Origin of the sequence: Peptoanaerobacter stomatis, assembly GCF_000238095.2 — a bacterium.
In the GTDB taxonomy this organism is placed as follows: Bacteria; Bacillota; Clostridia; order Peptostreptococcales; family Filifactoraceae; genus Peptoanaerobacter; species Peptoanaerobacter stomatis_A.
Genome location: NZ_JH815225.1, coordinates 974,811 through 1,032,481, shown reverse-complemented (window position 1 = coordinate 1,032,481; position 57,671 = coordinate 974,811). Strand labels below are relative to the sequence as shown.

The window sequence follows — 57,671 nt, the reverse complement described above, 5'->3', positions numbered from 1 at the left end:
GAAGTTGTAAATTTTTTTAATACTATATTTTTTGAAACATCAAAACCGTCATATTTTATTAAGATATCGCTTTGATTTTTAGTTTTAGCATAAAGCGGTATAGGATTTGATATTGTGGGCTCACTACCTGTGGTTGTTTTATTTCTCACAAAATTTGTAACCATAGTTGATATAGAATTATCGGTGTTATTTACAAGTACAGTGTACTTACCGTTTTTTATAGGACCGACCAATACTGTACTTGTGGTAGTATTTGGCTCATACTCTATTTTTCTGTTTTGTGCACCGAAATTGCTCAACTTTTTGAAAGTTGCACCTACACCGGCGTTTTCATCTTTAAGAAATATATTGTTGTTGTCTATTATGGCATTATTTGCGATATCTTTATCAATTTTTCTGTCAAATGTTATTTTTAATTTGTTGTTTTCAGATTTTATAGATGTTATTTTAGGTGTTCGCTCAGAACTTATTTTAAATACAAAATTTTGGTTGCCAAGTGGAGTAGAACCTGTAAATGTGCTAAGCTTTGAAGTATATATTTTAAGTGTATAATTAGCATCTGGATCTAATGATGCACCTGATACAAGTGATAAATTTATTGTATTAAAAATTGAAGCACTAAAGGGCGTGTGGTTGAATTTCGAAGGAATAAGGTTTGTGCCATCTCCTCCATCTTTTGTTAATTTTACAAAATCTTGCAAAGATAATGAAGGTGTGGAATTTGTTTGTTTTAAACTAATGAGGTCATTAGAACTGTTCCTGAATTCAATTTTTATAGGCGTGGATATATGTGCGTCCTTGATTTGTGCATTACCGCCTAATTGTATAGTTTTATTTACTGATTTTAATTCGTCTTTTGCATCAAAATGATTAAGTGTAATTTTTACCTGTACATCAGGTGCTGCATACACGATTTTGTTCGGATTGTAAAAACAGGATAATACCAGCACGAATGCCAATATAAAAGAAATTTTACGTTTTATAGTAATCATACTATATAAACTCCTTTCAAAAATTAAAATTCTCCAACTATTTTTATCTCTTCTTCAAGAGATACATGGAATTTATTACCGACAACTTGTTTTATAAATGTTAGCATTTCCAATACTTCACTGCAAGTGGCATTGCCTAAGTTGATTACAAAACCGCTGTGCATAGATGACACGGCGACATTTTTCATAACAAGTCCTTTAAGTCCGCTGTCTTCTATCAATTTACCTGCAAAATATCCCTCCGGTCTTTTGAAAGTCGAGCCGGCAGAGTAATATGACAGAGGTTGTTTTGAAGTGCGCTTAAATGTATAATCGTCAATTTTTTCTTTTATTTCAGTAAAATCTCCTTTTTTGAGTTTTATTCTGATGCTCAAAACAACTAAATTTTCCTTTGATATTATTGAATTTCTATAAGAAAATTGCATTTGTTCATTGGACAATTTTTTTATATTCATATCTTTATCCAAGACTATTACTTCTTGTACAACATTGCTCATCATGGAGTCATATGCACCGGCATTCATTGTAACAGCACCACCTACTGTGCCTGGAATACCGCAACCAAATTCAAAGCCTGTAAGCGAATTATCTAAAAAATATTTTGAAAGTGAAGTCATAGACATACCTGACTCTACTTCTACAGTTTCATCATCTATTTTAGTGAGTTGTGAAAAATTATCTGATAATTGAACGACAATAGCTCTTATACCTTTGTCGGATACCAATAAATTACTTCCGTTACCCATAACAAAAACAGGATATTCATAGCTTTTTGCAATCTCCAATATATCCATTAGATGGACGAGAGATTTAGGTCTGACAAAAAAATCTGCTTCTCCGCCTATGTGAAAAGATGTACAGTTTTTCATAGGATAATCTGTTATTAGGTCATAAGGTGCGAGTTTTTCTGCAATAAAAGATTTTACGTCTATATTTTCTCTTTTGCTTATCATATCTATAATTCAGAGTTAAAAAACAAGTACGAGATTGTATTTTTTACCCATATCCTTTCTAAAAAAATAGTTATGTAAATAATTATATATTAATATCATATTTTTTTCAATTATTTTAAAATTTATAAACAGCATTTTTACGTATATATGATGGAATTTTTAGAATGTTCATAAAACTATGCAATCATATTATAGCTTTTGTAAACTGTATAGTGACCAATTTTTATTGGTGTTATAATATGTTTAATTAAAAAAATAATATTTCTGCATTATATATTTAAAATTTTTTGTATAATTTGTAGAATATAAATTAAAGAATAAATTTATAAAACTATTGTACTAAAATATAGCATAAATAAATCCCATAGAACGAATATGTAAGCTGATTCGCCCTATGGGATTTAGAAATGAAGTATTTAAAATATTAAGTGGTGCATTATACAGTTTGTATGATATTATAATATCAAAATACAATATAACTATACAAAATAGTATTGTATAAATTTAATGAAATCTAACAAATTTTTGTACTTTTTATATAAATTATCTATTACTCTATCAGAGTTTGGTATAAAAAGATATGGTTAAATACTAAATTATCATTTTTTTTGTAATATTTTACTGTCATACATAATGTTATCAGCTATATGTATTAGATGCTCTATATCAGGATTTTGTGTATTATTTTCAGCATACCCTATGCTTATATCCAGAGTTTGAAAGCAAGTATCTTTCGAATAAGCTTCTTTAATTTTACTTTTTACAGTAGATACTATTTCTTGTAAATCATGTTTTCCTTCCATAAATACGATAAATTCATCTCCGCCCAATCTTCCTACCAAAAAATCAGGTAAGATTTGTTGTAAAGTTTCGGCTGTGAGCACTATAGCCTCATCTCCTTTATTATGGCCATAAGTGTCATTAATATATTTAAAATTGTCTAAATCCATAAACAATACAGCGAATTCATTGTATATATTTGCTTCCATTAAATCGTACATATATCGTCTATTAAATATTCCTGTGAGATAATCAGTATTAGCATTTTTTTCCAACATTTCTTTATACAAAAGTTCTTGAGTAATATCTTTTGCCACACCTACTGTACCGATTATATTGCCGGCTCTATCGTGAACAGGTGATTTTTTTGTAATCAGCTTTCTTATATCTCCATTGCCTACAATTAATTTTTCGTCAAAAGTTAATGTTCTATTTGCCTCTATGACATCTAATTCTGATTCCATACATATAAATTCTCCACCGGAATAATCTTCTGGGCTTAATTCCCATAAAAATAGATGTCCTCTATCAACGCATTCATCATAAGTCTTTTTGTGCCCATCTTTTGCAGGAGGCAATGCATCTAAGAAATTGTTGTTAAACATCTTATGGCGTCCTTTTATATCTTTTACCCATATCAAGTCTACGGATGTGTTTATTACTGTTTCTATAATTTTTCTATATTCATAAACTTCATTATCTTCTGCTATTTTATCTAATAATTTTTTAAAATTATAAATCAATTCTTTTTTGTCAGAATCTTTGTGCCAGATATATCCTATATCATATACTTGTTCACAGTCAAATATAGTTTTCATATCTTCTTTGCTAAGACATAGTACCAAATTATTTAATGATTTATTTAGGTCGTTCATCATTGATATTAAATTTTTAATATCTGACATTTCCATCTGTGCGACTATATAATCGGCATCTGTAAGTTTGCTTATTTCTATAGTTGAAGAATGTATGATTTCTATATTTTTTGGTGATAATTTCTGTATTACCTCATTATTTTCGTTAAAAATACCTATGCAATAAATATTATTCTTGTATTCAAACATATAAAACTCCTTTATAAAAAACTAAGCTTTATAATATGTTAATCAGAAAATTATATTTAAACAGATTGTAATTTTATTTTTAATTAATATAATCTGTAATAATCTCTACTCATATTGAACTATACTATTGAATTCTTATTATGTCAAGGGATTTTGTTTTTAATATATATAAAAGATAAGAAGTCAAATAATAAAATATAATCTGACACTTTAAGTATGCAATAAGTAAATTTTACACAATCAGATTACAACTTTAAAATTAATTATTCAAAAATATCAATAAATTTGATATAATCATATTCATTGAAGGTTATTAAAATAATACTTTGTAAAAATATTATATCACAGTTTTTGTGTAGCAATGTTTTAGATTATGATATAGTCTTTTAAACAGGTTTTTGGATTAAATTAATAATTATTATTTATACAAAGTTGATTAGTGGTGATAAAATTGATATATTTAGATAATTCTGCAACTACTTTCATCTATGACGAGGTTTTACAAAAGATGAAAGAAATATATACAAATTGTAATTTTAATCCGTCTTCTGCTTATGATGTGGCATTCAAGGCGGAAAATGAACTGAACAACGCAAGAAAGATAATAGCTGAATCAATAAAGGCGAATACTGATGAAATAATATTTACTTCAGGCGGAAGTGAGAGTAATAATACAGCTATACTTGGAGTAGCAAGGGCGAATAAAAATAAAGGAAAGCATATAATAACAACAAATATTGAACACAGCAGTGTGTATAATACATTTATGTATTTAAAAGATTATGAAGACTTTGATGTTACATTTTTGAAAGCTGATAAAAATGGAGTTATAGATTTAGAAGATTTGAAAAATGAAATTAGAAAAGATACTGTTTTAGTTTCTATAATGCATGTAAACAATGAAATTGGTTCAGTAAATGATATAGACAAAATCGGAAATTTGATAAAATCTGTTAATCCGCTTACATATTTTCATACAGATTGTGTGCAATCATATATGAAATTGCCAATTGATGTGTCGAAATTAAACGTGGATTTAATCTCTGTAAGTGCACATAAAATTCATGCTCCTAAAGGTATAGGATTTTTATATGTGAGAAAAAATGTCAAGATTTTGCCACTTATATTCGGAGGAGGGCAAGAACATAAATTAAGAGCCGGTACAGAAAATGTGGGTGGTATATGTGGGCTTGCAAAAGCAGTTGAGATGCAAATGAATTTTGAAAAAACAGATAATATAAGAAAAAATAGAGATTATCTGATTGAACTGCTAAGTTTGCAAATTGAAGATATAAGTATAAATACACCTCCTATAAATGCACCCCATATATTGAGCGTATCATTTGCAGGTATAAAATCTGAAGTTTTGCTTCATTATTTGGAAATGGATGAGATATATGTATCTGTAGGCAGTGCATGTTCATCTAAGAAAAAAGGTTCAAGAGTTATGCAAAGTATAGGATTGAATGATAAATACAAAGACGGTACGGTCAGAATATCACTTGATGAAACTACAACTATGCAAGATGTACAAACAGTAGTTGAAAAATTGAAAAAATATGTGGAAGATATAAGAAAAGTCACTAAATACAAAAAGAGGTAGAGATGTACGATATAATAATAGTGAGAAATGGAGAAATTTCTGTAAAAAAGAAAAATAAAGCGGAATTTGAGAATGCGCTTGTAAAAAATATAAAATACAGGTTGTATAAAAACAAAGAAGTAAAAATTCAAAAAGAAAATGGAAGAGTGGAAATATCTTTAGCAAATGTAGATGCATTTGAAATTATCAAAAAAATAGATGATATATTTGGCGTGGTGTCAATGTCTCCAGCTATGGTATCTGATAGCGGATATGATAATTTATTTGAGCTTATAAAAAGACTTATAGATTTTGAGATGGACAAAGATAAAAAAACGAGTTTCAAGTTGAGCATAAGACGAATAGACAAAAGTTTTGATATGCAGTCAAATCAAATGAATATAGATATGGGAGAGAAAGTTTTAAAAGAATATCCAAACTTGTATGTAGACGTAAAAAATCCGGAATTTGAAATACACTGTGAATTCAGAAAAGATGTGAATATAGTTTATAGTAAAAAGATATTAGGCGAAGGTGGAATGCCAAGAGGCATAAACGGAAGAGCATGTACTTTGATATCAGGCGGTATAGATTCACCGGTTGCTACATATCTTATGGCAAGGCGTGGACTTTTTATAGAGGCGGTTCATTTTCACAGTTATCCGTTTACAAATGAACGTTCAAAACAAAAAGTTATAGATTTGGTTTCACATTTGACAGCGTATTGTGGAAAAATAAGACTGCATTTGGTAAATTTATTGGATATTCAAAAAGAGATAAATGAAAAATGTCCTGAAGAATATATGACAATACTTTCAAGACGTTTTATGATGAGAATAGCACAAGATATAGCAAATGAATATGAGTGTACGGCGCTGATAACAGGAGAAAGTTTAGGTCAAGTGGCATCGCAGACATCTCTTGGACTTCTTGCAACGGACAATGTAGTAAATACCATGCCTGTATTTAGACCGTTGATAGCTATGGAAAAGGACAGTATAATAGAAGTTGCAAAAAAAATAGGCACTTATGATATATCAATAATAAAAGAAGAAGATTGTTGCACAGTGTTTTTACCTAAAAAACCGGCGACAAAACCTAAGATGGAAAAAGTTCTCAGCAGTGAAGAAAAATTGGATATAGATAAACTCGTAAAATCAGCTATAGAACAAAGAGAGATTTTGGAGCTTAAAATAAAATAATTTCATACTTTAAATTTAACACAAAAAAGGAGGAAGATAAAATGGATGTTTTTTCTTGGAAAAAATTTCTATTACCTTACGAATATGCAGTTGAGGAGTTAAAGATAAAGTTTAAGGATATCAGAAAAGAGTTAAAAGATACGGAAAGTTATTCTCCAATAGAGTTCGTTACCGGAAGAGTAAAAAAAATATCTTCAATAATAGATAAGGCAAAGAGATTAGATGTGAAGTTTGAACAGTCTGAACTTAGAGAAAACATAGAAGATATAGCGGGCATAAGGATAATGTGTCAATTTGTAGAAGATATTTATACAGTCGTCAAATATATAAGAAGCCGTGAAGATATGAAGGTAGAGTATGAAAAAGACTATATAAAAAACTACAAAGAAAGCGGTTATAGAAGTTATCACGTCATAATAAGATATCCTGTCCACACTGTTAGAGGCAGAATGGATATACTTGCAGAAATACAGATAAGAACATTGTCTATGAATTTTTGGGCAACAATAGAACATTCACTCAAATACAAATATAATCACAAATTACCTGATTATCTCATAGAAAAACTTAAAAATTCAGCAGATTCAGCTTTTAAGTTGGATGAAGAGATGAGCGACATAAGAGATGAAATCGTAAGGGCTCAGGTACAATTTGAAGTAAAATCTATTACAGTAAAAGAGATAACAGCAAGCATAAATCAGCTTAATATATTAGGATATCCGGATGAAGCATTAAAATATCTCAAAAAATTTGAAAAATTGGAAGATATTCAAGATGTTGAGCAGATGATAGAATTACAAAATGATATAAAAAGCAGACTTCAAGAACTAAAACCTATTGAAATAATTAAAGAAAATTGATAAATATATTTTAGGGTATGTATATAAATTAAAATTTAAAATAAATTGGAGATAATATGAAAACAGTATTTATTGTAGATGATGAAAAAAGAATAAGAGATTTGATAGAAATGTATCTAAAAAAAGAAGGATATGTAACAAAATCATTTTCTAATGCCAAGGACACTCTTGAAGAGTTCAAGATAAATGTTCCGGATATAATGATACTTGATATAATGATGAGAGATATGGACGGTTTAGATCTTTGTAGGGAAATAAGAAAAACAAGCAATGTACCGATAATATTCGTTTCTGCAAGAAGTGAAGAGTTGGACAGAATATTAGGATTGGAGTTAGGTGCCGATGATTATCTGCCTAAACCTTTCAGTCCGAGAGAGCTTATGGCAAGAGTAAAGACCGTATTAAAAAGAACAGCGACTATACAACAAGTAAGCAAAGAAAAAGGAAATGTAATAGGCTTCGGAGATTTTGAGATGTATACGGACATAAGGGTGGCGAAGTCAAGAGGCAAAGAGATACCTCTTACAATCAAAGAATTTAATTTACTCGAATATCTTGTGAAAAATCTCAATACACCTATGTCAAGAGAGCAGATAATAGGATCAGTGTGGGGATATGATCATGATGGATATGACAGAAGTGTAGACGATACAATAAAAAGAATAAGAAAAAAATTGAACGAATACGGAGCTATGATAAAAATAAAAACAGTATGGGGATACGGTTACAGGGTAGATTCAGATGAGTAAACTCGGTATAAAGATAGTAATCAGTTATATAATAATAGCTGTTGTATCAACTTTAATGTTTATATTCATCGTCAGATGTGCGATGATGAATATAATAATTGATGAAAAAAAAGACAATCTTCAAGATATTGCCGAGTTTATAGTAAACAGTATAAATGACACTATAGAAAAATCGGGAGTTGATAAAAGCAAAGTAAAATCTGAAAATGATATAATATTTTATGGAAAAACATATAAAAATTGCAACTTAAAAATAGCGGGAAAAGTAGTAAAACTACCTCTGTCAATATTTACCGTGCAAAGTTCAAAAATAGATGTATATTTATTGGATGCTCAAGAAAAAGTGATTTTTTACAACATGGATAACGACGATGATATTAATAAAATTACTTCAAAAAATGAAGCGATATTTGATAAAAAAAATTTTTACGCTCAAAAAGATATTTATATAGGTAAAGCTTATATAGGCAGTATATTGGTTACAGTCGGAGAAAAGAATCTGATAGATATAAATATGCAGATATACACTATAGTATACGGCAGTTTTTTGATAACAGGTATGATTACATTTGCTATGGTATTGATATTAAAAATAAATGTATTGAAGCCTATTGACAAACTTAGAGAAAATATATCACAAATATCTCTTGATAAAGACTTGAACTGGAAAAATATAAATACCAGAGATGAACTTGAAGATATGAATAGAGAACTTTACGATATAACAACTAAAATGCAATTTCTCACAGAAGCAAGAAATGAATTTTTTCAAAATACATCTCATGAACTGAAAACTCCGCTTATGTCCATAAGAGGATATGCAGAAGCAATAAAAGACGGTGTATTTGACACGCAAGAACAACAAGAAGCATTGGATATAATAATAGATGAAAGTGATAAATTAGCCTCATCAATAACATCCGTACTGTATATAAGTTCATTGGAAAAACATTTTAGAAATATTAAAAATGCAGAGATGATAAACATATATGACGAAATAGAAGAGCTTAAAACAAGACATGCATTTTCAAAAATAAGAAATGAAATAGAAATAGTAAATAACATACCGAAAAATCTTTATATTGAAGTAGAGCCAGAAAAACTCAATCGTATAATATCCAATCTTTTCAGCAATGCACTTAGATATGCAAAAAGTAAGATAATGTTTGGATTTATTGCAGAATACGATAAAGTGCATTTTTTTGTAGTAGATGACGGTAAAGGCTTTGAAAACAATGAAAAAGAAAAAGTGTTTGACAGATTTTACAAAGGTGATGACGGAAAAAACGGATTGGGGTTGGCAATAGTAAGCTCAATAGTAAAAAGTTTTGACGGCGATATAAAAGCATATAATTCCAAAAGCGGAGGGGCAGTAATAGAAATAATAGTTCCAAGAAAAAGCTATGTTCATTATTAATTAAATAGTGTAAAAATTTATAAAAAAGAGCTGTTAGAAAATGATAAAATATCAATAATAATAGCTCTTTTTTAGTGAAAATTTTGTATAAAACATTTTCACAAACATTTTTAAAAACATTTTATGTACATAATCTTCTTGTAGAATTTCTAATTTTCAGTTCGCAATCAAGTACCATTTTTTTAGGAATATCAATGCCATTAATCATATCAAGTAACATCTTTGCAGACATAGTGCCTATGTCGGAATAAGGAAAAGATATTGTAGTCAATGCCGGATTGAATATCATTGACATATCATAATCTCCAAAACCGCTTACAGAAACATCTTTCGGTATATCAAGGTTTAATTTTTTAAGCCCTTTTATTATACCGAATGCTATATTATCAGTAGCTGCAACATAGTATGTAGACTTATTTTTCTTATATGTATTTATAAGTATATTGTATGCCGAGTATACATCAAATCCTACAGTATGGTAGTTTACTTTTATAGTTTTGTCTTTCTTTAATACACTCATAAGTCCGAGGTATCTGGATTTGATACTCTTGTCATAATCCCCGACACCGAAATAGGATATATTTTTGTGTCCTGAATTTAAAATATACTCTCCTATGAGTTTACCGGCTTTATAGTCATTATGAACTATGCAATGAATTCCGTCCAATTCTTGACCTATAACTATAAACGGTACTTTCACATCGTTTATAGCCTTATAATGTTCATCAGTAACCTGTGATGCAAATAATATTATCCCGTCCACTTTTTGATTTGCTATGCTGTATATAAGCTTTATTTCTTCTTTCATGTTATCGTTGGAGTTTGAGATAAACAGCTTGTAAGATTTAGTTTTTAAGAAAGCGTCTATGGCATTTAGAGATATGTTTTTAGAAAAACCTATAAAATTCGGAATTATAGTAGCAATAGAATTGCTGTTGGCAGCTTTCAAACTCCGTGCAAAGGTGTTCGGGATATAGTTTAACTCATCCACAACTTTTTTGATTTTTTTAGCTGTATTTTTACTGATAGAGCCGTTGTTTAAATATCGTGAAACTGTACTCTTAGAAACACCTGCCAATTTAGATATGTCGTTGATATTAGCCATAAATCACCTCTAAACAATGCAAGCATTTTAATTAAAAAAACTTGTTATGATTAACAAGTTATAAAACTATATCTATATAAATTATAGTACATAATATTATAAATGTCAAAAGGTTATTTTACAAAATTTGAATAATTATTTAATTGTATTACATCATAGAAAACGTATATATTTACTTGTTCAATGACATTAGATTTTTAGAAAAAATTTGTAAATTGATAAAATTTAATAATTATTTTTAATTATACAAACACTAAATTTGTACTAAAAAAATAAATCTATATAGTTAATATACATATTTATGTAGATAAAAATAGATATTGACATAATTATGTTAATTTAATATAATAAGCAAAATGGAACCGATACCTAAAATAATTAATTGTTTTAATATTAAGTTTATAAAAACGATTTATTGGTATAATTTCTATATATACATAAGTTCATAACATAGTCATATATCTTCTATAAACGGACTATGAAATATAGATTATTATAAGAAATATTTTAAGGGAGGTATGTAATGGACTATAAGAAGGTTGCCAAAGAAGTTACGGATGCAATTGGAGGTAAGGAAAACATTTCCTCTATAACGCACTGCGCTACAAGATTGAGAGTAATGGTTAAAAGTCAAGAAAGTATAGACAAAAAAGCAGTAGAAGATATTGAGGGAGTTAAAGGGGCGTTTTTTAATTCCGGTCAATATCAAGTAATATTCGGTACAGGTACAGTTAATAAAGTGTTTGAAGAAGTGGCAAAATTAGGTTATGGAGATGTAAATGCAAATGAAAGCTCAAAAGCTTCAAATGACGAAGTAAAACGTTCAAATGTGCAAGGAAATGTATTTAAAAAAGCTATAAGAACGTTTGGAGACGTGTTTGTGCCTATAATACCTGTACTTGTTGCAACAGGACTTTTTATGGGACTTAGAGGCTTGCTTACTCAAGAGCAGGTTCTTGCAACTTTTGGTATAACTTCTGATGATATAAGTCCAAATTTTTTGTTATGGACACAAGTTTTAACTGATACGGCATTCGCTTTTTTACCGGCTCTTGTTTGTTGGTCAACATTTAGGGTTTTTGGAGGTTCACCTGTAATCGGTATAGTGCTTGGACTTATGCTCGTAAATCCGTCACTTCCTAATGCTTATGCGGTTGCAGCAGGAACTGCGTCACCTATTATAATGTTTGGATTTATACCTGTTGTAGGTTATCAAGGTACAGTTTTGCCGGCTTTTTTTGCAGGAATTTTGGGTGCAAAATTGGAGCAGGCACTTAGAAAGAAAATACCTGATACATTTGATTTATTGTTAACGCCGTTTACGACTTTACTTATTATGAGTGTATTATCTTTATTTATAATAGGACCGATATTCCACTCTTTAGAAACGGTTGTACTTAATGCAACAGAGGTGGTATTAAATTTACCTTTCGGACTTTCAGGAATAATAGTTGGAGGATTACAACAGATTATAGTTGTTACAGGGATACATCATATATTCAATTTCTTGGAAGTACAACTATTGGCAAATTTCGGCAAAAATGCGTTTAATGCACTTATATCAGCTGCAACAGCTGCACAAGCAGGTGCGACTTTGGCTGTAGGATTTAAAACAAAAGATAAAAAATTAAAAGCTCTTGCATTACCTTCATCATTATCAGCATCTTTGGGTATAACAGAACCGGCTATTTTCGGTGTAAACCTTAGATTTGTAAAACCTTTTGTTTGTGCTCTTATAGGAGGAGCGTGCGGAGGTTTTGTGGCATCTATTTTCGGCTTGGCAGGTACAGGTATGTCTGTAACTGTACTTCCGGGAATGTTATTATATCTTAACGGACAGTTGTTGCAATATATAATATCATTATTGGTTTCAGCAGGAGTAGCTTTTGCACTTACTTATACATTTGGATATAATGATAAAATGTTGGAAGAAAAATAATATTAAAAATTATTTGAACATTGTATAAAAAATTATATGTTCATTAGAGAATTGTATAAAAATTAGAAAAAAGGAAATATTTATCAAAAAATTTTACTTGATAATATTTCCTTAAATTTTATAAAGATTGTAATTTTAATAGAAGGGGTATTATGAAGACGATTACAAATAAAGAAAAATATAGAGTTTTGGAAAAATCTGACTTACAAAGTCTTAAAGATATGAATGAAGAAATAAAAAAATCAAAATTCAGACAAAAATTCCATATACAACCTATAACAGGTCTTTTGAATGACCCTAACGGTTTTTGTTTTTTTCATGATGAGTGGCATATTTTTTACCAATGGTTTCCTTTTGGCGCAACGCATGGAGCAAAAAATTGGTATCATATGACATCTGATGACCTTGTAAGTTGGAAAAATAAAGGGCTTGCATTAAAACCTGATACAGTTTTTGATAATAGAGGAGTATATTCAGGAAGTGCGATTGTATATGACGATAAACTCAATCTTATTTATACAGGTAATCACAAAGATGAGAGAGATGTAAGACATCCTTATCAATGTGTAGCTGTGCTTGAAGATAACGGAAAATTTGTTAAAAAAGATGAGCCTATAATAAATATGTCGCAGAACTATACTGAGCACCAAAGAGATCCTAAGATAATGTATGAAGATAATAAATACTATATAATACTTGGTGCGCAGGACAAAGACTTAAAAGGCAGGGCATTGATATATGTATCCGATGATATTTACAATAATTGGAAGTTGTTGGGAGAATTGAAAGTAAAAGGATATGAGGATTTTGGCTATATGTGGGAGTGTCCTGACCTTATAAAAATAGAAGATAAATATGTGCTTATTTTTTCACCTCAAGGTTTGCAAGCAAATGGATATAAGTATAATAATATATATCAAAATGGATATTTAATGGGCGAGATGAATTTTGATACTTTGGAATTTATACCTGAAAGTGAATTTGAGGAGTTGGATGGAGGATTTGATTTTTATGCATCTCAAAGTGCAAATCAAAACGTATATGAAAATACAGCCGTTTTAATGGCATGGATGGGATTGCCGGACTCTTCATATACTACAGATGACGAAAACTGGTCAGGCTGTTTGACTTTGCCAAGAGAGCTCAGTATAAAAAACGGAAAGCTCATTCAAAAACCTGCAAGAAATTTAAAAATTATAAGAGATGATGTAATCACATCACACATATCAAAAAATTATTTACAAAAAATAAAAACTCCTTTGGAAATAAAACTGGAAGATATAAATTCTAAAAATTTGGAAATAAATATTTTTTCTGATAAAAACAATAGTTCAAATTCAGGATTTAAAATAAGTTTTGATAATAAAAAATGTGAATTTACAATAGATAGAGGAAGTTTGCTTAATAAGATTAATACAAATCAAGGATTTACAAGAACTATAAAACTAGATATGCTTGACAAACTCGACATATTTATAGATAATAGCTCTATTGAGATATTTATAAATGATGGAGAGTATACTATGACTTCAAGAGTTTTTCCGACAGACGAAGAATGTATGCTATATATAAAAGCAGAAGATAATATTAAATTGGAGATGTGTAGATTAAAAGAATTGATGAATGAGGAGTTTGTAATATAAAAGTGAAAAATGACTATTGTTTTATTTTTAGCAATAGTCATTTTTTGTACGTTTATTTTGTATCAAACCATGAGTTACCTACATTTATGTCAACTTTCAGCTCTACTCTCATCTTATAAGCATTTTGCATTTCTTCTTGAAGTAATGTTTTTACATAATCTTTTTCATCTAATGCGGTTTCTATTATAAGTTCATCGTGAACTTGAAGTATCAATTTTGATTTGAGCTGTTCTTTTTTTAGTCTTTCGCTCACTTTTATCATGGCTAATTTGATTATATCGGCGGCACTTCCTTGTATAGGTGTGTTCATTGCCAGTCTTTTGCCTAAATTTTTTACTATGAAATTTTTTTGCTTTAATTCAGGGATATATCTTCGTCTGTTTAAAATTGTAGTTACATATCCGTTTTTTTCGGCTGATTCTACTATGTCTTTCATATATTTTTCAACATTTTTATATCTGTCAAGATAGTTTTTGATATATTCGCCTGCTTTTTTCTTGGTGATACCTAAGTTATTTGACAATCCGAAATCGCTTATTCCATACACTATTCCAAAATTTACAGCCTTTGCTGCCGAGCGTTCTTCTTTTGTAACTTGATCAATATCAACTCCAAAAACTTCGGACGCTGTTTGTGTGTGTATGTCCGTATCTTTTGAAAATGCTGTTATAAGGGCATCGTCATTTGATATATGTGCAAGCACTCTAAGTTCTATTTGTGAATAGTCTGAATCTGTCAACACATAATCATCTTTTGCAATAAATGCTTTTCTAAGATTGCGACCTAATTCCAATCGCACAGGTATATTTTGTAAATTCGGTTCTGTTGATGATATTCGCCCTGTTGCAGTTATAGTTTGATTGAATGATGAGTGTATTCTGTGAGTTTCAGGATTGATTATATTTAGTAGACCTTCTACATATGTCGATTGCAATTTGGTATATTGTCTGTAAGATATGATTTTGTTTATTATTTCGTGTTTATCTTTTAGTGATTCTAAAACTTCAGCATTTGTAGAATAACCTGTCTTGCTCTTTTTTAATACTGGTAATTTTAATTTTTCGAATAATATTACACCGAGTTGCTTTGGAGAATTGATATTGAACTCTTCATCTGCCAATGAATATATGTCTTTTTCAAGTATAGAGATTTGTTTTGCAAATTCAGATTTTTGATGTTCAAGCTCTTTTTCATCTATTTCTACACCGTAATACTCCATATCTCCAAGTACGCTTATTAGTTTCATTTCTACATCGCTGAAAAGCTCAAGCATATCTTCTGATTTTATCTGTTCAAATATTTTTTCGAACGAATTGGAAACTGTATGCAAAATTTGCATAAAATAATTTTCTACTTCTGCCTTTGTAAATGCGTTTATTAATTTTTTATTTTTACCTTTTCCGAAAAACTCTTCTAAAGACGGAATGTTTGGTAAACTATAAGCTATTGCAACTTTTGATATATCATATACGGATTCATCAGGATTTAATAAATATTGTGCTATCAACAGGTCGTAGAACAAACCTTGAAGGTTTATATCATAAGGTAACAGTGCTAAATAGTCTTGTTTTAAGTCATAGCCGTATTTTTGTATTTTTTTATCTTCCAATATGTGCTTTATCTTAGGAAGGTCATCAGGATTTATAGTATAGTATTTGCCGTTTGACAATATACATACTGATAAAATAGCTTGCATATTTACAGGCAAATGCTCTTTTACAATTTTTATGAATATTTTTTCGCCCATATTTTTCAAAAAATCCTCTGTGTCTTGCGAAATTTCTATTTTATTTGCTATGGTATTGTCTTGAGTTTCATTTTCGTCTTTTTGATCGCCTATTGCATATGATTGTAATTTTTTTGCAAGCGACAGCATATTATGCTCTATAAAAAACTCATTTAATTTATCTGAATTTATAGGTTTAAGCTTGAGTTCTTCGACATCGAAATCTATCGGTATCATAGTGTTGATAGTGGCAAGTTTTTTGCTCATAAATGCCATTTCTTTATCTTTTTCGAGTTTTGTTTTTACACTGCCTTTTATTTCATCTATGCAAAGATATAAATTTTCTATGCTTTTATATTGTTGTATGAGTTTTAGACCTGTTTTTTCTCCTATACCTGCTACACCGGGTATATTGTCCGAAGAATCGCCCATCAAGGCTTTTAAATCGATAAATTCCAACGGAGATATACCATATCTGTTCATCATTTCTTTATCATCTATTATTTCAAGTTCTGTTATACCTTTTTTTGTAAATAATATTTTTGTTTTATCGCTTGCAAGTTGAAAAGAATCTCTGTCACCTGTTATTATTAAGACGGGTATATTTTCTTTTTCAAAAAATTTCGATACGGTTCCTATTATATCATCTGCCTCATAGCCTTGTAGTTCCAATCTTGTGATACCGAAATATTCAAGCATTTCTTTAAGGGGTGAGAGTTGTTCAAATAATTCGTCAGGCATTCCTTTTCGAGTGCCTTTGTAATCTTTATACATAATATGCCTGAAAGTAGGGCCTTTTAAATCAAATGCAACGCTTAAATGTGTGGGCTGATACTCTTTTAATATTTTAAACAATATATTTGCAAAGCCATATACAGCATTTGTGTGCATACCGTTTTTATCCGTTAGGGGAGGTATGGCATAAAATGCTCTATTTATTAGAGAATTGCCATCTATTATTATTAATTTTTCGCTCATTGTTCCTCCAAATGTTTTATGTTTAGAGCTAATCTTTGTTTTATATCTATAAGCTCTGAAAATTCATAGAAAAATCTGATTTTTTGATATTTTTGTTCCACTTCAAGAGGCTTTTTCTCTAACATAAATCTTGCCATGCTTTCTATTATATCTCTGAATGGATCTTGAGATACATATTCGTTCAAAAATTCTCTGCTGTGTCGTAAGAAAAAATATTTTTTTGCATTTTCATCTGTGCTTATGCTTGATACAAAGCTGTCTTGATATAACATATCATCCCAAAATCTGTTATAAAATTGCATAAGATATGAGTCTTTTTTTGAAAAAATTCTGATTATATCAAAATTATCAGAGTCTGTTATACCGTTTCCTTTAGAATAATCGACTTGGTCATTACCTAATAATATAACTCTTGCCAACTCGCTTATTACTGAATGATAAAATCTGCTTTTTTCAAAATCGTTTGTTATGCCGGAACTGAAATCTGCACTATCTATTCCTAAATAGCCACGTTGCTTATTTTGAAAATCGCTGGCATATGCAAGAAGCCCTTTTTCTTCGTCAGTAAATATGAAAAAACCTTTAAAATATTTTGGATATATTACGTCTAATAATAGAGATTGCATATTTATAAGATTTTTATATTTTTTGTCATCTGATGTGGACAAATTATCTGTTGTTATAGCTTTTAACTCTTTTTGTACGATTGAGCCGTTTTCAATTTCATAGTATGCCAATATTTTAAATTTTCCGCACAATTGTCCAAGTATAAGATATGAGTCTATATCTGTATATTTCAGCAATATAGATAGTATTTTTTGATGGGTTGAAGCTGTTAAATAGCTTTCTTCGGAATTCATAGTATCTATTATCTCAGTAAGCGAAGCGTAATCTTCTTTAGATAAGATGCTTTTTAAGTTTTGCATTTGCAATTTTTGGATGTCAGCTTTTTTTTCGTCCCATTTTATATTTGTTATTATTTCTTGTGTATCCAAATATGCGTCTTCTATAGTTTTTTCTTTATCCATATCAGGAGTTTTTTCTTTAGCTATGTCATGCAAGAGGTATTTTTTTGTATATTTATTGAGTGCATTGTTCATGGATATGGCTTGGTTGCTTGCAATTTTTACATTATATAAATAATCAGTTATATTATCTGTTTGATTTTTTATATCAATTGTATCTTTATCTGATTTATTTACCTCATCATTATTCAATGAATGTACCAACTGCGCAAAAGTAAATTTAAGTGAGTTTTCCTCATACGGTTTGATTGAATATCTCAGTGCACCGATTATGCTTTCAAATTTGATAGAGTTATCTCTGACAGAATCTATATAAATATAGAAAAAAGCTATTTTTAAAAGTGCAAATATGGAAAATATCACTATTAAAATTATAGGAAATTTCTTTTTCAAAATTATTGTCCTCCAAAATTTAGATTTATATATATCTTGTAATATTGAAACTTAAAACCTTTTATGATATTATATAATATATTGGAAAAAAATACAAAAATATTTTATTAAATATTAGGTGATTGATATGTTTTCAACTTTGAGTATGAAAAGTAAGATGATTTTAATTGTTGGATTTATACTCATATGCTCTGCGATAGGTTTGGGAATATTCTTCGGTCTTAGTAAAGCATTTCCGAAAAATGTTCACAGTGAAAACAAGAGCAGCGAAGTATTGCCGAAAGAAGACGTAAAAAAAGAGGATGAAGTTAAGGAAGAACCCAAAAAAACAGAAGAACAATCACAAGAAGAAAATTTGGAATCTAAAAAAGCGATGGCACTAATAGAAGATAATGATATAGATTATTATATATCCAAATCTTATAAAGTGGGAACAGATATAGATGCAGGCATATACAAAGTTGTATCTGACGGCGAAAATTCCGGTCAATATACAATAACTGATAAAAACAGTAAAAGCGAAGTAGATTTTTATGAAGGTAAGATATTTTTTAATTTCAGATATGTGGAATTAAAGGATAATGAGAGTATATATTTGGTGGATGCAGACTTGGTAAAAGTTGACGAAAACAGCAGATATTCAGGCAATAAATATATATCCGGACAATATAAAGTCGGCTTTGATATTCCGGAAGGAAGTTATAAATTAGTCCCTACAGGACAAGCGGGTTATGTAGAAGTATCAACATCACCTATGTCGGATGTAATATTCAGCAGATATGTTGAAAAAGATGCGGAAATAGAAGTAAAGCAAGGACAATATCTTACTATATCAGGTGTTGATGTAATAAGATAAATAAAAAAATAGTAAGAATAAATGTCAATAAAAAAACTCTTAATTAATATATAATTGTTGATTAAGAGTTTTTATTTTTGCATGATTATACTAAAAGCCGTTTAAAAGGGAGTGTAAACAGTTTTGTGTATAGACTTTCCTTCTCAAGTATATTTTAGTTTAAGAAGGAGGCTTTTCATACACAAGATTTTTTATAATTTCACTTATTGATTATAATTTTTTAATATATCTACAAAGGAATTTAATATTTTAGCGGTAAGTCCCCATATTATGCAATCTTTGAATTCGTAAAAATAAGTGAGTTCATAACTTTTAAAAAAATTATATGACCTGCCGTTTTCTATAAGCTCATATGGAAAGTTTTCATCTCTTTTTATTTCTATGTCTGAGCGATATACGGTATATTTGCAGGATAATACTTCTTCTAAAGAAATTGCTATAAGTTTTTCAACTTCTTCGTTCGGTTTAATGTCATGAAAGTTTATACCTGTAATTTGACCTACAAAAACATACATTAACAAACCGTTAAAATTTAATAGGTAATTACTTTCGCCAAAAACTGATATATTTTTTGTATCTAAATTACATTCTTCAACAGTTTCTCTTATGACAGCATCAAGCGGTTTCTCTTTATTTTCTATATGTCCGCCTATAAAAGATACATCTCCCGATTGATTGACTATTTTTGAACGTTTTTGAAAAACTATATGAGCTACGCCGTCTATATCTATTAATGCTATAAATACAGCGACCTTATTAATTTTTTTTATGCTTTCAGGTTTGTGATTTTCAAATATGGATTTTATATTTTTTATAGCATCTTCATAATCATTAAACATCAGCTTTTGCTACCTTTGCTTCCGTCAAGATTTACACAATCGAGTATATTGGTTTCAAAAGAAAATACTATGTCGTCTTGTTCTCTTTTTCTTTTAAATGCAAGCTGTATCATCTTTTCAAGCAGAGTTTCATAGTCCATACCTACAGCTTTCCATAAGTAAAATGATAAAGAACCTGGGATAGTGTTAATTTCGTTTACATAGATTTTGTTATCTTCTTCATCTATTATGAAATCTATTCTTGCAACACCGTTACAACCAAGTGTTTTAAATGTATCCACTGCCATATTTCTTATGGTTTCTCTTGTTGTATCATCTATATCTGCAGGAAGTTTTCTGCTTAAAGACTCCATAGTTCCTTTTGCCATAGTATTTGATGACGGAGTTTTTTTGCTTGCAGATGATGATAAATATTTGTCTTTATAGCTTAATATCTCGTCAGAATTTATAGGCTGTTCACATTCTGATGCACTTGCATTTTCAATATCTCCAAGCACACTGCAATTAACTTCTTTTAATTTAGTTACTGCTTTTTCTACAATTATTTTATAAGAAAAAGTAAAGGCGTGTGCCAATGCTTCTTTCAAACTTTCATCATCTTTTGCAATTTTTATTCCTATACTTGAGCCTAAATTTATAGGTTTTATTATAATAGGGTAGTCAAATTTTTTCTTGATGGTTACAATTACATCATCTTGATCTGATATATAATTGAACTTGTTTACAGTTATGCTGTCAATCACAGGGATATTGTTATCTTTAAGTACACATTTCATTACATATTTGTCCATACCGACAGCAGACGACATTACATCACAGCCTACAAAAGGTATGCCAAGCATATTTAAAAGTCCCTGTAAAGTTCCGTCTTCAACGTTTGTGCCGTGAACAACAGGGAAAGCTACATCTATGGAGTCATATATGTTTTTAGAAAACATCTTGTATGGATATTTTACAAGATCCACTCTGCTTTTATTTTTTGCAAGAAGAACTTGGTTACTTTTGCTTATAAGCTGTGGTATGTTTTTATATTCGTTTACTATACCTGTAAATTCAGAAACATAAAATTTGTTATCTTTGCTTATATATATAGGGATTATCTCGTATTTTGACTTGTCAAAAAATTCCATAGCTTGTAAGGCTGATACTATAGAAACTTCATGTTCTGTAGAATTGCCTCCAAAAAATAATCCTATTTTAATCTTCATATTTAATTAGCCCTTTCTGTGTAATCTTTTAGTAATTATAATATATCTTTTTTCTCCAAATTGCAATATTATTTAAAAATATTTGTTGATTACACAACGGTATTTTTTAAGGGAAGATAAATATTTATAGATATTAGCCAATTAAATTTTTTAAGTCAAAGCGCATTTAAAAGTTAATATATAAATTGAAATATTAATTAAACATAGATATATTTTTATAGAATCCTTAAATATGCTTTATTATGTATTAGTATTAAGAAAGTTTTAGTATAAATCCATTTTAAATAGCTATCATACTAAAATCTTATAGAATAATGGAAAATCATAATAATTAATTTTTCTAATAAAGAGTTTATATTAATATTATATGAGTGTATAGCTTATCCATAATTTTATTAGAAAATAGTACAACATAAAAAAGACTGTAATCAAATGGAGTATTGATTTACAGTCTTTGATACTATAGATTTTCTACATAGTGTTTTATTTTTTCCAAGCCGTCTTTTATTTCTTCCATGCTTGCTGCATAACTCAATCTTACAAAATCATCCTCAAAGAAACCTGCACCTGGAACTAAAGCAAGTTTTTCTTTGTCCAATATGTCGTTGCAAAATTTGAGCGACAATTTATCTGAATTTAACTTATCTTTTAGAGGAGATATATCTATAAAAGCATAAAAAGCTCCTTGTGGATATATAATTTCCAGTTTTCCCCAATTTTTGAAAAAATCTACTATATAATCACGTCTTTGTTTATACGTATTTTTCATTGTAAGTACATCATCTTTACACTCTCTAAGTGCTACTATACCGGCTTGTTGAGATATTGTGCTCGGATGAGCTGTCATATGTGATTGTATGCTTGCAATTGATTTTGCTATTTCTGTGTTACAAGCGCTATATCCTAATCTCCAACCTGTCATAGATGCACATTTACTAAAACCGTTTATTATTATAGTGTTGTCATATATTTCTTTTGAAAGTGATGCAACGCTTACAAAATCAAAATCGAAAGTTATTGATTCATATATTTCGTCGGACATTATGATTATGCCTTTTTTTGTAAAATATTCGCATATAGAAAGTAATTCATCTTTTGTAAATACTGCTCCGGTTGGATTGTTAGGATTTGTCAATATCACCATTTTTGTTTTTTCGGTAATATATTTTTGAGCGTCTTCTACTGTCATTTTGAATGAGTTTTCTTTTTTTGTAGGAACAAGAACAGGAACTCCTCCTGCAAGTTTGATTATTTCAGGATAGCTCACCCAACAAGGAACAGGTATAATAACTTCATCGCCCGGATTTATAACGGCAAATGCAGCATTTGTTATTGCATGTTTTGCTCCATTAGACGCTACTATTTGGTCAGGAGTGTATTTTATGTTGTTTTCTGATTCCAACTTTTCGCATATAGCTTTTCTAAGTTCCAAATTTCCGCTTGATAAGTCATATTTTGTTAGGTTGTTAGTTATTGCTTTTATTCCGGCAAGTTTTGCTTTTGAAGGTGTAAAAAAATCCGGTTCACCTAATGTGAGATTAGTTATTTTTTCACCATTTGCAATCATAGTTTTTACTTTTCCACCTATTTCAAGAGTTATTGACGGAGATATATTTTTTGCTTTTTCAGATATCATATTTTTTCCTCCCAAAAAAATTTAATAGAGTTTTATATTATTTCATTGCTAAAATATTGTAAAAATAATTCAAAATTATATAAACCTAATAATTTCTAATATTATAATATTTATGATGTATTTTGTATATGATTTTTTCATTTTTTTGAATAAAAGATAAAATTTATAATTTAGTATTGACATAAAATATAAAATAGTGATATATTTATAACATAAAGATATAAATATATCACTATATGTTGGATGGGAGGTAATCGCAATGAAGGATGATAAGAAACCGAGAAGATATTCGAAATGGATTGGCTTTTTAGGCTTTTTGGGATTTAGAGGTTTGTGGTATTTTAAAACTCATGATGTTTCCGACCTGTATTACTTTATGTATTTTGCTTGGTTTGGACATTTTTTGCTATCAAAAATAAATGTGAGCATAACGGATGAGATGTATCTTGAAAATGAAAAAAATGCCAGAGCGTTTATCGGAATATTGGCTATGTTCCTTATTTCCATATTAACCGTATTGAGTGTGCTTATAAAGGATTTGAATTTAAAACCTTTTGTGGTTGCTGCATTTGTGATTTTGGTATTATCATATTCTATAAAACTTTATTTATTGGAGAAATGATATGGCTGAATTTATATGTGAGGTAAAAAAATACAGGCAACTTAAAAATTTGACTCAGGAAGAACTTGCACAGAAGGTTGGAGTGAGGAGAGAAACGATAATAAGATTAGAGGCGGGAAAATATAATCCGTCATTGAAATTGGCAATGGATATATCCAAAATACTTGAAACACCAATAGAAACAATGTTTATATTTAAATAAAGTTGTGCTAAAAACTATTACAAAATATAAAAAAATAAATTTCATATATTTGTTATTAAAAAAATATAAATTTTTTGGGTTATATTTCGGGATATATAAACTATAATATAGTTTTAATTATACTTTAGTATTATACTAAAATCTTATAGAATAATGGAAAAATGTAATAATTAATTTTTTCAATAAACCATGTATATTTAATATTATGTAATTATATAAGTTATCCATAATTTTATTAGAAAACTGTATTAAATCATTATAGTTTATAACAAGATAAATTTTTTACAAGCAAAAGAAGATGCTGAAATATTTCGGCATCTTTTTTGTAGAAGTTAATATTAAAGATTGTTAAGCTTGTTTATTATATTAAGTGCGACACTTTCGTCATCTATGTCTAAGCAAGCATTATTAACAAGTTCTTTTAAAAAGAATTGTATATTTTTTATATTGCTTATACATAGATTGTTGGATGATATACATTCTTCTTTGTAGAGTTCTTTGTATTTTGTATATGAATTTAAAACCTGATTTATATAAGATAATACATCTATATATGAATTAAGTTTATCAATTGTTATTTCTTGAAGTTTGCTTTTATATTCAGATATTTGGGTGCTTGAAGATTTAGGCATTTTCATTATTAAAAGATAATTTTTTATATAGTTGCCGGATGCGTTATATTTGTCTATTACATTGGAGATGTTTTTGTCCAATATAAGCAAAAATTGTTCTAATAAATCACTGTTATTACGAGATATACTTGAAATCGTATTTTTTTTAATAAGATTCAGGGATATATTTAATGTTACCATGCTCGCTTCATACTCTGATGTGAGTGGTGAAATGGAAGACAGCTCGTTTAAAAACTCTTGTATGGATGTATCTGTCATAATAGCTCCTTTTTATAAACTGAAAAATTTTTAGTATAAGTAATGTAATAATTTGATAAAAATGAATTGTCATAATATACAAATTTTGATTTTGGTAAAATTTGGATGTGTACAGTAATTATTTAATTTCTAAATATTTGAATTAATTTTATTTTAACATATGAATATTATAAATATAATTTTTTTTATTTTGAAATTGAAATTTTAAATCATAATTTTATAGGAGATGTTAAAAAATCATTGTAATAATATGATTTTTTTTCTATATTATATATTTGTGTGGCTTTTATATCTTTTTCAAAAAATAATTTTGAATATTCATCTTTAGGTGTGTATGATGAGGTTTTATTTATCAATTCAATATCACTTCTTTGTTTTATTTTTTTTAGAATTTCACGACCATTTTCATTAAAACCGAGTATTCTTACATAGGGTGATTTGTAATAATTTTCTTTTATGGTAGCAATATCTTGCTTTGTTATATTGAGCAGAATGTTAAACATTATACGTCTTATTCTTGTGTAGGTATATCTTTTTGATTTTGTCATCATTATCAGCTGATTTAATGTATCGGCTTTTTTTATGTTTGAAATTATAAGATTTTCCAAACCTTCAGATATTTCGAATATATTTTGAAGATTTTTTTCGTTCATAATTATAGCATATTTTATGTATTTAAAAAAATCTTCATCAAATTTTAGATATTTTTCGTCAAAATATTCAATACTGTTTTGCATAAGAAAATTAAAATCTGTATTCAAAATAGATTTTTTTTGGTCAATTTTGGTTTTAAAAAATTGTCTTATTGCAGTAGCGCTTGAATATTTTTCTGAAAGGGAAGTGTCATTATATGCAGAGCCTTCTCTTAATATAGTGTATGGGGTTATGCTTGAATTTGTATTTATCATGGCTTTTATGTATTCTATACCCAGTATATCATTTGATGTGCTTGGAACATTTGATATAGAGGAGTATGATTTTATATAAGATTTACCGGATTTTAATTGTGCTTTTAGTATATTTTTATCTAAAAATGAATTTTTTGCGATTTTTTTTAGAGCATCGATATTGTCGGTTTCACTTCCAAAACATAGATAATCTACGGTGTTTAGAGAGTTTAATATCGATATTGAGCCGTTTGCAAATATAGGTGCAACTTGTGTAGAAAAAAGACAAGGCATTTCAAGAACTAAATCTGCTCCGTTTTTTAAAGCAATTTTGGCTCTTGTATGCTTGTCTAATATTGAAACATCTCCACGTTGTACAAAATTACCGCTCATAAGGCATAATATTTTTGCATCGTTGATTAAAGATTTTATTTTATTTATTTGATATTGATGTCCTGTGTGAAATGGATTGTATTCGCATATTATGGATACTATACTCATCAAAAACTCCTGTATACAGTTTTGCTTTTAAATATACTTAATTATAATAAACATTATTCAGTTATTTTGCAACAACATATTGCCAAAACTATCACATATTTTACGTATTACACCTGTTTGAGGCTCGAGCAGATTATTTAGCTTTTGTGGATAAGTCATAATTTCTCTTACAAAAACTTCTTCGTTTACATAAAAATGGCTCAGTTTATCAGTCATTATGCCTATGCTTGCAAGAAATCGGCTGTTTTCATTTATTACATTTTTTATTTTGTAAAAATTGTTTTGACCTCTTGCTATATCTATTTTTTTTATATTATCCATAGATGAGTTGAATTTTATGAACATTGAATTTAGAAAATCTAAAGTTTCTCTATCTTTTTCAGATACTGTGAATAGACTTTTTTTATTTTGTTTCTCTTCTTTTGAAAAAGCATTTTTGTTTGGTTCTTTTTCCTTTTTTGACAATTTGTCATAGAAATACTCTTTGGCAAGCACACTCGCATCAGAGGACATGGCATTGTTTGAAGTGTCAATCATGCCTACTTCTTTGACGGAATGTAGGGAGTTTACGTTTGAATTAAGTCTGACATTTGAAATCATATTACTCATAGTATTTCTTGTAGCTGGAGTTATTTTCATAAAAATCACCTCACTTCATTATTTTTACTAAAATTATTTGAAAAATATATTTATACAAATTGCTATTAAAATAGTAAATATAAAAATAATATTTTTTGTCTATTGTTATTATACGGACTATTCAATCGTACAACAGAAGTAGTTCAAATATCGCATAATGTAGTTGACTATATTTTTGCAAACTTATAATATTTAGTATACTTAAAGAATATATCGGTTATACATTTATATATTTTAAGATTTCAAATATTACAAGTTCTTTGCACGAGAAATATTTTCAAAGTATTGCTCTAATTTTTCCAATATAATAATTTTTTTGTCTTTGCTGTTTGAAGAAAATATAAGAAAGTATAGCTTTCTAAGATCTTCCAAGTAATAATTATCTATTATTTTTTGTTTTGATTTTTTGTCGCTTTTATCGTGAATCATATTTTTCAGATAGTATTCTTCCACATCTTTTCTGCTATTTAATTCCGGCAAATTGCTTTTCTTTTTATTTTGAGAAGCCGTTTTTGTATCAGAAGGGTTCATATTTTTAAAATATGATAAAACTGAGTCAACTTGATCTTCGTTATATTTGAAAGATTTTTTTAAATCTAATATATCCTTATGTGGTAAAAGTTTTTTGTATATATCTATTAAATCATTAAGTATATGTATATTTTTATCCATTATTATAAGCCTTTCAGCATTTAAATAAAATTAAATTTAGTTAAGTTATATAACTTTGTGTTTTTCGATATATTCAGTTGTATATAAAGCATTTTGGAGTAAATGAGATTAGAAACAGCTCGAGTAATAATTATGAATTTAGAAAATTATTGTTCACAGATTTTTATTATTTGTGTTGTTATTTTGTCATATTCATCATGGTATTCAGCTCTTGAAGTTTTGTATGGTATTCCATAGTCATTCGGGTTACTTCTGTTGTCACGATGATAAACTTTTTCGGACAATATATAATTTCTTTCTGCAATTTTTCTTGTGAACGGTTTTGAATTTTCCAATTCCTCTATATTATTATGGTATAACTCCATATTTAAACCCATCAATACGTCATTTGAAGAAGTTTCTGATTTTGCTTTAGCCATAGTCTCAAAAATACCGATTAATTTAGGAGGTTTTGAAAACATCTTTTCAAGCAATATACCGCCTACAGCAGAATCATATGTATATTTTTGCACGGTTTTTTCAATTACTTTTATGTAGTCCATTACACCTGATATACTTATATCATCAGCTATTGTGGGGATAATATAGTAATTTGATTTTAAAAATACAGCTTGAATTATGGCATTTAATGAAGGCGGACAATCTATCAATATATAATCAGGCTTTATGTCAGGTGTTTTTTCTATATCTTCGATTAATTTTGCAACACCTACTATTCCCATAGAATATCTTGAAACCTGGTCTGCTATATCATTAATTCTTGCATTTGCAATATCCATTCGAGTCGGTATGAATGATAACGAGCCGTTTGAAAATGTTTTGGTTTTAACTGCATTTTTTGTCATATTTGCAAGATTTGTAAAAGTTTCATTATTAAAAATATTGGCAGATGATAAAATATCCAATTTGCCAAGTCTTCTAAATTGCAAAGTATATATTTCTAAAAGGTAGTTTAGAGTAGACTCTATCGGCACACTGTCCAAGGATATATTTTCCCATTTCATACAAATTTTGCTAAGAGATGCTTGAGGATCCAAGTCTAATAACAACACATTTTTGTTGTGCTTTTGAGCCATATTTATTCCAACTTGAAAAACAGATGTAGTCTTACCGACTCCACCCTTGTAATTTCCAAAGAAAATTTTAATCGCCATAAAACACCTCGCATAGTAAAAGAATAATATAGTAGTAAAAATTATCATAAAAAATATAAGATAAATTTAATATTAGATTTTTGGATAGAAAGTTATCATATTACTTGTATAAATATAGTTTGAATATTATCATATTTAAAATAATATGTAAAGTTTTAAAAATATGTAGAATAAACATTTATCTGTATGTTTGACAATTATTTTAATATATATTATACTAATTTCATTAAATTATAGTAAGAATTTGTTAAATCAATTAATTTTAGGTTTAAAATATCTATAATATGCAAATGTAGAATAGAATTATTTATAAAATTGTGATAATATAAAATATTCAAACAACTTTTATAATTTTTTTTATGATATAATACAAAAGGTATATATATGCTTATTGACAATATATATCTTTTTAGAATAATTTTAAATTTTGACGAATAATTAAATATAAAAAAATTATAAAATATAAAAATATAAGGGAAGACTAAAACATGAAAGGAATAATACTTGCAGGTGGATCAGGCACAAGACTGTATCCTGTGACAAAGGCTATATCAAAACAAATATTGCCTATATATGACAAGCCGATGATCTACTATCCTTTGTCAACATTGCTGTTGGCAGATATAAGAGAGATACTAATAATATCTACTCCACAAGACATACATCTATATAAGGATTTACTTGGTGATGGCTCAGACTATGGATTAAAACTTGAATATGCAATACAAGAAAAACCTAACGGTTTGGCTGAGGCATTTATAATAGGTGAAGAATTCATAGGGAATGATAGAGTGTGTCTGGTGCTTGGGGATAATATATTCTACTCAAGAGGTTTTTCAGAAATGCTCAAAAAGGCGGTAGACAACAAAACAGGTGCTACTATATTTGGCTATTATGTAAGTAATCCACAAGATTTTGGAGTAGTAGAGTTTGACAAAGATGGAAATGTGATGTCACTAGAGGAAAAGCCTCAAAATCCCAAGTCTAATTATGCTATCCCAGGACTATACTTTTATGACAATGATGTTGTGGAGATTGCAAAGAACGTAAAACCTTCAAAAAGAGGAGAACTTGAGATAACGTCAGTCAATGAAGAGTACTTAAAAAGAGGGAAACTTAAAGTTGAGCTTTTTGGAAGAGGGATGGCTTGGCTTGACACAGGAACACATGATGGACTTCTTGAAGCGGCAAATTTTGTTCATACACTTCAAAAAAGAACGGGGTTGTATGTATCTTGCATAGAAGAAATAGCATATAGAATGGGGTATATAGATAAAAATCAGTTATTAAAATTGGCAGAATTATTGATAAAATCTGATTATGGAAAGTACTTGCACAATATTGCTGAAAGTATATTTTAAAAAATAGTGAGATATTCAATAGAGTTAAAAATTTTTAAAGTATTTGTATTATACATTAAAAATTTTTGAAAAGAGTATTTAAAATATTTTTTGTTTTGTGAGGATGTATGTATAAATATTTATTGAATTTTTTGAAATATAGACCGTTATTATTTGAATTGGTTAAAAGGGATTTAAAGATAAAGTATAGAAAATCTATTCTTGGATATTTATGGAGTTTGTTGAATCCACTAATGATGATGTGTGTGGTTTCGTTGGTATTTTCATATTTGTTTAGATATGATATAGAAAACTATACATTATATGTGTTAGTAGGACAAATTGTTTTTGGATTTTATTCAGAATCTACAAATTTATCCATGATGTCTGTCATAGATAATGCGAGTTTGTTGAAAAAAGTATATATTCCCAAATATATATTTCCTATATCAAGGGTATTATCGTCTTTTACAAACATGATGTTTTCATTAGGAGCAATTGCTATAATGATTTGTATAAGCAATGTTAAAATAACATGGAATATATTTTTATTACCTATTGTTTTATTATATTTGTTTGTATTTTCAATGGGGGTTGGGTTAATATTGTCATCAATAACAGTATATTATAGAGATATTGTACACCTATACTCTGTTTTTTTAACTGTTTGTATGTATTTGACGCCAATATTTTATCCTGAAAATATATTGCCATTAATTGGAAAAGCAATAATGCTAGTAAATCCATTATATTATTATGTTACTTATTTTAGAAAAATAATAATATTGGGTGAAACACCTTCTATAAATATGAATTTTATTTGCATAATTTTTTCTATGGTTTCTGTATTTTTGGGAATAAAAACATTTTTAAAAAGACAGGATAATTTTTTATTATATTTGTAAATGGTATCATTGATTAGGAGAAAATATGTCTGTAATTATAAAAGTAAATGATATTTCTATGGTGTTTAACTTGTATTCGGAGAAAATAAACAGCATAAAAGAAAAATTTATAAAAATTTTAAAAAATGAAGTGAGAATAAATGAGTTTTACGCTTTAAAAGATGTTTCTTTTGAAATTAATAAGGGTGAATCTGTTGCTTTAATAGGTTCTAATGGTTCAGGAAAATCAACATTATTGAAAGTAATATCAGGTATTTATAAGCCTACAAGAGGGAGTGTAGATATTTATGGGAGAATTGCACCGCTAATAGAGTTAGGTGCAGGATTTGATTTAGAGTTGACAGCAAGAGAGAATATATTTTTAAATGGCGCTGTTTTAGGAAATGACAGAAAATTTATGACAGAAAAATTTCAAGAGATAGTTGATTTTGCAGAACTTTGGGATTTTATAGATATTCCAATTAAAAATTTTTCTTCTGGTATGGTAGCAAGACTTGGCTTTTCTTTGGCAACAATATTTAAACCTGATATATTGATTGTTGATGAAGTTTTGTCGGTAGGAGACTATTCGTTTCAAAAGAAATGTGAACAAAAAATGGAGGAACTTATGTTAGGTGGAACAACCCTTATTTTAGTTTCTCATTCAAATGAAGTAGTGAGGAAATTATGTAGCAAGGCAATATGGATTAAAAATGGGAAAGTAGTAGAAATTGGCGAAAGCAAAGATGTACTAGATAAATATGTTAAAAGTATTGAAGGCACTAAATTATGATGATATTTTTGAAAGAAGTATTGAAAAAAGTTATTCGTGAAAAATATAGAATTGTAATTAAAAATATATATTTTAATATATGTAATTTCTTTATTATATATAATAGGTATTCAATTGGAAAATATCCATATGGAATAAATCTTGTTGGTTATGCAAAAGCTGAGATGGGACTTGGAGAAGGCTGTAGACTCATTGCTGATGCTATTCAGGAAAGTGGAATAGATTTTGTAATTGTAGATTATGAAAAAGAACATAATGCGAGAATAGCTGATTTTAAATTAAGTAAAAAAATTGGAGAACCTAAATATTCAATAAATTTGATTCAATTAAATGCAGATAAAATTATGAGATTTAGAGCATATTCAGGTAAAAAATTCTGGGAATATAGATATAATATTGCACATTTTGCGTGGGAACTGCCTGAGTTTCCTGTGGATTGGAAAAAAAGCTGTGACTATTTTGATGAAATTTGGACACCGAGTAATTTTTGCACAGATTCAATAAAAAAAATAACCAATAAGCCAGTTTATACTATGCCATTTGCAATACATCCGTTTATAGATATACATAGAGATAGAGAGTATTTTGGTTTACCTGAAAATAAATTTCTTTTTCTTACAATGTTTGATATTAATAGTGTAATAGAAAGGAAGAATCCCATTTCTACCATAAAAGCTTTTAAACAGACTTTTTTAGGCAATAATTCTGTTGGGCTTGTAATAAAAGTTAATGATTTCAAAAAGAAGCGAGGCATAGAATCTATAATATCTGAAGTTGAAAATGTAGATAATATCTATATTTTAGATATGGTTTTAAGTAAAAATGATGTTAATTCATTAATTAATTTATGTGATGTATTTGTATCTTTACATCGTTCAGAGGGTTTCGGTTTGGTTATGGCAGAAGCTATGTATTTTGAAAAACCTGTAATAGCAACAAATTGGTCCTCAAATGTAGATTTCATGGATGATAAAAGTGCATGTTTAGTCGGATATGATTTAATAAAGATTGATAAAGATTATGGAGTTTACAAAAAAGGGAATACTTGGGCACAACCCAAAGAAGAAGAAGCCGCTGAATATATGAAAAAATTATACTTTGATAAAGATTTTTATAAAAAAATTTCAAAAGAAGCTAAATATAAAATAGTAAATGAATATAATTTGAAGAAATCATCAGAGTTTATTATAAGGAGATTATCGAATTTTAAGCAATCGATATAATTGTTTATATATAAATTTAGGAGTAGTAGAGGCATGATAAAAAAATTATTGAAGGAAAATATATTGAAATATAAAGATTTTGAAGAAAAAGAAAATTACACTCAGAAACGTTACGATTATGATTTAAATAGAAATGAACTTTTAAAATCTTGTAATTATTTGTTTAATGAAATATCTAAAAAAATAGTAGATTTAAACAATGCAAATAGTATAGATATAAATCTTAATATAAATAAAGGGAATTTTGTTAAGAAATTTTTAAAAAAAATAATAAGGAAGCTTATTTGGTGGATGCTTCAACCCATAGTAATACAACAAAAATGGTATAATGAGTTAAATTTACACACATTAGGGATGTTATTAGATAATCAGAAAAATATATACAACCTTATTGAAACTTTATCTAACCAAAATAAAAATGTAAATGACTTATATATAGATTATAGAAATGAAGTTAAATTATATCAAAATAGTGTCAGAGATAGAATTGAAAACTTAGAAGAAAGTTTAATATTGATGAAGGAAAAGATAAAGAATACTCCTCAAAATAATGTTTTGCATAATATCTCATTAATAGAAAAAAAGATAGATGATTATATAGAGTCGAACTCTTTAGATGATATTGTCGATTACACAAATTTTCAAAATAAATTTAGAGGTTCTTATGAAGAAATTAAACAAAGACTTAACAGATATAAGGAGTATTTTTCTAAGGGAGATTTAGTCTTAGATATTGGATGTGGACGAGGGGAAATGTTAGATGTATTAAGCGATATAGGTGTAAAAACTATCGGTATTGATAAAAATGAAATAACTATAAAACAATGTAGAGATAATGGTTTTAGGGTATATAATGAAGATATGTTTATCTATTTAAAAAAATTTGATAATTATTTGTTAGATGGTATAACTTGTATTCAGGTTATAGAACATATATCAACAAAAAAACTTGTGGATTTGATTAGATTATGCAAAGATAAATTAAATAAAGACGGTATATTGATATTGGAAACACCAAATCCTAGGGTATTATCTACATTTTCAATAAATTTTTATGTGGATCCGACGCATATAAGACCTGTTCATCCGGAATTTTTAAAGTATATTTTGGAAGAAAATGGATTTGAGATAGTAAAAGAAGACTATCCAGAGTATTCTTGGGTAAAAGATGGTACTATTCCTAAAATTGAAGAAGGTATAATTAGAAATAATGAAGAAATGAACCAAAGAATAGATTATTTGAATAATATGCTATATGGTTCAACAGACTACGCTATAATATCAAAAAAAATATGATGAATGGAGATAATGATGAAAAAAAATATTTTGATAATATTTCCTTTAAATCCTTTTTTTAAAACAAACGAGGAAAGTTACCTGCTTTATATAAAAAGCATTTTAGAAAAAAATGGGCATAATGTTCAAATTTGTGCTATACCAATTAATCATGATTCTATAGATTCTTTTTGGAAACAAGCATATCAGTGGAGTTTATTTGATTTTAGCGAAGAACAGTATAAGAATATAGATATGATTATATGTACTAAGTGGCCGTCATATTATATAAAACATCCAAATAAAAAGTTGCTGATTATTGAAGATATAAACACTATCATAGATATGTTAGAATGTGATGAAGATGAAAAAAAAGCATTAATAATGTCTAATAAAAAAGCTATTATGAGTGCAAATGATATATATACATCTTCAAAATATATTTCTAAAAAATTGGAAAGTGATATGGGCATAACTTCAAAGCCACTATATTTTTTTAATATGGATAAAAGTTCAAAATTAAATAAAAATATAAATGAAAATATAAATGAAAATATAAATGAAAATATAAATGAAAATATAATTATTTCTATAGACAATAAGGTAAATTATAATAAGTCCCTTATAGATTCTATCGATGATATAAATGTTTGTTCAATAATAATTACTACTAACAAACAGGATTACAACTCCTTAAACAGATATTGTAATATTCGAGGAATAGAAAATGCGAAGATAAAATTTTTTGATATGGATAATTTGGAAGATATAGAATTGCTTGAAGAAAGTGCTTCAATATATTTTTATGGAGTGGATAAGTTCAGAAATTTTTATCCAATTATTTCTTCGCATAAAAATTCTAAACCTATTATATGTGTAAGAGGTGATAATAGCAATGAGTTTATTGAAAGATTAGAAACAGAGGTAATAGATAATAATTATAAAGATATAAGGAAAGCCATAGAAAACATTATAAAATCTCAAAACTCCGTAGAGAAGAAAGATATAAAAAATGAAAATTATAAGATAGATATTAATTATAAAGAAATTTTTGATTAGGAGAACTCGATGAAAAAAGTCGCTTTTTTTACACCGTTACATCCTTTAAAATCTGGAATTGCAGATTATGCGGAAGAAATGTTGCCATATATAAAAAATAGATTTCAAGTGGATTTATTTATTGATTCTGATTATGAAGCATCAGAAGAAGTAACAAAAAAAAATCATTATATATATATATTTGAAGACTTTGTTAAATTAAGAGAATCTTACGATGTAGTCATTTATCAGATGGGAAATAATAATTATCATGAAAAAATATACGAGTATCTAATAAGATACCCAGGAATTGTAGTTTTACACGATTATGCTATACATCATTTAATTGCTCATATATTTTATAATAATTATAAAAGTGACGTGAAATATTTTGATGAAGTACTATTCAATCATGGAGAAGAAGCTAAAAATATTGCTTATAAAAGGGCTTGTAATGGAGAAATGGGATTATGGGAAACAGATGCTGTCAATTATCCTATGAATAAAAGAATATTATCAAAATCAATATCATTAATTACTTTTTCAGAATTTTCAAAACAAAATTTGGAGAGTTATAATTTAGGAGTGCCTATAAAGCGAATATATTTACATTGTGGTGGAGAACCTAAGTTGGTGACTGAAAATGAAAAAAATATGGTAAGAAAAAAATATGGTATTGAAATAGACTCTGATGAATATTTGTTTTGTGTTTTTGGATTTGTTACTCCGTCAAAAAGACCATATTCTATAATAGAAGCGTTTTCAAGAGTGATAGATTCAGGGAAAAAAGCAAAATTAATATTTGTAGGAGAAGTTCATGATGCTTGTAAAGATTTAAAAACTATGGTGGATAAGAAGAAATTGACTAAAAGAGTTAAATTTACAGGTTTTACAGATATAGACACTTTTAAAGATTATCTTATAGCGTCAGATTTTTGTATTTCTTTGAGATATCCAACAATGGGAGAAACATCCGGGGTATTGATGAGAGCATTAAGTATGGGAAAACCATCCATAGTTACTAATATAGGAACATTTAAAGAATTTAGTGATGAAATGGTTATAAAGATTTCATATAAATCTACGGAAATAGATGAGTTGGAGAATGCTATAACAAAATTAATATCAGATAAAAATTTAGTAGAAAATATGAAGAAACTCTCTTATGAATATGCACAAAAATATTTGAGTATTGAAGATACTGCAAATGATTTTTGTGATTTTGTAGAAGATACAATTAAATATAAAAATGTTTTGGATAATGAATATTATCGATACTTTAAGACTTCAATATTTAACTTTACTGCTAATTATGATGTACCAGGTAATGTGTTAGAGAATATATTTGATTGTAACTACGAAACATTTGAAAAAATATTTGATGAAAGAGAAAATTATGAAGATACATGTTTTGGGAAGTAATGGATATATAGCTAAAAGATTTTTAGAACATTTAGACAGAAAAGAAGTTTTAACATATTCAAGATATAAAAAATATAGTGATGTTGTATTTGATATTGAAAAATATGATGAATTTAATTATGATAATTTTAAAATTGGAGATTATGTTATTTTTTTGGCTGCGATTTCTTCACCTGATGAATGTAATAAAAATTATGAATATGCTTATAATATAAATGTTATAGGGACTAAAAATATAATAAAGAAACTTTTAGATAAAGGATGTAGAGTTTTATTTTTTTCATCTGATGTTGCATATGGTGATTATTCTTGTATATTTGATGAAAATTCTGCTTCTAATCCTTTCGGTAATTATGGTAGAATGAAATATGAGATTGAAGAGATGTTTAAGAAATATATTAATTTTAAAGTTTTTAGATTATCATATGTATTTTCAAAAGATGATAAATTTATGCAATATTTGTTAAAGTGTTCAAAAAATAATATAACAGCAGACGTATATGATTCACTTTACAGGAATGTTGTATATATAGATGATGTTATTTGTGGTATAATTAATCTAATAAAAACTTTTGACAGATGGGATAACTATCTTTTTAATATATGTGGTTCAGATTTGTTGTCAAGAAAAAATTTGGTGGAAATATATACAGAAGTTGTTGATAGAAATTTAAAGTATAATGTTTCAAAACCAAGCGAGAGTTTTTTACTTAACAGACCGAAAACTATAAATGTAAAATCCATATATTTTGAAAAATTGTTGGGTAGAACATCTACAAAAATAAAAAATGCTATGATTAAAGAATTTTTTTAATTTGATTTTGTAAGTCACTATTATTTTTTTGGAGGTAAGTAATATGAAAAAAAGAGCATTAATAACAGGAATTACAGGTATGGTTGGTTCGCATCTATGTGATTTTTTATTAGAAAATACAGATTGGGATATATATGGTTTTAGCAGATGGAGGAGTCCGTTTGACAACATAGAACATTTATTAAAAAGAGTAAATGAAAAAGATAGAGTATTTATAGAATACGCTGATTTGAATGATATGGCTTCTATAATTACAATATTGAAGAAGGTAAATCCGGATTATATATTTCACCTTGCAGCACAAAGTTATCCTAAAACAAGTTTTGATTCACCAATAGATACTATGAATACTAATATTTTAGGAACGGCAAGACTTTTAGAAAGTGTAAAATTGCTTGGATTAAAGCCTGTTGTACATGTGTGTGCATCATCAGAAGTTTTTGGAAGAGTTAGTAGAGAAAAATTGCCAATTAATGAAGAATGTACTTTTCATCCCGCATCTCCGTATGCTATATCTAAAGTAGGCACAGATTTGGTCGGAAGATATTATGCACAAGCATATGGGATAACAACAATGACAACAAGAATGTTCACTCATACAGGACCAAGGAGAGGAGATGTATTTGCAGAGTCTACATTTGCAAAGCAAATCGCAATGATAGAAGCAGGATTGATTCCTCCGATAGTTAAGACAGGAAACCTAGACTCATTAAGAACTTGGGCAGATGTACGTGATGCAGTAAGAGCATACTATATGTTGGTTACTATAAATCCTATTGCAGGTGAATATTATAATATCGGGGGCTCATATACTTGTTCAGTGAGAGATATGTTAGATACACTATTAAAGATGTCTACTTATGAGGGAAAAATTGAAGTTCAAACAGATAAAGAGAGATTAAGACCAATAGATGCTGATCTGCAAGTTCCAGATACAGCTAAATTTAAAAATCATACAGGTTGGGAGCCTGAGATTTCATTTGAAAAAACTATGGAAGATCTTTTGAATTATTGGAGAGAAAAAATAAAAAAAGGTCACAACTTTTTGACTAGATAAGATTATTTAAGGAGAAATAGTATGTTAGTTAGATCAAAAGCACCTTTAAGACTTGGATTTGCGGGTGGTGGAACAGATATTCCGGAATATAGTGATGTATATGGTGGAAGTGTGCTGAACGCGACTATAAATATGTTTGCGTACTGCACATTAGAAGAAAGAGTAGATAATAAAATCACTTTTTTTGGTTTAGAAAGAAATGAAAATCAATATTATAATACAGAAGAAAATTTTGAGTATAATGGAATATTGGACTTGCATAAGGGTGTTTATGAAAGAATAATTAATGATTATAATGGTGGAAGAAGAATAGCGCTTTCAATTTCGACTTATTCAGATGCTCCATCTGGTTCTGGGCTTGGTTCATCTTCTACCATGGTTGTTGCAATAATAAAAGCTTTCGTTGAATACCTTAATCTTCCACTTGGTGAATATGATATTGCAAATCTTGCATATGAAATAGAAAGAATAGATTTAAAATTGTCAGGTGGAAAACAAGACCAATATTCTGCAACCTTTGGAGGATTTAATTTTATAGAGTTTAATAAAAATAACTCTGTTATTGTGAATCCATTACGTATAAAAAACTGGATAATAAACGAATTTGAAAGTTCTTTAGTAATTTATAATACAGGGATAGTTAGAGATTCAGCGGATGTTATAGATGATCAAAAAAATAAAATAATTAATGAAAAAAAATCGGTAGAAGCAATGCATTCACTGAAATCTGATGCAATCAAAATGAAAGAATTTTTATTAAAAGGTGAAATAAGAAATTTTGCAGAGGTATTAGGACATTCTTGGATAGAAAAGAAAAAGGTATCGGATAGGATTTCTAATGAAGTGATTGATGAAGTTTTTGATATGGCCATAAAAAATGGTGCATATGCCGGAAAAGTTTCAGGTGCTGGAGGAGGGGGATTTATGATGTTTATATGTAACCCAATAAAAGTGCCTAATATAATTACACAGCTTAAAAGATTTAATGGACAGGTTTTTAGACCACAATTTGTTCAATATGGTACTAAGGGTTGGAGAATATAGTTATTTAAGGAGATTACTTTTGAAAGCTATTATTTTGGCAGGGGGAAAGGGAACGAGATTACAAGAAGTGGTGTCAGATATTCCAAAGCCTATGGCACCAATCAATAACGTTCCTTTCTTGGAAATTTTAATTCGACAATTGAAAAAGAACGGGATTAATGATATAGTTATTTCCGTAGGTTATAAAAAGGATAAAATTATTAACTTTTTTGGGAACAGATACAATGGTTTAGATATAAATTATTGTATCGAAGATATACCGCTAGGAACAGGTGGAGCAATAAAAAAAGCAATTGAAGAAAATGAAAGTGATATGTATCTTGTTATAAACGGAGATACATTTTTCGATATAAGCCTTAGGAAATTAATAGAAGAACATATTAATAGAAGAAATGATGTCACAATAGCAGCAAAGAAAATGTATAATTCAGATAGATATGGAAGCATATTATTTGAAAATGATAAGATAGTATCTTTTGAAGAAAAAAAATATTATAGAGAAAGTGTAATAAATGCCGGAATATATGTATTAAATAGAGATATATTTGATAATATACAAGACAAGAAGTTTTCTTTAGAAAAAGATTTTTTTGAAAAATATGTGTGCGAAAAAAATATGGGTATTTTTATTTTTGAAGAATATTTCATAGATATTGGAATAAAAGAAGATTATTATAAAGCTCAAAGAGAATTGGTGAATATATTTTGAATAAAGCATTATTTTTAGATAGAGATGGCATCATAAATTATGATGAAAATGGATATACTCATAATATTGAAGAATTTAGATTTAAAGAAGAAATATTTAATATATCACGTTATTTTTATAACAAAGGATATATTATCATAGTTGTAACAAATCAATCAGGAATAGCAAGGGGATTTTACTCAGAGGAAGATTTTATTAATCTGTCTAAATGGATGATGAATGAATTTAAAATTAGAAAAGTGGAAATAAAAGATATTTTTTATTGTCCATATCATAAAGATGGAATAGGCATATATAGAAAAGACTCGTTTGATAGAAAGCCTAACCCTGGAATGCTTATAAAAGCAATGAATAAGTATAATATATCCCCTGAAGAATCTATTATGATAGGAGATAAAGAAAGTGATATTATTGCTGCCAAAAGAAGTAAAATTGCTACAAGAATACTTATAAGTGAAGAAATTTGTATGTGTGACTATACGAAAAAATATTCGAACTTAAAAGAATATGAAAGGGCATTATTATGATTAATGAAAAATCAAAACGATATTATTATATTCTTCCGATTTCTTTTTTTATGATAACTATGTTCGTATTTTCTGTATTTATTATTGGAAATCATAAAAACGGTAGCTTAGCAGGAGTAATTGAGAATCAGAATGAAAAACCTGTTGTTAATTATAGGAATATAATGTCAGGAGAGTTCCAAAGCAGTTATAATAGTTGGTTTAATTTAAACTTTCCTTTTAGGGATAAGTTTGTCAGATTATATAATCAAATTTTTTATAGTATTATGGCAGAATCAGGAAATAAAAACTTAGTGATTGGAAAAAATTCTAGTATATATGAGATTGGACAAATTGAGAGAGTGTTGAACCCGTCAAATGTAGAATATGGGTTCGATTATTATGATAATTATGCTAAAAATCTAAAATATATTCAAGATAGATTTTTTGATATGGGAAAGGTATTTTTTTTCATAATCACACCGAATAAACCTGAGGTAATGTATGAAGATATACCTCTTCATAGAAAACTTATGGAGGATGCCGATCATAGTGAGATTTCAGCTCATAAATTGCTTAAAGAGTCCTTAGAAAAATATGGAGTCTTTTTTTATGATACAACTGAAACCATGACAAAAATAAAAAATGATAAACAAGATATTATTCTATATCCGAATACAGGAACTCATTGGACGTTTTTGGCGGCCGTCTATGCTGTAAAAGATGTATTTGACAGTTTATATAGTAAAACAGGTATAGCTTTGCCACAACCGAATGTAAAAGTTGAAAAGCTTAAAGATGTATTTTATGGAGAAGATATAGATGTTTATTTGTTATTGAATATTTTCAAAGGTAATAAAGATAAATTTTATTATAAACTTGATATAGATTATGATATTGATAATGGGTATGTTAAGGATAATGCGGTAATATTCGGCACGTCATATTCAAATATGATTAGCTATATTTTTCAAAGAGATGTGGCTTTGTTCGGTAAATTGACATATATAACGTATTTAAGCGAGATATTTGATGTATCTACAGATAAAAAGGAGCTGTTAGAGATATTAAATAATAAGATTGAAGAAGAGTATTTAATTTCTTTAATAAATAATAATAAATACTTCTTTTTTGAGGTTCAATCTACGGATTTGGTACCAACACATGAGCAACTTGTTCAGCAACTATGTGATATAATGAGAAGAGACTTTAGTGATAAGAATGTTTTAAATGAAATTAAGAGAAACAATAATATAGCAAAAATTGATAACAGTATAGATGAATTTAGAATAAATTCTGAAAATTCAAATATAAAAATAGATGTAAAAAATAAGCAAATGAAAGTCAAAAATAATTCCGGAAAACTAAGTATTCAAGCTAAATTAACTAATAATACAAAGCGATTGATTAAAACGAATGGTAAAAATATAATCTGCGCGGCATATCATATAAAAAAAGATGGACAATATATTGAAGGAAGATGGTCAAATTTGCCGAATGTTATAGATATAGGGGAAACGGTAGATTTTTATTATGATATTGATATTCCGGAAAAAGCAGGGGAGTATGAAGTTCTATTATCCATAGTTCAAGAAAAAGTATCTTGGTTAGAAGAAGTAAACAAAGATTATCCTATTGTTTTTAAATTAATAGTTGAATAAAGGAGAAGTAATGGTATTTGCATCTACTACATTTATTTTTATATTTTTGCCTATAACATTTTTTTTATATTTTCTGTCTCCAAATAAATTTAAAAATTTTATTTTGTTGTTGGCATCACTTGTATTTTATTCTTGGGGTGGATTAAAGTATACAATAATTTTATTAAGTTCCATAGTTTTTAATTATTTTATTGCAATAATGATTGATAGTAGACCTGCATTAAAATATAAAGGATTGAGAAAATTTTATTTGATTATAGCAATAATGTTTAATATAGGGGTTTTATTTTTTTATAAGTATTTTAACTTCTTTGTGGACAATTTAAATATAATATTTTCTATTGTAAATTTAAAGCAATTAGAGGTAACAAAAATAGTTCTTCCTGTTGGGATATCTTTTTTCACGTTTCAAATATTATCATATATAATTGATGTGTATAGAAATGAAGTTAATGTACAAAAAAATATTATTAAATTAGCGCTCTATATTGCTCTTTTTCCACAACTTATTGCAGGTCCGATAGTTCGATATATTGATATTGAAAATATGATGAATTCAAGAAATATAGATATTCATTCGATAAGATTAGGTATAGAGAGATTTATAATAGGGTTGGGGAAAAAAGTTATTTTGGCGGATACTATGGGAAAAATGGCGGATAATTATTTTAATAACTTAGATAATATCAGTACACCAATGGCATGGTTAATGGGAATAACTTATTCTTTACAAATATATTATGATTTTTCGGCATATTCAGATATGGCAATAGGATTAGGAAAAGTTTTTGGTTTTGAGTTTTTGGAAAACTTTAATTATCCTTACATTTCTAAAAATATAAAGGAGTTTTGGAGAAGGTGGCATATATCCTTATCAACATGGTTTAGAGATTATTTATATATACCACTTGGAGGAAATAGAAAAGGAGCTTTAAAAACATACAGAAATTTATTAATTGTATTTTTTGTTACAGGGTTGTGGCATGGTGCGAGCTGGACATTTGTGTTTTGGGGCTTGTATCATGGAATGTTTTTGCTTATTGAGAAAAAAACTAAAATAGATGATTTTTTTGAAAATAGGAGATTTATAGCAAGAATATATACTCTTGTTGTTGTTATGATTGGTTGGATATTTTTTAGAGCAGATACTATTAATAAAGCTTTTCATATAATAATAAATTTATTTAATTTTAATTTTACAAATTATAGATTTGTATTTTCTGAAGCTAAATTTAGTAATATACTATTTCTGCTATTGGCTATATTCTTTTTAAAACCGAGATATAAGTCCTTTATAAACTTTATAAATTCTATAAAAAGTTATGATGAGAAAGTTTTTTATAGAGTTTTATGCGTTTATGATTTGCTGCTAATATTACTATTTGTTGTAGAAATATGTTTTGTAACATCTACGGACTTTAATCCATTTATTTATTTTAGATTTTAGGAGAGTATTATGAAGTATGTTAATGAGTTAATAAATAGATATCCTGTACTTTTGGTGTGTAAGGAATCCATCGAAAATGCTATTAAACTTATGATAGATATGTATGATAATAATGGTATTTTATATATTGCAGGAAATGGAGGTAGTGCAGCTGATGCAGACCACATTGTTGGAGAATTAATGAAAGGTTTCATAAAAAAAAGAAAAATGACAAATGATTTTAAGGATAAATTGTGTCATGTGGATAATGTTATTGGCGAAGAGTTATATGATGTGTTACAGAGAGGACTTGCAGCTATTAATTTGAATACACATAACGCACTTCATACGGCGTATGCTAATGATGTAGATTATACGTATATATATGCTCAAATGCTATTTGGATATATAAGAAATAATGATATTTTTTTTGGCATAAGTACATCAGGGAATTCAAAAAATATTTTAAAGGCAGTTACAGTTGCAAAGGCAAAAGGTGCTAAAACTATTGCTCTTACAGGAAAGACTGGGGGAAAAATGAAAGACTATTTTGACATAACTATAAAAGTTCCTGAGACAGAAACATATAAAATTCAAGAGCTACATCTTCCTATATATCATGCTATATGTTTGCAACTGGAGGATTATTTTTATGAGCAATAGCCAAGTAACATTAGTGCTTACTGAGAGATGTAATTATAGATGTGATATGTGTGGTCTTGTATTTCTTGACAGTGATAAATCCAGAGAAGAATTAAAACTTAATGAAATTATTAATATATTTGAACAATCTTTAAATTTATTTGAAATAGATGAGGTATTTCTAACAGGTGGAGAAATATTTATAAGAGATGATATATTTGACATTATAGGATATTTTTTGAAGAAAAATAAAAAAGTTAATATTACTACTAATGCTTCTTTCCCTGAAAAAATAGAAATGTTAATACATTATTTAGATAAGATGGAAGATGTTAGTGGCTTTTATAAAAATAAATTAGGATTTACTGTATCAATTGATGGTATAAGAAATGTTCATAATAAGATAAGAAATAATAAAAAAGCCTTTGATAATGCGATTAAAACAATAGAGATAATAAAAGAATCCGGAATAGGCGTGGGCGTAAATACGGTGATACAAAGAAAAAATATATCAACTATTTTGGAAGCACGAGATTTTTTTATAAAAAATAATATAGATTTTTGTATAACACCATTATATAGATGGATAGGGGAAAGATTTCCGTATGATAAACGGGAAGTAAGTGCAATAATACCATATATAGACAGATGGTTCGATAAAAAATATATTTATAGTTATGGAGATTTTGGAATATCAGGCATGAGCTGTAATGCCGGTAAGAATTCTTTTGTTATTGCACCAAATGGTGATTTATATCCTTGTCTTACATCATATGGTTATTATGAAAAGAAAGATTTTTTGTTGGGAAATCTAAAAGAAAATACTTTTGATGAAATAATAAGTTCTAATAAATATAATGATGTATTAAACGAATGTGTGAATAAATGTGAAGGATGTTTTAATGGTTGCGAGGTAGCTCATTCTGATTTTAATGACATATATTTGAATTTAAAAGAAATTTGTACTATAAAGTCTTATCTTAATGAATATTCTTATTTAGATAATATGTCTTGTGATTTAGAAACATTCTATGATTTGGAAAAGTTTTATTATGATGGACAAGAAATTTCTTTTAGATGGATGAATGGAAATCAAGGAAATATATTTATAAATACAAAAATTGATTTTAGAGAGATAAGTATTAAATATATTAATGGACACCCCATAAATAAATCTGTTAATGCAGATGTTTATATAAATGATAATTATATTAATTCATTTTCAGCTATAAATAATATAGGTAATAGCATGGGGAGAGTATCTGTGGAGATTGATAATTATGAGTCTATAACAACTATCTCAGGATGTTATATTGTTAAAATTGTAATAGATGATGTTTTTTATCCTTCAGATTTTGGCTCAAGCGATTTTAGAAAGTTAGGATTAGGTATAATAGAGATAGAGTTTATGTAAAAAAAATTTTTTGATTGCATCAAATTAGCAATAATAAAGGTGATTTGAAGAAAAAATTTTTATTACGATTACTATTTAAAAAATTTTATTTATGTTAATTATTTTTTAATATAAAATTGAAAATATCAGATTTAAAATAATATGTAGTAATATAAAATACATTTAATTTAATGTTTTATAATATGTCTATTTAATTAGAGTAGTAATTAGAAGAGTTAATTTAAAATAAAAACTATATAGATGAGTTATAGGAGTTTTAAATTGAGATATTTAATAACAGGAGCCAATGGTCAATTAGGAAGGGTATTGCAAAAAGAAATAAATAAAAGTGATAATGAAATATATTTGTATGATGTAGATACTATGGATATAACTGATTATGAACAGGTAAAAAATATTATTTTAGACATCATTCCTGATGTTATATTTAATTGTGCAGCTCATACGAACGTAGATAAATGTGAGGAAGATATAGATAATGCATATAAAATAAATGCAATTGGAGCTCAAAATCTTGCTATGATCGCAGAGCATATAGACTCTAAGTTAGTACATTTTTCTACGGATTATGTATTTTCAGGAGAAGATGAGATTCCTAGAATTGAAAGTGATTTTGCTAATCCTAAAACTGTATATGGAAAAAGTAAGTTATATGGAGAAGAGTTGGTCAAACAATTTTGTTCTAAGTATTTCATTATAAGGACCGCTTGGCTTTATGGTGATGGTAATAATTTTGTTAGGACTATGCTCAATCTTTCAAAACAAAATGATAAGCTGACAGTTGTAGGAGATCAGTTTGGTAGTCCTACATATACAAAAGATTTGGCAAAAGTTGCTCTGAACTTAAGCAAAACAAAGTATTATGGACTTTACCATGGAACTTGTCAAGGAAATTGTTCATGGTATGACTTTGCTTGCAAAATATTTGAGCTTATGAATATTGATATAGAAGTTGAAAAAGTTACAAGCGAGCAGTTTGTAAGACCTGCCAAGAGACCCGCGTATTCAATTCTTGATAACTTTATGCTTAGATTGAGAGGCCTTGATACATTTAGACATTGGGAAGAATCTTTGAAGGAATATCTACAAGAGGATAGACAATGGCAAAATTTAAATTTATAGAAACATTTATAAAAGGTATGTATGTTATTGAACCTGAGATATTTGGAGATAACAGGGGATATTTTATGGAGACGTACAATGAAAATGACTTTAAAAATGCAGGAATAGATGTAAAATTTGTTCAAGATAATGAATCTTCTTCTAAAAAAGGGGTATTAAGAGGTCTTCATTTTCAAACCAAAAATATTCAAGGCAAATTGGTAAGGGTGTTAAGTGGAGAGGTATTTGATGTGGGAGTGGATCTTAGAAAAAATTCTCCTACATATGGCAAATGGTATGGAGAAATATTAAGTAGTGAAAATAAAAAACAGTTGTATATTCCTGAAGGATTTGCTCATGGATTTGTAGTTTTATCAGATATGGCTACCTTTGCTTACAAATGCACCAATTTTTATGATCCGAGCAGTGAAGGCGGTATAGCGTGGGATGATCCGGACATAGCTATCAATTGGCATATTAGTGATGATATGGAGATAATATTATCAGATAAAGATAAAAATAGAAAAACATTAAAAGAACAAAAAATAGAATTTTAAAATAAATTTTTCTTAGGAAGTTTTTATATGAAAAATATACTAATTACAGGTGGGGCGGGTTTTATAGGCTCCAACTTTGTAAAATTGATGCTTAATAATTATGATTACAATATAATAAATTTGGATTTGCTGACATATGCAGGCAATCTTGAAAATCTAAGAGAAATTGAGGGTAAGTCAAATTACACATTTATCAAAGGAGATATATGTGACAAAAAACTTGTAGGTGAGATATTTACAAAGTATGACATAGATACAATAGTAAACTTTGCTGCTGAATCTCATGTGGATAGAAGTATAGAAAATCCTGAAATATTTCTTTTGAACAATATACTTGGCGCTCAAAATTTGCTTGATAATGCAAAAAAACATTGGAAAATAAATCCTGAAGATAAATATTCAAGAGAATATAAAGAAGGTGTGAAGTATTTACAAGTATCTACTGATGAAGTATACGGTGCACTTGGAAAAGAAGGAATGTTCACAGAAACTACACCACTTAGTCCAAATTCTCCTTATTCAGCCTCGAAAGCAAGTGCGGATTTGTTTGTAAGAGCGTATTATGAAACATTCGGTATGCCTATAAATATAACAAGATGTTCAAATAACTACGGACCTTATCAATTTCCCGAAAAATTGATACCTCTCATGATAAACAACTGTAAAAATGATAAGAAAATGCCTGTTTATGGAGATGGAATGCAGGTAAGAGATTGGCTACATGTAAAAGACCATTGTACAGCAATATATACCGTACTTGAAAAAGGGAAAATAGGAGAAGTTTATAACATCGGTGGAAACAATGAAAAAGCTAATATAGAAATTGTAAAACTTATAATAAATACCATTGGAAAATCGGAAGATTTAATAGAATATGTAAAAGATAGACCCGGTCATGACAGAAGATATGCAATAGATAATACAAAGATAACAAGTCAGTTAGCTTGGGAACCGTCATATACTTTTGAGCAAGGAATATCAGAAACTATTAAATGGTATCTTGATAATGAGGCATGGCTATCCAAAATAACGTCAGGTGAATATCTGAAATATTATGAAAATATGTATAAATAGATTGTAAAAATAAGTGTAATAATCTATAAAACGGTAATATATTCTAATACTATTTTATCATTTAATTTTTATTTATTTGTACACTTATATTGTAAAACTATTATAAAAATATTTAATGAAATGATAATCTTACAATATACTGATTTTGTCTCAAATACTTTTCATAGAAGAAAAAATATACTTGGATATTTAATGGAAAAAGATTTTTTAGAACTATTATTTCAAAAAGTTAATGAAAAATAGATTTATATGGAAGATAAATTTTATGAATGAAATAACAATAATAATACCTAACTATAATAAATATAAATATTTACAAGATTGTATAGACAGTTTGTATAGGAATATAAGTATAAATTTTTCACTTATAGTTGTTGATAATGCTTCTACAGATAGTGATTATAAATTTATAAATGAATATAATAAAGACATTATATTTAAAAGATTAGATAAAAATTATGGATTTTCCTATGCAGTAAATATAGGGATAAAAATGGCTAAAACTCCATATATTGTGCTATTAAACAATGATACAACAGTTGAAAAAAACTGGTTGGAAAATATGTATCTAAAAATAATAGAAGATGAAAAAGTCTTTTCTGTATGTGGAATGATGATTAGAATGTTTGAAAAAGATAAAATAGATGATGCCGGAGACGAATATAATGCTTTTGGCTGGGCATATAAAAGGTATGATGGAAAAAATATTCAATATGAAAAGGCAAATGTACATAAGGAGATATTTTCTTCTTGCGCAGGAGCGGCAATATATAGAAAAAGTATATTTGAGAAAATAGGGTATTTTGATGAGAATTTTTTTGCTTATATGGAGGATGTAGATTTATCATATAGAGCGAAGATTTACGGATATAAAAATGTATATATCCCAAATTCGAAATTATACCATGTTGGAAGTGGAACTACAGGGGGCAAGTATAACGAATTTAAAGTAAGTCTGTCATCAAGAAATAATATATATGTGATATATAAAAATATGCCCTTTTTACAAATATTGTTGAATTTACCTTTTTTATTTTTTGGATTTTCTATAAAATATATTTTCTTTTTAAAAAAGGGATATGGTAAACAGTATATAAGTGGCATTATAGATGCTTTTTCAAATTTAAAAACAATAAGAAAAACTAAGTTTGAATTTAGGAACATTTTTAACTATGTAAAAATAGAGTGTATTATTATCAAAAATATTTTTTCATACATTTTTGATAAAATTATATGGAAATAAAAGGTATACTATGAAATTATCAATTATAATTATTAATTTTAATACATATGAATATACTAAAAATACAATAAAATCTGTTATAGACAGTGATATAGACTTTGATTACGAAATTATCCTTATAGACAATGCATCATATGATAAAAGTATATCTAAACTGGAAACATATTTTGAAAAATATATAAACGATAATTTGCTAAAAATAGTAAAAAATGAGACTAATATCGGATTTTCAAGGGCTAATAATATTGGCATAAATATGAGCAGTGCTGATTATATATTACTTTTGAACTCTGACACAAAAGTATCAATAAATACAATAAAAAACTGTGTTAGATATTTGAATATGCAAGGAGATAATTCTATACTTTCTTGCAAAGTTTTGTTGGAAGACGGAACTTTAGATCACGCTTGTAAAAGAGGATTCCCAACACCAAGTGCTTCACTATATTATTTTTTGAAATTAGACAAAAAAAATCCTCTCAAATATGGTGCATATGATTATCTCGCTTTGAATGAAAATGAAATAGGATATGTAGATGTAATATCAGGAGCATTTATGTTGATTCCCAGAAATATTATTGAAAGCGTTGGGGTACTTAGTGAAGATTATTTTATGTATGGAGAGGATATAGATTTTTGCTACAAAGTAAAAGAAAATGGATTTAATGTAATGTATTATCCGCTTGAGGAGATAATACATTACAAAAGTAAAAGTAGAAAGAAAAGAAAATTTAAAACTATATTTGATTTTCATAATGCAATGTGGATTTTTTATAAGAAACATTATATAGGGAAATATAATGCTTTTATTACTATAACTGTTTTTATGGGTGTATGGATTAAATTTATATTATCTATAATTAAAAATATATTTACAACTAATTAGCATATTGATAGTTAATTAAAAGAATATAGTAAATGACAAAATTGTTTTTGCATAAATTTGGATAATGTATTTAGCATGTCATTAAAAAAACATCTGGTGTAATTGTATGAAAGAGAATATATTTATTACAGTTACTATAATAATTTTTATTTTTATTATGTCCATTAATCAAAGGAGATTAACAATACTATTATAATTTTGAGCTGCTACCTGCCAAGTATCCTGTGGAAAATGCGATTTGCAAGTTATATCCGCCTGTTAATGCGTCTATATCCAAGCATTCTCCTGCAAAATATAGATTTTGTATATTTTTAAATTGCATAGTTGATGGAGAGATTTGATTTAATGATACTCCGCCTTTTGTTACAATTGCACTTTTTATGTTTGAAAAATTTTTGATTGTTATTTTATAATTTTTGAAGATATTTAAAAGTTTTTCTTTTTCTTCTTTTTTCATATTGTTTATGTCTGTATTTTCATATTTTTCCAATAAAAATTTCAACATTCTTTCGGGCAAATAAGCTGACAGTTTTGTTTTTAATGCTTTTTTTGAACTGTCAAATATTATGTCTTCTAATTGATTTTCATTTATATATGGCATAAAATCTATGAATATCTCTAAATTTTTTCCTTTGTATGTCAAATTTTTATGATTTGATAAAGTATCTGTTTTTAAGTCTTGAAACTTCACTATATAACTGCTCATATCCATTATTGCAGGTCCACTAAGTCCTTTTTGGGTAAACAGCATATCTCCTGAGGTTAAATATCTTTTTCCATCTATGTTTGCGCTTACTGATACGTTTTTTATTGATATACCTGATAAATTTGAGTAATCATAAATGGTTTCGATTGATACGAGTGAGGGATAAAGCTGCGTTATTTGTATACCTTTTTTTGCAAGCAATGAAAAAGTATTGTTTTTGCAATATGATAAACCGCCTGTTGTGATTATGAGCTTGTCTATATGTTCTTTTGTCTTAGTGGTAGTTATTGATGTTACGATATTTGATTTATTATCTATTTCAAAATCTATTAGTTCTTCATTTAATCTTATTTCTACATTTTTTTCTTCTAACAGTTTGATGAAGGTGTTTACTGTTTTTTGTGCACTTTCATTTTTAGGGTATGCTTTTTGACCTTCATATTTTAGTGGTATGCCTATATTTTCAAGATAATCTATAAAATCGTAGTTGGAAAATTTGGCAAAGGCACTGTAAAAGAATTTTGAGTTTTCAGGAATTTTGGCAAAAAAATCTTCTTTGCTGTCCAAATTTGTGATATTGCATCTGCCTGAGCCTGTTATGGACAATTTTTGCCCTATAACTTTATTTTTCTCTATCAAAATTACTCTGTTGTCTTTTGTTTTTGTAGTGAGAGCCGCCATTATTCCTGACGGACCTGCACCTATTATAGCTATTGTATCCATGGTTATCCTTATTTATTAAAAATACTTGTTCGTAAAGACCATAAAAAAACTAATAATAATATTATCTAATTAAACACAGCTATTTTTTAATACAATGCTTAAATATATTTTGCTTTGGAAATTTTTTTATAACTATCTGCAAAAGATATATTAAAAAAGTGATAGTTGTGCTTACAAAATATTTTTAGTATATCTTAAACTGAATAGTGTGTAGTATAAATTATATTAAGAAATACAGGGAATTGAACAAATTTAAATGAATTTTCATAGTTTAAGAGTTTTTAAGCTATAATTTTTTTACTTATATTATACATCTAAAATTAATAGACATTTCTATCTTTTACTTCAAAATATTTTATATCTTTGTTTATGTCTATTTTTTCAGTTGTAGTGATGAAAGTTTGTATGTTATATAGTTTTTCTACAAGCATCATACGTCTTGTGATGTCAAGCTCGCTGAATATATCATCTAATATTACTATTGGATATTCTTTTTTCATATTATGGATTAGCTCTATTTCGGAGAGTTTGAGAGATATTGTAGCAGTTTTTTTCTGCCCTTGTGAGCCGTATTTTCTTATGTCTATATCTCCTATTTTCAGCATTATATCGTCTTTGTGTATACCTTTTGTAGAAACTGTATGTCTTATATCATCGGCTCTTGCATCTTTAAGCTCTGATAGAATATCTGATTTTATTGATGATTTGAGATTGCTTTTATATTCTATAATTAGATTTTCTTTTTTAGATGAGATTATATAGTGTGTTTCTTTTGCGATTTCTGATATTGTTTTTATAAAAGTATCTCTATATGTGATTATTTTTTCCATTATATCTGCAAGTTGTTCATCGTATATGTCGAGCATTATCATATCTATGTTTTGTGATTTGAGCAAAGTATTTTTGTTGTTCAGTGTCTTGTTGTAATCGAGTAATAAATTATAATATACAGGGCGTATCTGGGATATTTCTTTATCCATAAAATTTCGCCTGTATATAGGCGAGTCTGACACTATTTTAGTATCTTCCGGAGAAAATACGACTACATTTATTATACCCATCAAATCGCTTATTTTGGATATAGGAATGTTGTCTACATTTATAGCTTTTTTGCTGTCTTTTGAGATTTTTATGTCTATTTTATTTTCGTCTGCTTCGTTTGTAACGATTGATTTGATATAGGAGGTGTTACATTCAAAATTTATCACTTCTTTATCTTTGTTTGTGCGAAATGATTTTGCGAAGGACAAAAAATGTACAGCCTCCACTATATTTGTCTTGCCTTGACCGTTTTGACCTATAATCATGTTGATATTCGGTGAAAAATCAAGACTTAGATTTTCATAATTTCTGAAATTTATCAGATTTATATTGTTTACTTGCATTGAATTACCTGTATTTGTTTATTCATAGCATCTACTATGTCGCCATCTGTTATTTTTTTTCTTTTCTGTATTTCAACATTACCGTTTACTTTGACTTTTCCGGATGTTATAAGTGCGTGTGCTTCAGCTCCTGATGATACTATGGATGATAGTTTTAAAAGCTGGTCTAACTTGATGTAAGGTGTATCTATATTTATTTTTTCCATTTTAATTCTCCAATATATAAAAAAAGTAAAATTTATGTATTATAGTTTTATGTTGTAAAGCTAAAATATAAAAACTTTTATAAAATAAATTATATCAAAAATATAGACTTTTATCAAAATAGATTTCAGATTATTATTTTCTTGTATTATGGTGTATAATAGAGGTATATTATAAAAATATATTTAATAACAATTAATGCTTATGGTATGTACTTACTTTTTGAATGGAGTGTGTAATAATAAGCTATAAAAATTTTACAATAAATATTAAATGATATTGGGAAAATTAATTTTTAATAAGATTGCTATTTTTATAATAAATTTATGTTATGAGAGAGGTTACGATTATGAATACATTTGTTTTCGGTCATAAAAATCCTGATACGGATTCAGTATGTTCAAGTATTGCATATTCATACTACAAAGATAAAATCGGTGAAAAAGTTGAGCCGAGAGTGCTTGGAGACATTAGAAGAGAGGCAGGTTTTGTGCTCGACTATTTTAATATAACAGCTCCTAAACTGCTTACAGATGTCAAAGTTCAAGCCAGTGATTTACATTACGATAAGATTATTCCGCTAACAGTAAATTCATCCGTTTATGAAACATATATGATTATGGAAAAAGAAAAAATTCACTCATTGCCTATAGTAGATGATGATTTTAAACTTATAGGTATAGTTTCTATGAAGGATATAGCAGGGGCATTGATACATATAAACAGCAACTATGTAGATACAAATCTAAAATCATTTGTGAACGTCTTTTCAAATCATAGTCTAAGAATAATCTGTGCCAATAATTATGATATGAAAATACAGGGATTGCTGAAAGTTTTCAATCCTAACGTACCAAATGATGCTAAATTCAACGAAGGTGAAGTTATAATTTTAAAAGAATATCATAAAAAAGAGTTTTTTTCAAAATTGGAATTTCCTATAAGTTTTTTGATATTGACACAATTTTCAGAGCTTAGCGAAGAGGAAATGGAAAAAATAAAAAAATATGATATACCTGTTATAAGCATAGATTTGAATTCACCGATGATAATTAAAAAGATGCAACAGACTGACAGTATAGCAAGCATAATGAAAAAAGACAAGATAAGTTATTTTATGTTGAAAGATTATTTAAACGACATAAAAGAGTCTATGTTAAAAACCAATTTCAGAAATTATCCTCTTGTTGATGAAAATGGAAAATATATAGGGCTTATTGCGAGAAAACACCTGTTAAAAGTCGGAAGAAAAAAGGTTATATTAGTAGATCATAATGAATTTGCACAAAGTGCTACAGGTATTGAAGAAGCGAATATTTTAGAAATAGTGGATCATCATAAAATCGGAGGAATAAATACATCGGAGCCGATACAGTTTTTAAATATGCCGGTAGGCTCTACTTGTACAATAGTTTATGAGCTTTTCAAAAATTCGGCTATGGATATACCTTACAAAATTGCAGGCTGTCTTATAAGCGGTATATTATCAGATACATTGTATTTCAAATCGCCTACTTGTACTCAAAAAGATATAGAAGCAGTTGAATCGCTCAACAGAATATTGAAATTGGACTTGGATAATTATACCAATATGTTGTTCAAAGCAGGCTCTTCAATAGAAGGCATGAGCTTTAAAGACATACTGTACAATGACTTTAAAGAATTTACACTAAGAAGTAGAAAAATAGCAGTATCACAACTATTTACTATGGATATAGAAGAATTGGAAGACAAAAAAGAAGAATTGCTTAATTATATGAAAGACCTTAAAGAAAAAAATGCGTATAACACATTGATATTTGTAGTGACAGATATATTGAAAGAAGGTTCATATATATATTATGTGAGCGAGGAACCGAGCATAATAAAACAAGCATTTAATACAAGCGGAGATCAAGGTGGATTTTTACCATATATAGTATCAAGAAAAAAACAAATAATTCCAATGATAACAAATGTCCTTGATTAATGCTGTTTTATCTAATTGGACGTAGATATTTATACTGAAATCGGATAGATAGAATAAAAAAATAACCACTCCAAGGAATGGTTATATATAAATAAATTTACAGTATGTCAATCCAATTTTGTTTTGAATGAAGTATTCGATGAATTAAAATAGTTTTATTTTCTTCATCAATTTTATAAAAAATGATGTAGTTTTTAACAAGACATTTTCTAAATTCTTTATGAAGAAGGTAAGTATCATCGACTAATCCATAGCGATAAGGCATAGTAGATAGACTTGAAACGGTGATTTCTATGTCATAGAGCAATTCCAAAGCTGTAAAGAGTGCATCTATATTGTGAGAAATAATAGAATAATTTCTTTAGATTGTCAATTTTATAGAAGATAAGTATACCAAGGAGAGTATCAAACATTTCAATCATTAATACATTAGAGTTAAACTGTTTATGCCTGATGGTGAGCATTGCTGATAGAAATAAGGAATTGATAAATTATTCTATATGCTATATTAATCAAAAACATCTATTTAAAAGTATCTGACTTGTATAAAATATTTTTATATAATACTTATGACAATATAATAATAGATAATTTATATAAGAAATTTATAAATAGTGTTATATTTTATTTAAATTATTGCAACTCTATTGATTTATTGAATTTTAACATAAAAAATTTTAAAAATGGAGCATTATATGTTTAACAAAATTTTTTCAAAACTAAAAAATAATAATGAACAAAATAGCGAAAAGTTTGTAGATGTAGGAGAACATAAATTTTTGAAAAATTTCAAAAAGATAACTATAACTCTGCTTATACTTTTTGTAGCTATATCATATTATGTGTTGTTAGTGCCTATAAATTTACGTTCGGCACAGTTTTATTCGTATATACTATTTATACTGTGTTTACTTACAGTTATATTTTTTATAGATTCGCTATTCAACAAGAAGAGCGTGGTAATTTATAAGACATCTATAAAACTAATAGCGGTTATAATAGTAGCTTTAGTATTGTCAAATCTATATTCATCGCCTATACTTCAAGCAAAAAAATATGCAATGCTTATTAAAAAGCAGGAAGGTGTTTTTGAAACAGATGTGAAATCGGCAGATTTCAATAAGCTCCCTGTTGTGGATAGAGATATGGCGATTAAATTAGGTGCAAGAAAGATGGGAGAAATGGGAACTTTGGTGAGCCAATATGATATAGATGAAACATATTCTCAGATTTGTGTAAAAGGCAAACCATTAAGAGTTACGCCATTAGTTTATGCAGATACTATAAAATGGTTTTTGAATAAATCAAACGGAATACCGTATTATATAAATATAGATATGGTTACTCAAAATTCAACTCTTGTAAAATTATCTTCACCTATAAAATATTCGTTAAGTGATAAATTTTCACGAAACTTGTACAGACATATAAGATTCGGCTATCCTACAGCGATAATATCGCAAATTAATTTTGAAATTGATGAAGATGGCAAACCGTATTTTATAGCATCTGTTGTAGAACCGACCATAGGAATTTTAGGTGGCGAAGATGTCAAAGCGGTTATAGTAATAAATGCATCGACAGGTGAAATGAAAAAATATAATACTGATGAAGTTCCGACTTGGATAGACAGAGTTTATCCCGCTGAGTTAATAATAAAACAACTTACGGATAATGGTCAATATGAAAGAGGATTTATAAACTCCAAAGTAAAACAGGAGGGAGTTACAAAACCGACAGAAGGATATAACTATATAACAATGGGAGAAGATATATATTTATACACAGGGATAACTTCTGTATTGTCAGATGAATCCAATATAGGATTTGTTTTTGTAAATATGAGAACAAAAGAAACTAAGTTTTATCCTGTATCATCAGCGGAAGAATTTTCAGTTATGGAAAGTGCGGCAGGAGCAGTACAGGAAAAAGCGTATAAAGCTACTTTTCCTATACTTATAAATCTATACAACAGACCGACATATTTTATGGCACTGAAAGATGATGCCAAGCTTACAAAAATGTATTCACTGGTAGATGCACAAAGTTATCAAAAAGTTG

The 57,671-nt window shown here is 27.9% G+C and carries 51 protein-coding genes (2 of these 51 cut by a window edge); 33 read left to right on the top strand and 18 right to left on the bottom strand.

All coding sequences use genetic code 11. The features are described from left to right. The 3 genes from HMPREF9630_RS04410 to HMPREF9630_RS04400 form a co-directional block, all read right to left on the bottom strand. Positions 1–992, bottom strand: partial view of a copper amine oxidase N-terminal domain-containing protein gene (locus tag HMPREF9630_RS04410; RefSeq protein ID WP_009527336.1) — the 5' end (the start) only. The gene continues 3,208 nt to the left of window position 1, outside the view; the window shows 992 of its 4,200 coding nt (coding positions 1–992); it begins with the start codon at positions 990–992; its stop codon lies beyond the left edge, outside the window. A 23-nt stretch (positions 993–1,015) separates the two neighbouring features. After that, positions 1,016–1,945 (bottom strand): UDP-N-acetylmuramate dehydrogenase, encoded by a 930-nt coding sequence (gene murB / locus HMPREF9630_RS04405; RefSeq protein WP_009527335.1) that lies wholly within the window; start codon positions 1,943–1,945, stop codon positions 1,016–1,018. Between the two features lie 599 nt (positions 1,946–2,544). Then, entirely contained in the window at positions 2,545–3,789 is a 1,245-nt protein-coding gene (locus HMPREF9630_RS04400) for a sensor domain-containing diguanylate cyclase (RefSeq protein ID WP_009527334.1), read from the bottom strand. Between the two features lie 442 nt (positions 3,790–4,231). On the opposite strand from HMPREF9630_RS04400, the gene HMPREF9630_RS04395 reads away from it, so the two are divergent. Genes HMPREF9630_RS04395 through HMPREF9630_RS04375 form a run of 5 tightly spaced genes read left to right on the top strand, consistent with a single transcriptional unit; the run spans position 4,232 to position 9,599 of the window. After that, entirely contained in the window at positions 4,232–5,392 is a 1,161-nt protein-coding gene (locus tag HMPREF9630_RS04395; protein WP_416389588.1) for a cysteine desulfurase family protein, read from the top strand. A 2-nt stretch (positions 5,393–5,394) separates the two neighbouring features. Further along, complete coding sequence (gene thiI / locus HMPREF9630_RS04390; protein ID WP_009527332.1) at positions 5,395–6,573, top strand: tRNA uracil 4-sulfurtransferase ThiI; 1,179 nt, start codon at positions 5,395–5,397, stop codon at positions 6,571–6,573. Between the two features lie 41 nt (positions 6,574–6,614). Beyond that, positions 6,615–7,433 carry a GTP pyrophosphokinase gene (locus tag HMPREF9630_RS04385; RefSeq protein ID WP_009527331.1) on the top strand — a complete coding sequence of 273 codons (819 nt, stop codon included), beginning with the start codon at positions 6,615–6,617 and terminating at the stop codon, positions 7,431–7,433. A 56-nt stretch (positions 7,434–7,489) separates the two neighbouring features. Then, the gene (locus HMPREF9630_RS04380) at positions 7,490–8,182 is read left to right on the top strand and encodes a response regulator transcription factor (RefSeq protein ID WP_009527330.1); all 693 of its coding nucleotides are present in this window, start codon (positions 7,490–7,492) and stop codon (positions 8,180–8,182) included. Continuing rightward, a complete protein-coding gene (locus HMPREF9630_RS04375) occupies positions 8,175–9,599 on the top strand; it encodes a sensor histidine kinase (RefSeq protein WP_009527329.1) in 1,425 nt (474 codons plus the stop codon). Before HMPREF9630_RS04380 ends, HMPREF9630_RS04375 begins: the two co-directional genes overlap by 8 nt. 121 nt (positions 9,600–9,720) lie before the next feature. Here HMPREF9630_RS04375 and HMPREF9630_RS04370 read toward each other — a convergent pair whose 3' ends face one another. Then, entirely contained in the window at positions 9,721–10,704 is a 984-nt protein-coding gene (locus HMPREF9630_RS04370) for a LacI family DNA-binding transcriptional regulator (protein WP_009527328.1), read from the bottom strand. Between the two features lie 523 nt (positions 10,705–11,227). Here HMPREF9630_RS04370 and HMPREF9630_RS04365 point away from each other — a divergent pair. Together HMPREF9630_RS04365 and HMPREF9630_RS04360 are read left to right on the top strand one after the other, a co-directional pair. Beyond that, positions 11,228–12,643 (top strand): sucrose-specific PTS transporter subunit IIBC, encoded by a 1,416-nt coding sequence (locus HMPREF9630_RS04365; protein ID WP_009527327.1) that lies wholly within the window; start codon positions 11,228–11,230, stop codon positions 12,641–12,643. A gap of 152 nt (positions 12,644–12,795) precedes the next feature. Beyond that, complete coding sequence (locus HMPREF9630_RS04360) at positions 12,796–14,286, top strand: sucrose-6-phosphate hydrolase (protein WP_009527326.1); 1,491 nt, start codon at positions 12,796–12,798, stop codon at positions 14,284–14,286. Between the two features lie 52 nt (positions 14,287–14,338). Here the strand turns inward: HMPREF9630_RS04360 and polA are convergent, their stop codons facing one another. After that, complete coding sequence (polA, locus tag HMPREF9630_RS04355) at positions 14,339–16,990, bottom strand: DNA polymerase I (protein ID WP_009527325.1); 2,652 nt, start codon at positions 16,988–16,990, stop codon at positions 14,339–14,341. Further along, entirely contained in the window at positions 16,987–18,408 is a 1,422-nt protein-coding gene (locus HMPREF9630_RS04350) for a hypothetical protein (protein ID WP_009527324.1), read from the bottom strand. The genes polA and HMPREF9630_RS04350 overlap by 4 nt, the downstream gene beginning before the upstream one ends. Positions 18,409–18,535: 127 nt before the next feature. Between HMPREF9630_RS04350 and HMPREF9630_RS04345 the strand changes: the two genes are divergently transcribed. Next, positions 18,536–19,264 (top strand): hypothetical protein, encoded by a 729-nt coding sequence (locus tag HMPREF9630_RS04345; protein ID WP_009527323.1) that lies wholly within the window; start codon positions 18,536–18,538, stop codon positions 19,262–19,264. Positions 19,265–19,467: 203 nt separating this feature from the next. Here the strand turns inward: HMPREF9630_RS04345 and HMPREF9630_RS04340 are convergent, their stop codons facing one another. The 3 genes from HMPREF9630_RS04340 to HMPREF9630_RS04330 all read right to left on the bottom strand — a co-directional run bounded on the left by HMPREF9630_RS04340 (position 19,468) and on the right by HMPREF9630_RS04330 (position 22,947). Next, the gene (locus HMPREF9630_RS04340; RefSeq protein WP_009527322.1) at positions 19,468–20,103 is read right to left on the bottom strand and encodes an NUDIX hydrolase; all 636 of its coding nucleotides are present in this window, start codon (positions 20,101–20,103) and stop codon (positions 19,468–19,470) included. Continuing rightward, positions 20,103–21,311, bottom strand: coding sequence for a D-alanine--D-alanine ligase family protein (locus tag HMPREF9630_RS04335; protein WP_009527321.1), 1,209 nt, complete (start codon positions 21,309–21,311; stop codon positions 20,103–20,105). The genes HMPREF9630_RS04340 and HMPREF9630_RS04335 overlap by 1 nt, the downstream gene beginning before the upstream one ends. A 460-nt stretch (positions 21,312–21,771) precedes the next feature. After that, positions 21,772–22,947, bottom strand: coding sequence for a pyridoxal phosphate-dependent aminotransferase (locus HMPREF9630_RS04330; RefSeq protein ID WP_009527320.1), 1,176 nt, complete (start codon positions 22,945–22,947; stop codon positions 21,772–21,774). A gap of 259 nt (positions 22,948–23,206) precedes the next feature. Between HMPREF9630_RS04330 and HMPREF9630_RS04325 the strand changes: the two genes are divergently transcribed. Together HMPREF9630_RS04325 and HMPREF9630_RS04320 are read left to right on the top strand one after the other, a co-directional pair. Beyond that, a complete protein-coding gene (locus HMPREF9630_RS04325; protein WP_009527319.1) occupies positions 23,207–23,569 on the top strand; it encodes a DUF3796 domain-containing protein in 363 nt (120 codons plus the stop codon). Position 23,570: 1 nt separating this feature from the next. Next, a complete protein-coding gene (locus tag HMPREF9630_RS04320) occupies positions 23,571–23,771 on the top strand; it encodes a helix-turn-helix transcriptional regulator (RefSeq protein ID WP_009526453.1) in 201 nt (66 codons plus the stop codon). A gap of 338 nt (positions 23,772–24,109) precedes the next feature. Here the strand turns inward: HMPREF9630_RS04320 and HMPREF9630_RS04315 are convergent, their stop codons facing one another. The 5 genes from HMPREF9630_RS04315 to HMPREF9630_RS04295 all read right to left on the bottom strand — a co-directional run bounded on the left by HMPREF9630_RS04315 (position 24,110) and on the right by HMPREF9630_RS04295 (position 28,514). Beyond that, positions 24,110–24,661, bottom strand: a complete 552-nt coding sequence (locus HMPREF9630_RS04315; protein WP_009527318.1) for a hypothetical protein — start codon at positions 24,659–24,661, stop codon at positions 24,110–24,112. 209 nt (positions 24,662–24,870) lie between these two features. Then, entirely contained in the window at positions 24,871–26,049 is a 1,179-nt protein-coding gene (locus HMPREF9630_RS04310) for a nucleotidyltransferase (protein WP_009527317.1), read from the bottom strand. Positions 26,050–26,106: 57 nt separating this feature from the next. Next, positions 26,107–26,688, bottom strand: coding sequence for a hypothetical protein (locus tag HMPREF9630_RS04305; protein WP_009527316.1), 582 nt, complete (start codon positions 26,686–26,688; stop codon positions 26,107–26,109). 249 nt (positions 26,689–26,937) lie between these two features. Then, the gene (locus HMPREF9630_RS04300) at positions 26,938–27,360 is read right to left on the bottom strand and encodes a hypothetical protein (protein WP_009527315.1); all 423 of its coding nucleotides are present in this window, start codon (positions 27,358–27,360) and stop codon (positions 26,938–26,940) included. Positions 27,361–27,506: 146 nt separating this feature from the next. Beyond that, positions 27,507–28,514: a ParA family protein gene (locus tag HMPREF9630_RS04295; RefSeq protein ID WP_009527314.1), complete on the bottom strand. Its 1,008-nt coding sequence runs from the start codon at positions 28,512–28,514 to the stop codon at positions 27,507–27,509. 488 nt (positions 28,515–29,002) lie between these two features. Here HMPREF9630_RS04295 and rfbA point away from each other — a divergent pair, with 488 nt between their 5' ends. The 21 genes from rfbA (at position 29,003) to HMPREF9630_RS04190 (ending at position 50,623) form a co-directional block, all read left to right on the top strand. Continuing rightward, on the top strand, positions 29,003–29,875 hold the full coding sequence (gene rfbA / locus HMPREF9630_RS04290; protein ID WP_009527313.1) for a glucose-1-phosphate thymidylyltransferase RfbA: 873 nt from the start codon (positions 29,003–29,005) through the stop codon (positions 29,873–29,875). 107 nt (positions 29,876–29,982) lie between these two features. Next, positions 29,983–30,759: an ABC transporter permease gene (locus tag HMPREF9630_RS04285; RefSeq protein WP_009527312.1), complete on the top strand. Its 777-nt coding sequence runs from the start codon at positions 29,983–29,985 to the stop codon at positions 30,757–30,759. A 25-nt stretch (positions 30,760–30,784) separates the two neighbouring features. After that, positions 30,785–31,531, top strand: coding sequence for an ABC transporter ATP-binding protein (locus tag HMPREF9630_RS04280; RefSeq protein WP_009527311.1), 747 nt, complete (start codon positions 30,785–30,787; stop codon positions 31,529–31,531). Next, the gene (locus HMPREF9630_RS04275; RefSeq protein WP_009527310.1) at positions 31,528–32,754 is read left to right on the top strand and encodes a glycosyltransferase family 4 protein; all 1,227 of its coding nucleotides are present in this window, start codon (positions 31,528–31,530) and stop codon (positions 32,752–32,754) included. Before HMPREF9630_RS04280 ends, HMPREF9630_RS04275 begins: the two co-directional genes overlap by 4 nt. Before the next feature lie 33 nt (positions 32,755–32,787). Further along, the gene (locus HMPREF9630_RS04270) at positions 32,788–34,050 is read left to right on the top strand and encodes a class I SAM-dependent methyltransferase (protein WP_009527309.1); all 1,263 of its coding nucleotides are present in this window, start codon (positions 32,788–32,790) and stop codon (positions 34,048–34,050) included. 15 nt (positions 34,051–34,065) lie between these two features. After that, the gene (locus HMPREF9630_RS04265) at positions 34,066–35,088 is read left to right on the top strand and encodes a hypothetical protein (RefSeq protein ID WP_009527308.1); all 1,023 of its coding nucleotides are present in this window, start codon (positions 34,066–34,068) and stop codon (positions 35,086–35,088) included. A 9-nt stretch (positions 35,089–35,097) separates the two neighbouring features. Next, on the top strand, positions 35,098–36,489 hold the full coding sequence (locus HMPREF9630_RS04260) for a glycosyltransferase family 4 protein (protein WP_009527307.1): 1,392 nt from the start codon (positions 35,098–35,100) through the stop codon (positions 36,487–36,489). Then, positions 36,464–37,303: an NAD-dependent epimerase/dehydratase family protein gene (locus tag HMPREF9630_RS04255; protein WP_009527306.1), complete on the top strand. Its 840-nt coding sequence runs from the start codon at positions 36,464–36,466 to the stop codon at positions 37,301–37,303. Before HMPREF9630_RS04260 ends, HMPREF9630_RS04255 begins: the two co-directional genes overlap by 26 nt. A gap of 43 nt (positions 37,304–37,346) precedes the next feature. Then, positions 37,347–38,360: a GDP-mannose 4,6-dehydratase gene (locus tag HMPREF9630_RS04250; protein WP_009527305.1), complete on the top strand. Its 1,014-nt coding sequence runs from the start codon at positions 37,347–37,349 to the stop codon at positions 38,358–38,360. A gap of 21 nt (positions 38,361–38,381) precedes the next feature. Beyond that, on the top strand, positions 38,382–39,404 hold the full coding sequence (locus HMPREF9630_RS04245) for a GHMP family kinase ATP-binding protein (RefSeq protein WP_009527304.1): 1,023 nt from the start codon (positions 38,382–38,384) through the stop codon (positions 39,402–39,404). A 19-nt stretch (positions 39,405–39,423) separates the two neighbouring features. After that, positions 39,424–40,113: a nucleotidyltransferase family protein gene (locus HMPREF9630_RS04240; protein ID WP_009527303.1), complete on the top strand. Its 690-nt coding sequence runs from the start codon at positions 39,424–39,426 to the stop codon at positions 40,111–40,113. Further along, positions 40,110–40,640: a D-glycero-alpha-D-manno-heptose-1,7-bisphosphate 7-phosphatase gene (locus HMPREF9630_RS04235; RefSeq protein WP_009527302.1), complete on the top strand. Its 531-nt coding sequence runs from the start codon at positions 40,110–40,112 to the stop codon at positions 40,638–40,640. Before HMPREF9630_RS04240 ends, HMPREF9630_RS04235 begins: the two co-directional genes overlap by 4 nt. Next, entirely contained in the window at positions 40,637–42,280 is a 1,644-nt protein-coding gene (locus HMPREF9630_RS04230; protein WP_009527301.1) for an alginate O-acetyltransferase AlgX-related protein, read from the top strand. The genes HMPREF9630_RS04235 and HMPREF9630_RS04230 overlap by 4 nt, the downstream gene beginning before the upstream one ends. Positions 42,281–42,290: 10 nt before the next feature. Next, entirely contained in the window at positions 42,291–43,727 is a 1,437-nt protein-coding gene (locus HMPREF9630_RS04225) for an MBOAT family O-acyltransferase (protein ID WP_009527300.1), read from the top strand. 9 nt (positions 43,728–43,736) lie between these two features. Further along, the gene (locus tag HMPREF9630_RS04220; RefSeq protein ID WP_009527299.1) at positions 43,737–44,369 is read left to right on the top strand and encodes a D-sedoheptulose-7-phosphate isomerase; all 633 of its coding nucleotides are present in this window, start codon (positions 43,737–43,739) and stop codon (positions 44,367–44,369) included. After that, entirely contained in the window at positions 44,359–45,762 is a 1,404-nt protein-coding gene (locus HMPREF9630_RS04215; RefSeq protein WP_009527298.1) for a radical SAM/SPASM domain-containing protein, read from the top strand. Before HMPREF9630_RS04220 ends, HMPREF9630_RS04215 begins: the two co-directional genes overlap by 11 nt. 261 nt (positions 45,763–46,023) lie before the next feature. Beyond that, a complete protein-coding gene (rfbD, locus tag HMPREF9630_RS04210; protein ID WP_009527297.1) occupies positions 46,024–46,884 on the top strand; it encodes a dTDP-4-dehydrorhamnose reductase in 861 nt (286 codons plus the stop codon). After that, on the top strand, positions 46,863–47,420 hold the full coding sequence (gene rfbC / locus HMPREF9630_RS04205; RefSeq protein ID WP_009527296.1) for a dTDP-4-dehydrorhamnose 3,5-epimerase: 558 nt from the start codon (positions 46,863–46,865) through the stop codon (positions 47,418–47,420). The genes rfbD and rfbC overlap by 22 nt, the downstream gene beginning before the upstream one ends. Before the next feature lie 27 nt (positions 47,421–47,447). Next, a complete protein-coding gene (rfbB, locus tag HMPREF9630_RS04200) occupies positions 47,448–48,494 on the top strand; it encodes a dTDP-glucose 4,6-dehydratase (protein ID WP_009527295.1) in 1,047 nt (348 codons plus the stop codon). 265 nt (positions 48,495–48,759) lie between these two features. Continuing rightward, positions 48,760–49,737, top strand: coding sequence for a glycosyltransferase family 2 protein (locus HMPREF9630_RS04195; protein WP_009527294.1), 978 nt, complete (start codon positions 48,760–48,762; stop codon positions 49,735–49,737). Positions 49,738–49,747: 10 nt separating this feature from the next. Next, positions 49,748–50,623, top strand: coding sequence for a glycosyltransferase family 2 protein (locus HMPREF9630_RS04190; RefSeq protein ID WP_009527293.1), 876 nt, complete (start codon positions 49,748–49,750; stop codon positions 50,621–50,623). 190 nt (positions 50,624–50,813) lie between these two features. On the opposite strand, the gene HMPREF9630_RS04185 is transcribed toward HMPREF9630_RS04190, so the two are convergent. From HMPREF9630_RS04185 to HMPREF9630_RS04175, 3 genes are all read right to left on the bottom strand, one after another. Next, positions 50,814–52,052, bottom strand: coding sequence for a BaiN/RdsA family NAD(P)/FAD-dependent oxidoreductase (locus tag HMPREF9630_RS04185; RefSeq protein WP_009527292.1), 1,239 nt, complete (start codon positions 52,050–52,052; stop codon positions 50,814–50,816). 320 nt (positions 52,053–52,372) lie between these two features. Continuing rightward, complete coding sequence (gene recF / locus HMPREF9630_RS04180; RefSeq protein WP_009527291.1) at positions 52,373–53,437, bottom strand: DNA replication/repair protein RecF; 1,065 nt, start codon at positions 53,435–53,437, stop codon at positions 52,373–52,375. After that, positions 53,428–53,643: an RNA-binding S4 domain-containing protein gene (locus HMPREF9630_RS04175; RefSeq protein ID WP_009526086.1), complete on the bottom strand. Its 216-nt coding sequence runs from the start codon at positions 53,641–53,643 to the stop codon at positions 53,428–53,430. The genes recF and HMPREF9630_RS04175 overlap by 10 nt, the downstream gene beginning before the upstream one ends. A 347-nt stretch (positions 53,644–53,990) precedes the next feature. On the opposite strand from HMPREF9630_RS04175, the gene HMPREF9630_RS04170 reads away from it, so the two are divergent. Continuing rightward, positions 53,991–55,610, top strand: a complete 1,620-nt coding sequence (locus HMPREF9630_RS04170; protein WP_009527290.1) for a putative manganese-dependent inorganic diphosphatase — start codon at positions 53,991–53,993, stop codon at positions 55,608–55,610. A 97-nt stretch (positions 55,611–55,707) separates the two neighbouring features. Here the strand turns inward: HMPREF9630_RS04170 and HMPREF9630_RS10675 are convergent, their stop codons facing one another. Next, complete coding sequence (locus HMPREF9630_RS10675; RefSeq protein ID WP_278214792.1) at positions 55,708–55,917, bottom strand: type II toxin-antitoxin system RelE/ParE family toxin; 210 nt, start codon at positions 55,915–55,917, stop codon at positions 55,708–55,710. A gap of 388 nt (positions 55,918–56,305) precedes the next feature. On the opposite strand from HMPREF9630_RS10675, the gene HMPREF9630_RS04165 reads away from it, so the two are divergent. After that, positions 56,306–57,671: the 5' portion of a hypothetical protein gene (locus HMPREF9630_RS04165; RefSeq protein WP_009527289.1), read on the top strand. It continues 290 nt past the right edge of the window; the window shows 1,366 of its 1,656 coding nt (coding positions 1–1,366); its start codon is at positions 56,306–56,308; the stop codon falls past the right edge of the window.

Bases quoted from the DNA above. Each gene is read 5' to 3' on its own strand.
- HMPREF9630_RS04280 (WP_009527311.1), top strand. From the start codon at position 30,785: ATGTCTGTAATTATAAAAGTAAATGATATTTCTATGGTGTTTAACTTG.
- HMPREF9630_RS04195 (WP_009527294.1), top strand. From the start codon at position 48,760: ATGAATGAAATAACAATAATAATACCTAACTATAATAAATATAAATAT.
- HMPREF9630_RS04345 (WP_009527323.1), top strand. From the start codon at position 18,536: ATGTTTTCAACTTTGAGTATGAAAAGTAAGATGATTTTAATTGTTGGA.
- HMPREF9630_RS04370 (WP_009527328.1), bottom strand. From the start codon at position 10,704: ATGGCTAATATCAACGACATATCTAAATTGGCAGGTGTTTCTAAGAGT.
- HMPREF9630_RS04215 (WP_009527298.1), top strand. From the start codon at position 44,359: ATGAGCAATAGCCAAGTAACATTAGTGCTTACTGAGAGATGTAATTAT.
- HMPREF9630_RS04340 (WP_009527322.1), bottom strand. From the start codon at position 20,103: ATGTTTAATGATTATGAAGATGCTATAAAAAATATAAAATCCATATTT.
- rfbB (WP_009527295.1), top strand. From the start codon at position 47,448: ATGAAAAATATACTAATTACAGGTGGGGCGGGTTTTATAGGCTCCAAC.
- HMPREF9630_RS04190 (WP_009527293.1), top strand. From the start codon at position 49,748: ATGAAATTATCAATTATAATTATTAATTTTAATACATATGAATATACT.
- polA (WP_009527325.1), bottom strand. From the start codon at position 16,990: ATGAGCGAAAAATTAATAATAATAGATGGCAATTCTCTAATAAATAGA.
- HMPREF9630_RS04260 (WP_009527307.1), top strand. From the start codon at position 35,098: ATGAAAAAAGTCGCTTTTTTTACACCGTTACATCCTTTAAAATCTGGA.
- HMPREF9630_RS04225 (WP_009527300.1), top strand. From the start codon at position 42,291: ATGGTATTTGCATCTACTACATTTATTTTTATATTTTTGCCTATAACA.
- HMPREF9630_RS04400 (WP_009527334.1), bottom strand. From the start codon at position 3,789: ATGTTTGAATACAAGAATAATATTTATTGCATAGGTATTTTTAACGAA.
- recF (WP_009527291.1), bottom strand. From the start codon at position 53,437: ATGCAAGTAAACAATATAAATCTGATAAATTTCAGAAATTATGAAAAT.
- HMPREF9630_RS04220 (WP_009527299.1), top strand. From the start codon at position 43,737: ATGAAGTATGTTAATGAGTTAATAAATAGATATCCTGTACTTTTGGTG.
- murB (WP_009527335.1), bottom strand. From the start codon at position 1,945: ATGATAAGCAAAAGAGAAAATATAGACGTAAAATCTTTTATTGCAGAA.
- HMPREF9630_RS04245 (WP_009527304.1), top strand. From the start codon at position 38,382: ATGTTAGTTAGATCAAAAGCACCTTTAAGACTTGGATTTGCGGGTGGT.
- HMPREF9630_RS04250 (WP_009527305.1), top strand. From the start codon at position 37,347: ATGAAAAAAAGAGCATTAATAACAGGAATTACAGGTATGGTTGGTTCG.
- HMPREF9630_RS04330 (WP_009527320.1), bottom strand. From the start codon at position 22,947: ATGATATCTGAAAAAGCAAAAAATATATCTCCGTCAATAACTCTTGAA.
- HMPREF9630_RS04380 (WP_009527330.1), top strand. From the start codon at position 7,490: ATGAAAACAGTATTTATTGTAGATGATGAAAAAAGAATAAGAGATTTG.
- HMPREF9630_RS04335 (WP_009527321.1), bottom strand. From the start codon at position 21,311: ATGAAGATTAAAATAGGATTATTTTTTGGAGGCAATTCTACAGAACAT.
- HMPREF9630_RS04315 (WP_009527318.1), bottom strand. From the start codon at position 24,661: ATGACAGATACATCCATACAAGAGTTTTTAAACGAGCTGTCTTCCATT.
- HMPREF9630_RS04310 (WP_009527317.1), bottom strand. From the start codon at position 26,049: ATGAGTATAGTATCCATAATATGCGAATACAATCCATTTCACACAGGA.
- HMPREF9630_RS04285 (WP_009527312.1), top strand. From the start codon at position 29,983: ATGTATAAATATTTATTGAATTTTTTGAAATATAGACCGTTATTATTT.
- HMPREF9630_RS04255 (WP_009527306.1), top strand. From the start codon at position 36,464: ATGAAGATACATGTTTTGGGAAGTAATGGATATATAGCTAAAAGATTT.
- HMPREF9630_RS04275 (WP_009527310.1), top strand. From the start codon at position 31,528: ATGATGATATTTTTGAAAGAAGTATTGAAAAAAGTTATTCGTGAAAAA.
- HMPREF9630_RS04325 (WP_009527319.1), top strand. From the start codon at position 23,207: ATGAAGGATGATAAGAAACCGAGAAGATATTCGAAATGGATTGGCTTT.
- HMPREF9630_RS04175 (WP_009526086.1), bottom strand. From the start codon at position 53,643: ATGGAAAAAATAAATATAGATACACCTTACATCAAGTTAGACCAGCTT.
- HMPREF9630_RS04300 (WP_009527315.1), bottom strand. From the start codon at position 27,360: ATGGATAAAAATATACATATACTTAATGATTTAATAGATATATACAAA.
- rfbC (WP_009527296.1), top strand. From the start codon at position 46,863: ATGGCAAAATTTAAATTTATAGAAACATTTATAAAAGGTATGTATGTT.
- HMPREF9630_RS04295 (WP_009527314.1), bottom strand. From the start codon at position 28,514: ATGGCGATTAAAATTTTCTTTGGAAATTACAAGGGTGGAGTCGGTAAG.
- HMPREF9630_RS04265 (WP_009527308.1), top strand. From the start codon at position 34,066: ATGAAAAAAAATATTTTGATAATATTTCCTTTAAATCCTTTTTTTAAA.
- HMPREF9630_RS04320 (WP_009526453.1), top strand. From the start codon at position 23,571: ATGGCTGAATTTATATGTGAGGTAAAAAAATACAGGCAACTTAAAAAT.
- HMPREF9630_RS04365 (WP_009527327.1), top strand. From the start codon at position 11,228: ATGGACTATAAGAAGGTTGCCAAAGAAGTTACGGATGCAATTGGAGGT.
- HMPREF9630_RS04305 (WP_009527316.1), bottom strand. From the start codon at position 26,688: ATGAAAATAACTCCAGCTACAAGAAATACTATGAGTAATATGATTTCA.
- HMPREF9630_RS04270 (WP_009527309.1), top strand. From the start codon at position 32,788: ATGATAAAAAAATTATTGAAGGAAAATATATTGAAATATAAAGATTTT.
- HMPREF9630_RS04170 (WP_009527290.1), top strand. From the start codon at position 53,991: ATGAATACATTTGTTTTCGGTCATAAAAATCCTGATACGGATTCAGTA.
- HMPREF9630_RS04230 (WP_009527301.1), top strand. From the start codon at position 40,637: ATGATTAATGAAAAATCAAAACGATATTATTATATTCTTCCGATTTCT.
- thiI (WP_009527332.1), top strand. From the start codon at position 5,395: ATGTACGATATAATAATAGTGAGAAATGGAGAAATTTCTGTAAAAAAG.
- HMPREF9630_RS04385 (WP_009527331.1), top strand. From the start codon at position 6,615: ATGGATGTTTTTTCTTGGAAAAAATTTCTATTACCTTACGAATATGCA.
- rfbA (WP_009527313.1), top strand. From the start codon at position 29,003: ATGAAAGGAATAATACTTGCAGGTGGATCAGGCACAAGACTGTATCCT.
- HMPREF9630_RS04375 (WP_009527329.1), top strand. From the start codon at position 8,175: ATGAGTAAACTCGGTATAAAGATAGTAATCAGTTATATAATAATAGCT.
- HMPREF9630_RS04185 (WP_009527292.1), bottom strand. From the start codon at position 52,052: ATGGATACAATAGCTATAATAGGTGCAGGTCCGTCAGGAATAATGGCG.
- HMPREF9630_RS04360 (WP_009527326.1), top strand. From the start codon at position 12,796: ATGAAGACGATTACAAATAAAGAAAAATATAGAGTTTTGGAAAAATCT.